51 protein-coding genes (2 of these 51 only partly in view) are annotated in these 57671 nt (G+C 60.0%); 23 read left to right on the top strand and 28 right to left on the bottom strand.

All coding sequences use genetic code 11. From position 1 onward, the window contains the following. A protein-coding gene (locus tag HEP89_RS07225) for a LysR family transcriptional regulator (protein WP_022999303.1) crosses the window boundary here: on the top strand, positions 1-353 show its 3' portion. The gene continues 547 nt to the left of window position 1, outside the view; only the last 353 of its 900 coding nucleotides appear in the window; its start codon lies beyond the left edge, outside the window; its stop codon occupies positions 351-353. A 13-nt stretch (positions 354-366) separates the two neighbouring features. On the opposite strand, the gene HEP89_RS07220 is transcribed toward HEP89_RS07225, so the two are convergent. The 7 genes from HEP89_RS07220 to pobA all read right to left on the bottom strand — a co-directional run bounded on the left by HEP89_RS07220 (position 367) and on the right by pobA (position 6490). Then, a complete protein-coding gene (locus tag HEP89_RS07220) occupies positions 367-1680 on the bottom strand; it encodes a lyase family protein (RefSeq protein ID WP_168691637.1) in 1314 nt (437 codons plus the stop codon). Positions 1681-1734: 54 nt separating this feature from the next. Continuing rightward, entirely contained in the window at positions 1735-2571 is an 837-nt protein-coding gene (locus HEP89_RS07215) for a 3-keto-5-aminohexanoate cleavage protein (protein WP_077291257.1), read from the bottom strand. Positions 2572-2767: 196 nt separating this feature from the next. Then, entirely contained in the window at positions 2768-3388 is a 621-nt protein-coding gene (gene pcaG, locus HEP89_RS07210) for a protocatechuate 3,4-dioxygenase subunit alpha (protein ID WP_022999300.1), read from the bottom strand. A 2-nt stretch (positions 3389-3390) separates the two neighbouring features. Next, positions 3391-4119, bottom strand: coding sequence for a protocatechuate 3,4-dioxygenase subunit beta (pcaH, locus tag HEP89_RS07205; protein WP_168691636.1), 729 nt, complete (start codon positions 4117-4119; stop codon positions 3391-3393). 13 nt (positions 4120-4132) lie between these two features. Further along, positions 4133-4537: a 4-carboxymuconolactone decarboxylase gene (gene pcaC, locus HEP89_RS07200; RefSeq protein WP_168691635.1), complete on the bottom strand. Its 405-nt coding sequence runs from the start codon at positions 4535-4537 to the stop codon at positions 4133-4135. Further along, complete coding sequence (gene pcaD, locus HEP89_RS07195) at positions 4530-5321, bottom strand: 3-oxoadipate enol-lactonase (RefSeq protein ID WP_168691634.1); 792 nt, start codon at positions 5319-5321, stop codon at positions 4530-4532. Before pcaD ends, pcaC begins: the two co-directional genes overlap by 8 nt. Further along, positions 5321-6490 carry a 4-hydroxybenzoate 3-monooxygenase gene (pobA, locus tag HEP89_RS07190; protein WP_022999296.1) on the bottom strand — a complete coding sequence of 390 codons (1170 nt, stop codon included), beginning with the start codon at positions 6488-6490 and terminating at the stop codon, positions 5321-5323. The genes pcaD and pobA overlap by 1 nt, the downstream gene beginning before the upstream one ends. Positions 6491-6582: 92 nt before the next feature. On the opposite strand from pobA, the gene pcaQ reads away from it, so the two are divergent. Together pcaQ and HEP89_RS07180 are read left to right on the top strand one after the other, a co-directional pair. Continuing rightward, on the top strand, positions 6583-7503 hold the full coding sequence (pcaQ, locus tag HEP89_RS07185; RefSeq protein WP_055656875.1) for a pca operon transcription factor PcaQ: 921 nt from the start codon (positions 6583-6585) through the stop codon (positions 7501-7503). 91 nt (positions 7504-7594) lie between these two features. After that, a complete protein-coding gene (locus HEP89_RS07180; RefSeq protein ID WP_152504961.1) occupies positions 7595-7888 on the top strand; it encodes a hypothetical protein in 294 nt (97 codons plus the stop codon). A 168-nt stretch (positions 7889-8056) separates the two neighbouring features. Here the strand turns inward: HEP89_RS07180 and HEP89_RS07175 are convergent, their stop codons facing one another. Genes HEP89_RS07175 through HEP89_RS07155 form a run of 5 tightly spaced genes read right to left on the bottom strand, consistent with a single transcriptional unit; the run spans position 8057 to position 13154 of the window. Next, complete coding sequence (locus tag HEP89_RS07175; RefSeq protein ID WP_168691633.1) at positions 8057-9010, bottom strand: ROK family protein; 954 nt, start codon at positions 9008-9010, stop codon at positions 8057-8059. Then, entirely contained in the window at positions 9007-10149 is a 1143-nt protein-coding gene (gene ugpC / locus HEP89_RS07170; protein ID WP_082809877.1) for a sn-glycerol-3-phosphate ABC transporter ATP-binding protein UgpC, read from the bottom strand. Before ugpC ends, HEP89_RS07175 begins: the two co-directional genes overlap by 4 nt. Positions 10150-10172: 23 nt before the next feature. Continuing rightward, positions 10173-11012, bottom strand: coding sequence for a carbohydrate ABC transporter permease (locus tag HEP89_RS07165; RefSeq protein ID WP_055656877.1), 840 nt, complete (start codon positions 11010-11012; stop codon positions 10173-10175). Then, positions 11009-11902 carry a sugar ABC transporter permease gene (locus tag HEP89_RS07160; protein WP_197923160.1) on the bottom strand — a complete coding sequence of 298 codons (894 nt, stop codon included), beginning with the start codon at positions 11900-11902 and terminating at the stop codon, positions 11009-11011. The genes HEP89_RS07165 and HEP89_RS07160 overlap by 4 nt, the downstream gene beginning before the upstream one ends. Before the next feature lie 25 nt (positions 11903-11927). Continuing rightward, positions 11928-13154, bottom strand: a complete 1227-nt coding sequence (locus HEP89_RS07155) for an extracellular solute-binding protein (protein ID WP_228148121.1) — start codon at positions 13152-13154, stop codon at positions 11928-11930. Positions 13155-13268: 114 nt separating this feature from the next. On the opposite strand from HEP89_RS07155, the gene HEP89_RS07150 reads away from it, so the two are divergent. Continuing rightward, complete coding sequence (locus tag HEP89_RS07150) at positions 13269-14483, top strand: ROK family transcriptional regulator (protein ID WP_077291250.1); 1215 nt, start codon at positions 13269-13271, stop codon at positions 14481-14483. Between the two features lie 390 nt (positions 14484-14873). Here HEP89_RS07150 and HEP89_RS07145 read toward each other — a convergent pair whose 3' ends face one another. The 9 genes from HEP89_RS07145 to HEP89_RS07105 form a co-directional block, all read right to left on the bottom strand. Next, on the bottom strand, positions 14874-15932 hold the full coding sequence (locus HEP89_RS07145; protein ID WP_152504958.1) for a sugar phosphate isomerase/epimerase: 1059 nt from the start codon (positions 15930-15932) through the stop codon (positions 14874-14876). Between the two features lie 23 nt (positions 15933-15955). Beyond that, positions 15956-17554: a glycoside hydrolase family 43 protein gene (locus HEP89_RS07140; protein WP_168691632.1), complete on the bottom strand. Its 1599-nt coding sequence runs from the start codon at positions 17552-17554 to the stop codon at positions 15956-15958. Further along, a complete protein-coding gene (gene mgrA / locus HEP89_RS07135; RefSeq protein ID WP_022999286.1) occupies positions 17551-18597 on the bottom strand; it encodes an L-glyceraldehyde 3-phosphate reductase in 1047 nt (348 codons plus the stop codon). Before mgrA ends, HEP89_RS07140 begins: the two co-directional genes overlap by 4 nt. Positions 18598-18608: 11 nt before the next feature. Then, positions 18609-19730 carry a Gfo/Idh/MocA family oxidoreductase gene (locus tag HEP89_RS07130; protein WP_075283404.1) on the bottom strand — a complete coding sequence of 374 codons (1122 nt, stop codon included), beginning with the start codon at positions 19728-19730 and terminating at the stop codon, positions 18609-18611. Between the two features lie 9 nt (positions 19731-19739). Next, complete coding sequence (locus HEP89_RS07125; protein WP_075283403.1) at positions 19740-20486, bottom strand: sugar phosphate isomerase/epimerase; 747 nt, start codon at positions 20484-20486, stop codon at positions 19740-19742. 31 nt (positions 20487-20517) lie between these two features. Then, positions 20518-21609: an ABC transporter ATP-binding protein gene (locus HEP89_RS07120; protein ID WP_168691631.1), complete on the bottom strand. Its 1092-nt coding sequence runs from the start codon at positions 21607-21609 to the stop codon at positions 20518-20520. Positions 21610-21620: 11 nt separating this feature from the next. Beyond that, the gene (locus tag HEP89_RS07115; RefSeq protein ID WP_031268755.1) at positions 21621-22505 is read right to left on the bottom strand and encodes a carbohydrate ABC transporter permease; all 885 of its coding nucleotides are present in this window, start codon (positions 22503-22505) and stop codon (positions 21621-21623) included. 110 nt (positions 22506-22615) lie between these two features. Then, positions 22616-23506, bottom strand: coding sequence for a sugar ABC transporter permease (locus HEP89_RS07110; protein WP_055656892.1), 891 nt, complete (start codon positions 23504-23506; stop codon positions 22616-22618). Between the two features lie 144 nt (positions 23507-23650). Beyond that, positions 23651-24886 (bottom strand): ABC transporter substrate-binding protein, encoded by a 1236-nt coding sequence (locus HEP89_RS07105; RefSeq protein ID WP_022999280.1) that lies wholly within the window; start codon positions 24884-24886, stop codon positions 23651-23653. A 228-nt stretch (positions 24887-25114) separates the two neighbouring features. On the opposite strand from HEP89_RS07105, the gene HEP89_RS07100 reads away from it, so the two are divergent. The 3 genes from HEP89_RS07100 to HEP89_RS07090 all read left to right on the top strand — a co-directional run bounded on the left by HEP89_RS07100 (position 25115) and on the right by HEP89_RS07090 (position 30303). Further along, positions 25115-26149 carry a LacI family DNA-binding transcriptional regulator gene (locus HEP89_RS07100; protein ID WP_062492048.1) on the top strand — a complete coding sequence of 345 codons (1035 nt, stop codon included), beginning with the start codon at positions 25115-25117 and terminating at the stop codon, positions 26147-26149. Positions 26150-26602: 453 nt separating this feature from the next. Continuing rightward, entirely contained in the window at positions 26603-27397 is a 795-nt protein-coding gene (locus HEP89_RS07095; RefSeq protein WP_062491133.1) for a substrate-binding domain-containing protein, read from the top strand. Positions 27398-27411: 14 nt separating this feature from the next. Beyond that, positions 27412-30303, top strand: a complete 2892-nt coding sequence (locus HEP89_RS07090) for an EAL domain-containing protein (RefSeq protein ID WP_286201032.1) — start codon at positions 27412-27414, stop codon at positions 30301-30303. A gap of 49 nt (positions 30304-30352) precedes the next feature. Here the strand turns inward: HEP89_RS07090 and HEP89_RS07085 are convergent, their stop codons facing one another. Continuing rightward, positions 30353-31369, bottom strand: a complete 1017-nt coding sequence (locus tag HEP89_RS07085) for a 2Fe-2S iron-sulfur cluster-binding protein (protein ID WP_168691630.1) — start codon at positions 31367-31369, stop codon at positions 30353-30355. Positions 31370-31431: 62 nt separating this feature from the next. Further along, positions 31432-33219, bottom strand: a complete 1788-nt coding sequence (locus HEP89_RS07080; RefSeq protein ID WP_286201026.1) for an ethylbenzene dehydrogenase-related protein — start codon at positions 33217-33219, stop codon at positions 31432-31434. Positions 33220-33896: 677 nt separating this feature from the next. Between HEP89_RS07080 and HEP89_RS07075 the strand changes: the two genes are divergently transcribed. From HEP89_RS07075 to HEP89_RS07045, 7 genes are read left to right on the top strand one after another with little or no spacing between them, the layout of a single operon-like run. Beyond that, on the top strand, positions 33897-35264 hold the full coding sequence (locus HEP89_RS07075) for a V-type ATP synthase subunit B (protein WP_062491123.1): 1368 nt from the start codon (positions 33897-33899) through the stop codon (positions 35262-35264). Next, positions 35264-35887 carry a V-type ATP synthase subunit D gene (locus HEP89_RS07070; protein ID WP_022999273.1) on the top strand — a complete coding sequence of 208 codons (624 nt, stop codon included), beginning with the start codon at positions 35264-35266 and terminating at the stop codon, positions 35885-35887. The genes HEP89_RS07075 and HEP89_RS07070 overlap by 1 nt, the downstream gene beginning before the upstream one ends. Further along, positions 35884-37677: a V-type ATP synthase subunit I gene (locus HEP89_RS07065; RefSeq protein WP_168691628.1), complete on the top strand. Its 1794-nt coding sequence runs from the start codon at positions 35884-35886 to the stop codon at positions 37675-37677. Before HEP89_RS07070 ends, HEP89_RS07065 begins: the two co-directional genes overlap by 4 nt. Beyond that, entirely contained in the window at positions 37674-38123 is a 450-nt protein-coding gene (locus tag HEP89_RS07060) for an ATP synthase subunit C (RefSeq protein WP_006939055.1), read from the top strand. Before HEP89_RS07065 ends, HEP89_RS07060 begins: the two co-directional genes overlap by 4 nt. A gap of 24 nt (positions 38124-38147) precedes the next feature. Continuing rightward, the gene (locus HEP89_RS07055) at positions 38148-38849 is read left to right on the top strand and encodes a hypothetical protein (protein ID WP_062491117.1); all 702 of its coding nucleotides are present in this window, start codon (positions 38148-38150) and stop codon (positions 38847-38849) included. A gap of 1 nt (position 38850) precedes the next feature. Further along, entirely contained in the window at positions 38851-39597 is a 747-nt protein-coding gene (locus HEP89_RS07050; protein WP_168691627.1) for a hypothetical protein, read from the top strand. After that, positions 39594-41429, top strand: coding sequence for a V-type ATP synthase subunit A (locus tag HEP89_RS07045; protein ID WP_022999269.1), 1836 nt, complete (start codon positions 39594-39596; stop codon positions 41427-41429). The genes HEP89_RS07050 and HEP89_RS07045 overlap by 4 nt, the downstream gene beginning before the upstream one ends. Before the next feature lie 84 nt (positions 41430-41513). Here the strand turns inward: HEP89_RS07045 and HEP89_RS07040 are convergent, their stop codons facing one another. Then, entirely contained in the window at positions 41514-42215 is a 702-nt protein-coding gene (locus HEP89_RS07040) for a nitroreductase family protein (protein WP_022999268.1), read from the bottom strand. A gap of 414 nt (positions 42216-42629) precedes the next feature. On the opposite strand from HEP89_RS07040, the gene HEP89_RS07035 reads away from it, so the two are divergent. Beyond that, positions 42630-43625: an ABC transporter substrate-binding protein gene (locus HEP89_RS07035; protein WP_023014426.1), complete on the top strand. Its 996-nt coding sequence runs from the start codon at positions 42630-42632 to the stop codon at positions 43623-43625. Between the two features lie 127 nt (positions 43626-43752). Continuing rightward, positions 43753-46044, top strand: coding sequence for an EAL domain-containing protein (locus HEP89_RS07030; RefSeq protein ID WP_077291237.1), 2292 nt, complete (start codon positions 43753-43755; stop codon positions 46042-46044). A 109-nt stretch (positions 46045-46153) separates the two neighbouring features. On the opposite strand, the gene preA is transcribed toward HEP89_RS07030, so the two are convergent. The 3 genes from preA to HEP89_RS07015 all read right to left on the bottom strand — a co-directional run bounded on the left by preA (position 46154) and on the right by HEP89_RS07015 (position 49513). Further along, a complete protein-coding gene (gene preA, locus HEP89_RS07025) occupies positions 46154-47467 on the bottom strand; it encodes an NAD-dependent dihydropyrimidine dehydrogenase subunit PreA (RefSeq protein ID WP_022999265.1) in 1314 nt (437 codons plus the stop codon). A gap of 75 nt (positions 47468-47542) precedes the next feature. Beyond that, entirely contained in the window at positions 47543-48889 is a 1347-nt protein-coding gene (locus HEP89_RS07020) for an NAD(P)-dependent oxidoreductase (protein ID WP_055659228.1), read from the bottom strand. A 369-nt stretch (positions 48890-49258) separates the two neighbouring features. After that, entirely contained in the window at positions 49259-49513 is a 255-nt protein-coding gene (locus tag HEP89_RS07015) for a hypothetical protein (protein ID WP_077291236.1), read from the bottom strand. A gap of 501 nt (positions 49514-50014) precedes the next feature. On the opposite strand from HEP89_RS07015, the gene HEP89_RS07010 reads away from it, so the two are divergent. Further along, positions 50015-50812 carry a creatininase family protein gene (locus HEP89_RS07010; RefSeq protein ID WP_077291235.1) on the top strand — a complete coding sequence of 266 codons (798 nt, stop codon included), beginning with the start codon at positions 50015-50017 and terminating at the stop codon, positions 50810-50812. A 13-nt stretch (positions 50813-50825) separates the two neighbouring features. On the opposite strand, the gene HEP89_RS07005 is transcribed toward HEP89_RS07010, so the two are convergent. Continuing rightward, the gene (locus HEP89_RS07005) at positions 50826-51761 is read right to left on the bottom strand and encodes a LysR family transcriptional regulator (RefSeq protein ID WP_031268748.1); all 936 of its coding nucleotides are present in this window, start codon (positions 51759-51761) and stop codon (positions 50826-50828) included. 178 nt (positions 51762-51939) lie between these two features. Here HEP89_RS07005 and HEP89_RS07000 point away from each other — a divergent pair, with 178 nt between their 5' ends. The 6 genes from HEP89_RS07000 to HEP89_RS06975 form a co-directional block, all read left to right on the top strand. After that, the gene (locus HEP89_RS07000; protein WP_022999260.1) at positions 51940-52950 is read left to right on the top strand and encodes an ABC transporter substrate-binding protein; all 1011 of its coding nucleotides are present in this window, start codon (positions 51940-51942) and stop codon (positions 52948-52950) included. A gap of 154 nt (positions 52951-53104) precedes the next feature. Beyond that, on the top strand, positions 53105-53863 hold the full coding sequence (locus HEP89_RS06995) for an ABC transporter ATP-binding protein (RefSeq protein ID WP_208997862.1): 759 nt from the start codon (positions 53105-53107) through the stop codon (positions 53861-53863). Further along, positions 53863-54783, top strand: coding sequence for an ABC transporter permease (locus HEP89_RS06990; RefSeq protein WP_022999258.1), 921 nt, complete (start codon positions 53863-53865; stop codon positions 54781-54783). The genes HEP89_RS06995 and HEP89_RS06990 overlap by 1 nt, the downstream gene beginning before the upstream one ends. Continuing rightward, complete coding sequence (locus tag HEP89_RS06985; protein ID WP_077291234.1) at positions 54783-56087, top strand: cytosine deaminase; 1305 nt, start codon at positions 54783-54785, stop codon at positions 56085-56087. The genes HEP89_RS06990 and HEP89_RS06985 overlap by 1 nt, the downstream gene beginning before the upstream one ends. Positions 56088-56089: 2 nt before the next feature. Continuing rightward, on the top strand, positions 56090-57496 hold the full coding sequence (locus HEP89_RS06980; protein ID WP_168691626.1) for an FAD-binding oxidoreductase: 1407 nt from the start codon (positions 56090-56092) through the stop codon (positions 57494-57496). Between the two features lie 4 nt (positions 57497-57500). Beyond that, positions 57501-57671, top strand: partial view of an NAD(P)H-dependent oxidoreductase gene (locus HEP89_RS06975; protein WP_022999255.1) — the beginning only. Its footprint extends 411 nt past the window's final position; only the first 171 of its 582 coding nucleotides appear in the window; it begins with the start codon at positions 57501-57503; its stop codon lies beyond the right edge, outside the window.

The raw sequence follows: 57671 nt of genomic DNA, 5'->3' as shown, positions 1-57671 counted from the left end.
ATCTGCTGAGCGACGAGCATAATTGCCTGCTGCTGCGCTACCCGCGCTCGCCGGAATATTATTGGGTTCTGCAGACACCGGCCGGGCCGCGCAAGCTTCAGGTTTCCGGCAAGATGGATGCCGACCATGGCGACGTTCTCACCGACTGGGCCTTGTCAGGATACGGCATCGTCAACAAGCCGAGGTTCGACGTAGCCCAGCATCTGGAAAGCGGCCGTCTGGTGGAGATCCTGAAGGACACGCCGCCTCCCCCCACCATCTTCGGCTGCCTCTATCCGCACAGGCGTCTTCAGGACCCAAAGATCCGCCATTTCGTGGATTTCGTGATCAGCAACGCGGATGTGGCCGGGTAGGACCCGACCCTGTTCAGTCTCTGCGGCGGGTCTGAAAGATCCGCGCCGACATTTCCCTTGCCGGTGCGACGACCTGTTGCGGGTCCAGTTCCTTCTGCCAGTCAAGGCTGACCGGCGAAATCCTTGCTAGGGCTTCGGCAAAGGGGGCCGGGTCCTTTGCAGCTGCCGCGACAAGATCCTTTGCCTCAGCGCGGGAAACGCCGTTCCGGGCGAGAACAAAGCTGGCGGTTTCGGCCATGATTTCCGGGTTTGAGGCCAGTGTAGCGGCGAGGTTGGCCTCATGCGCCTGCAGGCTGGTGGCAAGCTCTTCTACGTGAACCAGCGCAGCGCCTGCGGCCAGCAGCATTTGTGGCAGGAAATGCCATTCCAGCGGCCACGCTGTCCCGTCGCGCTCCTCAAGGGGGCTGGCGGCAGCGGCAAGCCCGGCCTGGGCGGCAATCGCAATGCTGTTGAGCACCTGAATGGTCTCGGCCTGCACCGGGTTCGCCTTTTGCGGCATGGTCGAGGATCCGCCACCGGTCCCGCTGGAAACTTCCGCAATGTCCGTGCGCCCGGAAAGCGCCAGGTCTCCAGCCATCTTCGCAAGGGCGGAGGTGACCTGCTGCAGCCAGCCCGCAAGCGCCAGAATTGGCGTCCGGTTGACGTGCCACGACGGGCTGTCCTCAAGGCCGAGTTCCAGTGCGAGCGCCGCCGAGACGGCGGTTCCATCTGGAGCGATTGCGCTGTTGATGCCTGAGGCGCCGCCAAACTGGACGCGCAGCACGGCGGACCTGAGCGCGGGCAGGGCATTTTCCGCATCTATCAGCGGATGCGCCCATTGCGCGATCCGGTAGCCGAGAGTGATCGGTGTCGAAACCTGGCTGCGCGTACGCCCCGCCATGAGCTGATCCGCATGGCGCTCGCTCTGCCGTTCCAGCGTATCGACCAGTTTTTCCAGCCGAGCGCCCAGGATCTCCAGCGCCACTTTCGCCTGAAGGACCAGCGCCGTGTCGATCACATCCTGACTGGTCGCGCCCCAGTGCAGCCAGGCCCCGGCGTCGGCGCTGAGCTGCTTGCGCAGTTCCGCCACAAGCGCTGGAACGGGCACGCCGGCGGATCTTGTACCGGCCGCCAGGTTTGCGGGCTCGATGTGAACGTCGGCGAGCTTCTCTGATATCTCCCGCGCGGCCTGCGCCGGAATGATCTCCAGGCGCCCCTGTACGATGGCAAGGGCGCGCTCAAAAGCGATCATATGCGCGACATCGCTGCCGTCAGCGAGAAGCTTGGTCAGGTCACCGTCAGCAAAGAGGGAGGAATGGATCTGGCTGGAAAATAGCGAAAGAGGCATGGCTCGGCAGGGTCTCTGGATGGGCCCTTATTGAGAGCCAAGTGGAAAGGCGGGTCAAGCCGCCTTCAGCGGCAGACCCAGGATCTCGCGCGCCTGCTGCCAGGTCGCGACGGGACGCTCATATTTCTCGCAAAGATCCGCCGCCCGTTTTACAAGCGCCGCATTGGAAGGGGCAAGCGTGTCCCGGTCGAGGCGGATGTTGTCTTCCAGGCCGGTGCGGGTATGACCGCCTGAGGAAATGCACCACTCGTTGAGGGTGAACTGATGTTGGCCGATCCCGGCGGCACACCATTCGGCGTCCGGTACCAGCCGTTCAACGGTCTTGATGTAATAGTCGAAGACGTCCCGGTCGATGGGCATGGCATTCTTCACGCCCATGACGAACTGCACATAAAGCTTGCCGGGAATACGCCCGTCGCGGTTCATGGCAGCCGCCTGATGAATGTGGCTCAGGTCGAATGCCTCGATCTCCGGTTTCACATGATGGGTCCGCATCTCGCTGGCAAGCCAGTCGACCAGATCCGGCGGATTCTCATAGACCCGGGTCGGGAAATTGTTGGAGCCGACGGACAGCGACGCCATGTCGGGCTGAAGGGCAATCATGCCGCCGCGTTCCTTCCCGGCGCCCGAACGGCCTCCGGTCGAAAACTGGATGATCATGCCCGGGCAGTGTTTTTCCAGCCCTTCCTTGAGCCGCGCGAATTTCTCCGGATCCGAGGATGGCGTCTCATCGTTGTTGCGCACATGAGCGTGGACAATGGTCGCACCGGCCTCGAAGGCAGCCTGCGTGCTTTCCACCTGCTCCGTAACGGTGATCGGCACCGCCGGATTGTTTTCCTTCTTCGGCAGCGATCCGGTAATCGCGACGCAGATGATGCAGGGCTTGGACATGTTTCACGCCGCTCCGGTTTCGCTTGCGCCTGTCCCATCAAGGAGCGGCGATCGTTGCATAAGCCTCCCTCATCCTGAGGAAGCGCTTCAGCGCTGTCTCGAAGGATGGGCCGCATACTTTGAGTGCGCCGCCCATCCTTCGAGACGCTTGGCTTGGCCAAGCTCCTCAGGATGAGGAAGAGTGGTTTGTGCCTTCTCAGATATCGAAAAACACCGTTTCGTCCGGGCCTTGCAGCTTGACCTCGAAACGATAGACCGTCTTGCCGTCGCGCTCGGTCTTCCGGGCGATCAGGGTCTGGCGGCGCTTTTCCCATTCGATCAGGTTGATCACCGGGTCGGCCGCGTTGGCCTCAGCCTCGTCCTCGAAGTAAAGGCGGGTCTGAAGCCCGACATTGATGCCGCGTGCGACGATCCAGAGGCTGATATGGGGCGCGGAAACCTTGCCGTCCGGCAGCTTGACCGGGCCTGGCTTGACCGTGTCGAACCCCCATTCGCCGGTGTCGAAATCGGTGATGACACGGCCCCAGCCGCGAAACCCGTCTTCCACGTCGCCGGCATGTTCAGGATGGGCGTAAATGCCCTCGCTGTTGGCCTGCCAGGTTTCCAGCATCACGTCCTTGATCGGCGAGCCCATGCCATCGATGACGACACCTTCCACACGAATGCGCTCACCCTTGGCATTGGGGCCTGCGATATCCCAGCCCAGTTCCTGCCGATAGATGTCGAAACCGGCGGCGCCTGGCGCGAGGCCGATATGAACGTAAGGTCCGGCCGTCTGGGAAGGCGTTTCCTTCAGATAGTCGAGTTGCTGCGTCATGATCAGTTCCCCTCCGGCCGGTTTTCAAACAGGGTCGAGCGGCGTCCGCGCAGGACGATGTCGAACTTGTAGGCGATCGTGTCCAGCGGGATGGTGGCATTGAGGTCGAGCTTGGCGACCAGTTGCTCGATGGCCGCCGGATCGGGAATGGTGTTCACGATCGGGCATTTCGGAATGAGCGGATCGCCCTCGAAGTAGCATTGGGTGATCAGGCGCTGACAGAAGGCAGTGCCGAAGATAGACATGTGGATATGGGCCGGCCGCCAGTTGTTCACCCAGTTCCGCCAGGGGTAGGCGCCCGGTTTGAGCGTGCGGAAATAGTAGTAGCCGTTCTCGTCGGTCAGGGTGCGGCCGCAGCCGCCGAAATTTGGGTCGATGGGCGCAAGATAGGTGTCCTTCTTGTGCCGGTAGCGTCCGCCCGCATTGGCCTGCCAGATCTCCACCAGGGTGTTCGGGATCGGCTTCGCGTTCTCGTCCAGCACCCTGCCATGCAGGATGATCCGCTCGCCGATCGCGCTTTCACCCGCCTTCGCGTAGTTGTAGATCAGGTCCTTGTCGAGCGGGTCGATATCGTTATGGCCGAAGGTCGGCCCGGTGATCTCGCTGACGTTGTTTTCCAGGCTGATCATCGAATATTGCGGCGAGCGCGACACGCTGGTCTTGTAGTCCGGAGTATGTGCCGGCGGATGCCACTCGCGGTCCCGCTGATAGAAAGGTCCGGGTTTCAACATCGATTTTCCTCCGTTAACCGCCTGTCGCGGTCAGCTTCTGGCCGCTGCGTTCCATTTCGGCGTAAGTTTCCTTGGCGATCTTGAGCGCCTGGTTGGCACGTGGCACGCCCGCATAGACTGCCACATGCTGAAACGCCTCGAGCACGTCCTGCTTGCTGGCGCCGGTGCGGGCAGTTGCCCGGACATGCATGGCAATCTCCTCGAAATTGCCGAGTGCCGCCAGAAGGGCGAGCGTCAGCATCGAACGCTCCCGCGGACTGATGCCGTCCGACGCCCAAACCGTGCCCCAGGCACCCTCGGTGATCAGGGTCTGGAATGGTTCGTCAAGTGGCGTCTTGGCGGCTTCTGCCCGGTCGACATGTTCATCGCCAAGCACGGATCGCCTGACCTTCATGCCGGTTTCAAAACGCTCAGACATGGAGGTCCTCCTTCAGGAAAGTCATGAGATGGCCGGCAAAGACATCCGGCTTTTCGACGCAGGGCAGATGGCCCGCACCGGAAATTTCAACGTAGCGGCTGCCGGCGATGAGGTCCGCCGTGCCGCGCACCATGGCCGGTGGGCTGGCGAGGTCCTCGCTGCCGCCGATACCCAGCACCGGCAGGCGAAGCCCGGACGTGCTGTCCGTCAGATCTGCACCGGCTATTGCCTCGCAACAGCCGATGTAACCTTCCGTCGGGGTGCGAACCAGCATGTGGCGCCAGGCCAGGCATTCGGCCGTCTGGCGGAAATCTTCCGAAAACCAGCGCTCCAGAATGGCATCGGCAAGGCTCTCGATACCGCCTGCACGGATCCGGGCAATCCGGTCTTGCCACATGGCGGCTTCACCCATTTTCGCCCCGGTGTTGGACAGCACCAGACCCTTGATGCGTTCCGGCTGCCGGTGCGACAGGAGCTGACCGATCATGCCGCCGATGGAAAGCCCGACAAAAACACAGGAGCCGATCTGAAGGTGATCGAGCAGCTGTTGCGTGTCGCTGGCGAGATCGTCCATGGAGTAGGGGCTCTCAGGGCAGGAGGACAGCCCGTGGCCGCGCTTGTCGAAGCGGATCAGCCGGAGGCCTGTTTCCGGCAGAAGGTCGATGACCTTGTCCCAGAGCCGCAATTCCGTGCCGAGCGAATTGGCGAAGACGACAGGCGCGCCGCCGGGGTCGCCATCTTCGCGCCAGTGAATGTCGGCAGAAGCCAGTCGCGCGATCTTCATCAGTAGGGCAGTCCCACATAGTTCTGCGCAAACCACTTCTGCGCGGTTTCATTGTGATGCAGAGACTCGATTTCCGCCCGCTGCATCTTCAGATCGAAATCCGACTGATCCGGGAACCGGTGCAGCATGTTGGTGGTCGCCCAGCTGAAACGCTCCGCTTTCCAGATCCGAGCCAGGGCTTTCTCCGAATAGGTATCGATGCCGTGGCTGTCCTTGTCCTGATAGTAATGCACCAGACCCTCGTAGAGGTAATGCACGTCGGAGGCAGCGGTGTTGAGGCCCTTGGCGCCTGTTGGCGGCACGATATGGGCGGCATCGCCGCACAGGAACAGACGGCCCCAGCGCATCGGCTCGCACACGAAGGACCTGAGCGGGGCAATGGATTTCTCGATAGAGGGTCCGGTCACCAGCTTGTCGGCAACCGCTTCCGGTAGCCGGCGTCTCAGTTCGTCCCAGAACTTCTCGTCGGTCCATTCGAAAATGTCGTCGCTGACATTACACTGGACGTAGTAGCGCGACAGGTTTTCGTTACGCATGGAGCAAAGCGCGAAGCCGCGTGCCGAATTGGCATAGATGAGTTCTTCATGCACCGGCGGCGTCTCGGACAGAACGCCCAGCCAGCCGAAGGGAAACACCTTCTCGTAGTCCTTGCGCACGGTGTCGGGAATGGTCTTGCGGCTGACGCCGTGAAACCCGTCACAGCCCGCCACGAAATCGCAATCGATGCGCCGCGCGCTGCCGTCCACGGTAAAGGTGACATAGGGCGCGTCGGTGTCCGCATCGCGGATCTCGACCCCCTCGACCTCGAAAATCGTCTGACCGCCAACCGCATCGCGGGCGTCATAAAGATCACGCGTGACTTCCGTCTGGCCGTAGACGACGACATTCTGGCCGATCAGCTTCTGGAAGTTGATGTCGAACATCTCGTTTTCGTACGAGATGCAGGTGCCGTCATGGACGAAGCATTCCTTGTCCATCCGCTCGGCCACGCCTGCTTCGCGCATCATGTTGACGAGACCCGTTTCCAGAATGCCGGCCCTGATGCGGCCAAGCACATATTCACGCGTCTTGCGCTCCAGAATGATGGTCTCGATGCCCTTCAGATGAAGAAGCTGCCCGAGCAGCAGGCCGGACGGTCCACCGCCGACAATGACAACCTGAGTTCGCATCCGATCCTCCCTTGTTGAATTGATATTGAATGATCAAAATTGGGAAGTAAAATGAGATATTCGGCTTCTTTCTTTCCAAAATGAGAAATTAAATGATCGACCGACGCATCAAGTTCCGGCACATCCAGTGCTTCGTGGAGATTGCGCAGGAACGCAGCCTGAAACTGGCTGCCGACAAGTTGAATCTCACCCAGCCGGCGATCTCCAAAACGCTCAAGGAACTGGAAGACATCATCGGCGCCAGCCTGATGACGCGAAACCGGGCCGGCATCGCGCTGACCAAACAGGGCAAGGTGTTTCTGCATTTCGCGCAGATCTCGCTGGCGAGCCTGCAGCAAGGCCTGGACGGGGTTGAGAAGGAAGGCGAACACGCCCGTGCGACCTTGAAGGTGGGCGTTCTGCCGAGTGTCGCGGCCAGCTTCATGCCCCCGGTCATCAAGGAGTTTTCCGAACTGGCACCTCATGTCATGGTCCAGATAATGGACGGCCCGCACGGCTACCTGATCGAACGGCTGAAGATGGGTGAACTCGACCTGGTGATCGGCCGGCTCGGCAGGCCGGTGTCCATGGAAGGCGTTTCCTTCACCCAGCTCTATTCGGAGCGGGTCGATGTGATCGTCCGGGTCGGGCACCCGCTTCTGGAAAGGCCGGATATCAAGCGTATTGTCGAATGGCCCGTTCTCTATCCGCCGGAAGGTGCGGCGATCCGGCCGCTGGTCGAGCGCTTCATGATCGCCAACGGCGTCGGCGAGATCCCGAACAAGATCGAAACGGTCTCGGGTGCTTTCGGCAGGGTCTATACCCGCCGGACCGACGCGGTCTGGATCATTTCATCCGGCGTGGTGCAGAACGAAACCGCCGACGGCCACCTGGTCCGCCTGCCGTTCGACACCGACATGACAAAGGGCCCGGTCGGCCTGATGACGCGTCCGGACACCCAGCCGGGAGCCGAGGAACAGGTCTTCCGGCTGGCGGTTCAGACCGTGATCGAGGAGCTGGGGCTGAGTTCGTGACACCTTGGTTTTACTAGCTGAGGCGTAAAGCTTAACTCTTTCCATGTAGAGTTCTCGGCTAACAACTTCGAAAGTTTATTCGGAGAATAAAGTGTTTGAATTCAATGAATATACTGGAAAAATAGGAATGCTGTTGTGGGTGGCGGGGATGATATTTCTTGTGGGGGCCCAATATTCACAAGAGGTGTTGCTAGGAAAATGGAAAGCAAAAGAAAATAAATGGGTAACAGCAGGCTACAAAGGCTTTGGTCACCGCATAATTAAAGAAAACAATCCGCCAATTGAGTTTGAGGAAGCATTCAACAATAGAGTTTTTAAAAAATATGGCTGGATTGGCTACATTAGTTTATTCGGCTTTTTTCTAATGATAATTGCAGGATCGTAGCGCGAGATTTTTAATCAATGAGAGTAATCGAAACCTCTCCTGTGCAATGATGTCTGCCTCATCGACGGGCAGAGTTTGATAGCGATTGTCTGCACTTTGCATAGGCGGAATCGTAGGATTTGCGCTTCGAAGGTTCCAATCCGCCGAATTAGCGAGGCAAAACTCCTTTTACATCCGCGACGCACACCCCGCCAGAGCTGCGAAATCGTCATCAAGCAGATGAACCGGAATGCCGGAAACCAGCTTTTGCTGGCGGCCTTTCGCGCAAAAGGCGTTGATGAATTCCGGTTCTGCCAGGAACCTCGCCAGGCTTCGGGTGACGCCGCCTGTCAGCACGATGCCGCCAAGGGACAGGAACACCAGCGAGAGGTCGCCAATCACCCGGCCGAGAAATGTCACCCATTGCCGGGCAGCGGAAACGCATAGCGGATCGGACCCGGAATTGGCGCGCTCCGCAATGTCTGCAGGTGACAGGTCGCGGGGCGACAGGCCCTGCTCGAGACAGTACCACTCGTGAATTTCCTTGAGGCCGCTTCCCGACAGCGCCCGTTCGACGGAGGCGCGTCCACGGTTGAGAGCGAGGTAATTCCAGAGCCGAAGTTCGTCTTCGGTTTCGACCGGCAATGTCGAGTGGCCGCATTCACCGGTGCCGACATGAAATCCGGCAGGTGTCTGAAACAGCGCGGCAGCATTGAAACCGGTTCCCGCGCCGACGACGAGGCGCGTGGCGTTGCTGCGCAGTTTCTGGCTCGGTTCATAGACGGGCTGAAGCCGCTCCGTTGGGACCTTGTCCAGCGAATAGGCGAGCGCCTCGAAATCGTTCAGGAAGGTAATGTTCGCTCCGCCCAGAACCTTGCCGATGCAGTCGGCACTGAAGGTCCAGGGATGGTTAGTCATCCGGATCGCGGGGCCATCAATGGGGGCTGCGATGGCGATGACGGCAGACGCACAGGCCGGTCGCCCGGCTTCCGAAAGATAGGTGCCGATGGCCGCTTCCGGTGTTTCGAAATCCGCATTGCGGAACCGCGCGATGGTGTTTTCCAGAACGCGGCCGTTTTCGACCAGCGCCAGCCGGGTGTTGGTGCCGCCGATGTCGGCGGCAAGGCCTCGTTGAATGCTCATAGGCGATTACCCGATGCAATGTCGAAATAGGAAATCTTGGAAAGGTCGAAAGCGATCGGAACGCGCTGACCGGCAGTGACCGGCGCATCCGCCGACAACCGGGCAACGGCTTCCGTTCCGCCAAGTTGAATGACCGCATAGGTATCGGCGCCGGCCGGTTCGACCACGTCCAGAAGGCAGTCGGCGCTTTGCAGGCTGCGGCCGTCGATGCCACCGGACCGCAAGCCAAGATCCGTCATCGCCTCCGGGCGAAGGCCGATGGTTAGCTCTGCCGTACCGCCGGCGGACAGCGTTTCCGGCCCCGGACCATAGTCGAACAGTTCCAGCGGCGGTCCGTCCGGTGTCGGGATCTGCAGCCGGAGATGGTCGCCCTCGCGTGTAGCAGTGCCGGTCATCAGGTTCATGGACGGTGCGCCCATGAAGTCCGCGACAAAGGCATTCACCGGCTTGTTGTAGATCTCCTGCGGCGTGCCGATCTGCTGGACCACGCCGTCTTTCATCACAACGATCCGGCTGGCCAGCGTCATGGCTTCGATCTGGTCATGGGTGACGTAGACGATGGACGCGTTCGTTGTCTGATGGATGCGCTTGATTTCGGTGCGCATGGTCACGCGCAGCTTGGCATCGAGATTGGACAGCGGTTCGTCGAACAGGAACAGCTTCGGTTCGCGCACAAGGGCCCGGCCCATGGCGACACGCTGGCGCTGTCCGCCGGAAAGTTCCGCCGGGCGGCGGTGCAGCAGGTGTTCGATCTTCAGAAGATCCGCGACCTCGGCCACCTTCCGTTTCTTCTCGGCCTCTTCGACCTTTCGGACTTCAAGACCGAAGCCGATGTTGCGTTCCACGCTCATGTTGGGGAACAGGGCATAGGACTGGAACACCATGGCGATATCCCGGTCGGCTGGTTCGTCGTTGGTGCGGTCCTTGCCGGCAATGCGGATGGTGCCGGAGGATATGTCGGTCAGTCCGGAAATGCAGCTCAGCAGGGTCGACTTGCCGCAACCGGACGGTCCGACCAGGACAAGAAACTCGCCGGGCGCCATGGAGATATCGATGTCCTTGAGGACATTCACGTCCCCGTATCTCTTCTGCAGGCGGCTGATTTGGAGGATGGGGTCTTGCGGCATTGCGGCGTTCATTCCTTGTCGGTCTCCTGCTGTGGTCAGCCCTTGACGGATCCGGCGACCAGTCCGGAGACGATGAATTTCTGGAAGGCGATGGCGAGGATGGCTGGCGGCAATGTCGCCAGAACGCCAACCGAGGCGATGACGCCGTAGTCGGTAACGCGTCCGGCGGAGAAATCCGCGATCGCCACAGGCAGGGTCTTCGCGCTGAGATCGTTGGTGAAGATCAGGGCGTAGAAGAACTCGTCCCAGGCCACCAGGAAGGACAGCATGGCGGTGGCGGCAATGGCCGGAAGGGCCAGCGGCAGCACCACCTGCCGGATGGTGTAGGCGGTTCCGGCACCTTCCATGAAGGCAGCCTGCTCCACTTCCACCGGCAGCACGTCGATATTGGCCTTCATCAGCCAGGTGGCGAAGGGCAGCAGCATGGCCGTATAGACGATGATCAGCGTCACCGTGTGGTTCAGCATGCCGAAGCTGCTGAAGGTCGAATAGAGCGGCAGCACATAGGTGATCGGCGGCATCATGATCGTTGCGAGAAACGCGAACAACAGGACCATCGACGCCTGTCTTCTGGAAAAGGCATAGGCAGCCGGAATGGCCAGCAGAAGCGCGATGACGGTTGCCCCGCCCGCTGTCAGGAGGGAATTCCGGAGTGCGCTCAGAAATCGCTCGCCGTTGCCGCCTTCAAGGCTGAGCAGGCTCGTGTAGCGGCTGAAGTCAAGTTCGGAGGGGATCCAGCGCAGCGGCACCTCGGTCAGGTCGGTCGGCGCGCTGATGCTCATGACGGCAAGCCAGAGCAGCGGACCTGTTGTGAAGGCTGCCAGCAACAGGGCGCAGCCATAAAGCAGGATGGATTGAACGAGCGAGCGTTTCATGCCGCGCCTCCCGCCGTCTGCCGCTTGGTCGCGGAATAATAGAACACGATCAGAACGGCACTGATCCCGGCGACCAGCACCGCATAGGAGGCCCCGCTGCCGCTTCTGAGGTAGTTGAAATATTCCTGGTAGACGTAAAAGCTCGCGGTCTTGGTGCTGTCCGCGGGGCCTCCACCGGTCATCACGTAGATGATGTCGAAGACGCGGAAGGCCTCGATGGTTCGCAGCACCATGACGACCATCAATGGACCGGCGATCCAGGGCAGGGTGATCGAGCGGAACCGTTTCCAGGGCCCGGCGCCTTCGATGGCTGCCGCCTTGTTGAGGTCACCGGGCACTGTCTGCAGGGCGGCCAGTGCCACATAGGCAACCAGCGGAAAGTTCTTCCAGACATCTGCCAGGATGACCATGTTCATGGCGGTCGCCGGATCGCCGATCCAGCTGCGGTAATCGGAAATGAGGCCCAGCTGGAACAGCAGGGAGTTCAGCGCGCCATAATCAGGGTGATAGATCAAGCGCCAGGCAACGGCGTTGACGATGGTCGGCACCGCCCAGGGCAGGATGATCAGAGCCCGAAGCAGCGTCCGGCCACGGAATTCCTGGTTGAGCAGCACGGCAACCGCGACACCGAGAATTCCTTCCAGACCCACCGAGACGATGGTGAAGTAAAGCGTCCTGAAGAGGGCGTCCTGAAAATCCGTGTCGGTAAGCGCGTAGACGTAGTTTTCCAGGCCGATGAAATGCACCGGCTCGGGAAGAGCGGAAATGCGCGTGTCGGTGAAGCTCAGCCACAGTGTGTTGGCAAGCGGTATCAGCGTGACCAGCGCAAGCAAAGCCAGGGCCGGCGCCAGAAGGATCCATTTTTCACGTTTCTGGCGTCGGCCAAGCATGGTCAGTCTCCCGTCAGTCGCAAACTTAGCGGATGCGCTTGACGCGGTCTGCGGCAGCTTCCAGCGCTTCATCCACACTTGCCTGGCCGAGCAGGACCTGATGGATGTTCTTCTGGAGAATGTCGGAGACTTCGGTGTAGGACGGCACCAGCGGACGCGGATACATGACAGCGATGGATTCTTTCGCCGCCGCGATCAGGTCTTCCTGGCCTTCGATCACCTTCGGTTCGGAATAGGACGCCTTCCAGATCGGCAGGCTGAGCTTGGCATAGTTGTCCTGAACGTCCTTCTGGGTCAGGAAGGAGATATAGGCCCAGGCTTCATCCGCATGCGGGCTGTTGGCCGGAATGCCGAGACCCATGGAGCCGTTGACGCTGGAGGCGGTTGACTTGCCTTCGACGCCTGGTGCCGGAGCTACCTTCACCTTGCCGGCGACCTTGCTTTCCTTCGGATCGTTGGCGAGGGCATTCATGTAGGTCCAGTTGAGGGCGAACGCCGCTTCGCCGTTGGAGAACACCCGGCGGACGTCTTCTTCGAAATATTCGCGTGAAGAGGGGTTGCTCAGGCCTTCGTCCAGCGTTGCCTTCATGAAGGAAACGGCATCCTTGGCACCGCCTGCGGTAAAGGCCGGCTGGCCTTCATCGAAGAACGCGCCGTCATTGGCCGCCGTCAGCGTGGTGAAGTCGCAGATCATCGCTTCGGACTGGGACCAACTCCAGACCAGCGGATATTCGACAATGCCCTTGTCCTTGATCTGCTTGGCCTGTTCCGCCAGTTCGGCCCAGGTCTTGGGCGGTGCGGAAATGCCAGCCTCTGCCAGCATGTCGGCATTGTAGAAGAGGTATTTCGTATCGAGGATCCAGGGCATGCCATAGCGCTTGCCGTCATATTCGACGGTCGTCCAGGCGCCGTCGAAAACCTTGTCGGTATAGTCGGCCGGAATGCGGTCGGTGACATCCTGCAGGAAGCCGCGCGTTGCGAATTCGGCCGGCCAGATCACGTCGAACAGGACAACGTCATACCCGTCATCGCCCGCACCTGCCGCTGCAATGATCTTGTCGTGCAGGGCTTCATAGGGAACGAATTCGAGTGCAACCGTGACGCCGGGATTTGCTTCCTCGAACTTGGCGGTCATCGACTTGATGTCGTCTTCGCTGTAAGCCGCCTGGCTCATGAAAAGTGCATTCAGTGTGGTGTCGGCCAATGCCGTCGTGGTCATGGCCAGGGTCGCGAAGGCGGACCCCAAAATCATCTTTCCAAACGTGTTCATCTCGCCCTCCGGTTTTTGTGTAGGCAAAGCATCCTATGTTCGGTTTTTTTATTTTGTCAAATTGATAGAAAAAATAATTTCTGGTCTATTGGCGCCATGAACGACAGTGCTCCGATCCCCGCATCCTTCCGGACCAGCGGCACAAACCTGACCCGCGCCAAGACGCATAATCACCGCGTGGTGCTGGAAGTCATCCGCACGCGCGGTCCGATCGGTCGCACGGAAATATCTGAAATCACGTCGCTTTCCCGCCAGACGGTGCAGAATATCGTCGGTGAGCTGGAAAGCCGCGGCATTGTCGAGATGCACGCCCAGAAGGCCAGGGGCCGCGGCCATCCTGGCATGACGGTGCAGCTCAAACCCGATCATGCCTACAGTCTCGGGTTTCATGTCGATCGTCTGTCAGTGACGGCGATTGCCTGCGATCTTCTGGGCAGCATCGTCTGGCAATCGGCCGCTCCCATGGCCGCTGCCACGCCCGAGGCAGCCAACAGCCGGATCCTGTCGATGGCAGAAGAGTTCCGTGCTGCGCATCCCGGTATGGCCAAGTGTCTGTTCGGCGTCGGTCTTGCCGCTCCCGGCCCTTTCGAAACCGGATCGCAGACCTCCAGCGGCACCGATGCCACCACATTTTCGGATTTTGGCTCGCCGGAAAATCTCGCGCAGCTTCAGTCGGCGATCGGCTTGCCGGTGGTTCTTCAGAACGATGCGTCGGCCGCCGCGCTGGGCGAGCATGTTTACGGGATCGGCCGCAGCTTCAACAGCTTTGCCTTCATCCAGTTCGGCATGGGGCTTGGCGCCGGCTTTGTCCTGAACGGCGCACTCTATCCGGGCGCAACGAAAAACGCCGGCGAAATCGGGCACGTTGTGATCGACCCGACAGGCCCGGCCTGTTCCTGCGGCAACACCGGCTGTCTGGAACGGTATCTGTCACTCAACGCGCTGTGCGAAAGGCTTGGCCTGGAGCCGACCGAGCCAGGCTCCGTTGGGCGGATCGAAGCCTTGTTCGCCGAAGGAGATCCGGCAGTCCTCGGCTGGATAGCCGATGTCGCGCCGCTCATGCGCCAGATGATCAACATGATCGAGATGATGCTCGACCCGGAAGCGCTGATCCTGGGCGGCATCATTTGTCCGGACTTCCTCCAGGCGCTGCTCGACAGTGCCTCCCCGCTTCCCCGCCGTCTCGACGGTTCGCTTGAAGAAGACAGGATCCGGATCGGTACGTCCGGTGCAACAGCTGTCGCCCTCGGTGCGACGGCGGCCGCCGTCGATGCGCTCTACGCACCCTCGGTTTCGCACCTGCTGCTGTGAAGCCGCATCTCTCGCACATAACCGAAAAGCAACCCTCATGCTGAGGAGGACCGTCAGGTCCGTCTCGAAGCATGGGCGGCATATCCCGAGCAAGCAGCCCATCCTTCGAGACGCCGCCAGAGCGGCTCCTCAGGATGAGGGGAGGAAGAGGTGCCGCATTGAAGATTGTCACCCCGGACAAGCGCAGCGCAGATCCGGGGTCCACTCTCAGCGCCGCTTGTTAACGCCGTGGGGGTTTCGCAGACGCCTCAGCACCAAACCGAATCTCTGGCAACGAGTAGGCCTACGGTCTTCCTTCGGTCCTCCGGGCTGACAACCGAAATACCGGCAAAGCAGAGCCGGCCAGGACTGGTTACCTTGCCGGAATGAGGATGCGCGGTCAGTCTGCCCCTAACTCAGCCCCAGCATCTTGCGGATCTGCTCCTGGTCGGTCTCGCCGCCGGCGAAGTCGTCGAAGGCCTTGTCGGTGACTTCGATGATGTGGTGCTCGATGAAGGGCGCGCCTTCCGCGGCGCCCTGTTCGGGTGACTTCAGGCAGCATTCCCATTCCAGAACGGCCCAGCTGTCATAGCCATGCTGGGCGAGCTTGGAGAAGATGCCGGAAAAATCCACCTGGCCATCCCCCAGGGACCGGAACCGGCCCGCGCGGTTGACCCAGCCCTGATAGCCGGAATAGACGCCCTGGCGGCCGTCCGGATTGAACTCGGCATCCTTCACGTGATAGGCGCAGATGCGCTCGTGGTAGATATCGATGAACGCCAGATAGTCGAGCTGCTGCAGCAGGAAGTGCGACGGATCGTAGTTGATCTGGCAGCGCGTGTGGCCGCCGAGCGCCTCCAGGAACATCTCGAAGGTGGCGCCGTCGAAGACGTCCTCGCCGGGATGGATTTCATAGCCGACATCAACACCGTTTTCGTCATAGACATCGAGGATCGGTTTCCAGCGTGCCGCCAATTCCTTGAACGCTTCCTCGATCAGCCCCGCAGGCCGTTGCGGCCAGGGGTAGAGATAGGGGAACGCCAGTGAACCGGTGAAGCTGACGGAAGCAGTGAGGCCAAGCCGCTTGCTGGCGATCGCCGCCTTTTTCATCTGGTCGACCGCCCAGGCCTGCCGGGCTTTCGGATTGCCGTGCACTTGGGATGGTGCAAAGCCGTCAAAGGCCAGGTCATAGGCCGGGTGAACCGCCACGAGCTGGCCCTGCAGATGGGTCGAAAGCTCTGTAATCTCGACGCCGGCGTCCGCGCAGATGCCTTTGACCTCGTCGCAATAGGTTTCGCTTTCGGCGGCCTTGTCGAGGTCGAACAGGCGACTGTCGAAAGTCGGGATCTGAATGCCCTTGTAACCGAGATCCGCAGCCCATTTGGCGATTGCGGGAAGTGAATTGAACGGAGCGTCGTCTCCGGCAAACTGGGCCAGGAAAATTGCGGGCCCCTTGATCAGTCCAGCCATGTATATCTCCTTAGGGTGTGAACTCACGTTCCCTCTGGTGCGTATGAAAACCTGCTGAAATCGGCGGTCTTGCCTTGTCCGGTTATGTCGAAGGCCAGCATACCGACAAAAGCGCCGGTAAAGGAGCCGTGCTCACCGCGCCCGCCTTCATCCGAGATCACGCTGGCATCGAGATCCGGGCCGAAGGGCGTCCAGTCGCGGCCTTGCTGGCGCCAGAAGAATTGCTGGCGGGCACCATCAACCTCAACGGCAAGCTCGACCGGTCCGCCGCCAAGCGCGACCGGGTCTGCCGGAAACGACATGCGTCCATCCGGCCAGTCGCCGGGGCAGGAATGCAGCGTCAGGCAGCGGCCAAGCTGTTCCGTCCAGCTCACGCCCAGAAAATGGAATTTGTGCCGGTTGTAATAGGTCGTCAGTCCGGCCGCCTGCTGGTAGGTCGTTGGCGCAAAGTCGGTAAGCGTGGTTTCCACGCGGTAGCCGAGGTGCTCCTGGCGCCGGGCAACCAGTGACTGCTCGTACCAGCTGCCGATGCTTTCCCGCCCGATTAGGCGCAGGGCCGTTCCCGTCAGCGTGAACAGCCGCTCCGGATAAGGCGTGCGCAGCCACTGGAACTCTGGCGGCAGGATTTCGCCAATGAAGGTGCGGTCCACCCGTTGAGGGGGGCGAGGTTCTGTCGCCGTCAGACCCGGCACCTCAACCTTCGGAACCATGCCGCCGTCTTCCAGGTAAAGCCAGCCGTCCTCCCGCCAGACGCATTTCTGGATCGCGGTCTCCCGTCCCAGAGGCGAGAACCGTCCGGGCAGGGGCCGGGAACACAGATGGGTGTGGTAGACGTCGTCATCCGGCGTCTCGACAATCTGGCCGTGACCAGCCCGTTGCAGCGGCGCGTCCGGATCGTCCTTGGCGGTGATGAGGTGGGTTTGCGGGTGAAGCTCGTACGGCCCGTCGATGGACCGTGACCGGGCCATGGTAACGGCGTGCCCGTAGCCGGTGCCGCCTTCGGCAACTGTCAGGTAGTACCAGCCGCCGCGCTTGTGAAGATGTGGACCTTCCGTCAGACCGTGCGGGCTTCCGGAAAAGATCTTGCGGATCTCGCCTTTCAGGCCTTCCGTTTCCGACCATTCCTGCAGCAGGATACCGTCGAACGCCGGATGGCGCGGATGCCCGCCGACGGAATTTGAAATGTGGTTCCATTGCAGGACCAGGAACCATTTGCGGCCATCGTCGTCATGAAACAGCGACGGATCGAACCCGTGTGAGCTGACGTAGATCGGGTCACTCCACGGCCCCTCGATGGAAGGGGCCGTGACGATGTAGTTATGTGCGTCCTTGAAATTCCCATCCAGCCGTTTGACGTCCGTATAGACCAGCCAGAACCGTCCGTCCGCGTAGGAAAGACACGGTGCCCAGATGCCGCCGCTGTCCGGATTGCCGCGCATGTCGAGCTGGCTTGCCCGGTCCAGGGGCCGGCAGGCCAGATCCCAGTTGACCAGGTCTTTCGACCGGTGAATCTGGACGCCCGGATACCATTCGAAGGTCGATGTGGCGATGAAATAGTCATCGCCCGCACGGCAGATCGAGGGATCCGGGTTGAACCCCGGCAGGATGGGATTTCGGATCATTTCCGGCTGGGTCCTTTCCGTTCAGCCGAGGCCGCCCACAGGTTGATATCCGCCTCGCGGGTGGTTTCCTCGATCAGCTTCAGCTCCTCGTCGGAAAACTGGAGATTGGCGACAGCTCCGACGCAGTCCTTTACCTGGCTGCCCCGGCTCGCACCGATCAGGGCCGTTGTGACCCGTCCTTTGCGCAGTACCCAGGCAAGGGCCATCTGCGCCAGCGTCTGGCCGCGCTTTTCGGCAATGTCGTTGAGAGCCCGGATGGTGGCGAGGTTGTCTTCGCTCAGGAACTGGGTCTTCAGCGATTTGCCCTGATTCGCCCGGCTGTCTTCCGGAATGCCCTTCAGATATTTGCTGGTCAGCATGCCCTGGGCCAGCGGCGAGAAGGCAATGGAACCGATGCCAAGGTCATCGAGCGTATCCAGAAGGCCGTCTTCCTCGACCCAGCGGTTGATCATGGAATAGCTCGGCTGATGGATCAGGCACGGTGTGCCCAGCTCCTTCAGGATGGCGGCGGCTTCCCGTGTTCGTTTGGAATTATAGGACGAGATACCGACATAAAGCGCCCGTCCGGACCGCACGATGTGGTCGAGGGCCATCATGGTCTCTTCCAGCGGTGTGTCCGGGTCGAAGCGGTGCGAATAGAAGATATCGACATAGTCGAGGCCCATCCGCTTCAAGGACTGGTCGCAGGACGCGATCAGGTATTTGCGGCTGCCCCACTCGCCATAAGGCCCGGGCCACATCTCATAACCGGCCTTGGACGAAATGATCATCTCGTCCCGGTAAGGCGCAAAATCCGTCCGCAGCAGTTCACCGAAGGCGGTTTCCGCCGAACCCGGCTTGGGGCCGTAATTGTTGGCAAGATCGAAATGGGTGATGCCGAGATCGAAGGCGGTCCGGGCAATCTCCCTTTTCTTGTCGAGCGGCGTATCGTCGCCGAAATTGTGCCAAAGGCCAAGCGAGATCACCGGCAGTTTCAGGCCGGATTTCCCGCATCGGCGGTATTCCATGGTGTCGTAGCGCGTTTCCGCTGCTGTCCAGGTCATAGGGTATCCCGTTATATTAAAAGGCCTTTTGCCGCCTGCGGGTCCAGGGCTTCCGGGCGCTCGCAGGTGGTTTTGATGTCAATGAAAGTCCCACTCTCGCCAGAAGCGAGAATCGACGTCATCACATCGACAACATGCAGAGCAAATTCCAAAGAGCAACGGTGCGGCCGATTTTCCAGGATGGCGAGGGCCATATCGGCCAGGCCCGCCGTGCGGTAATTGGCGTGGCCACGGTCGTTTGATTTGGAGAACGGATGGTTCCAGGCTTCCGACAGGGTCACGAAACTGCCCTTGTCCGTCATGCGCACTTCACCACCGAAGAAATTCGGATCCGGCACATGCAGCGTGCCGGAACGGCCGTAAAGCTCCATGTTGGAATGGCCGTGCTGCCACACGTCCCAGCTGGCGCAATAGGTGATCTGGGCGCCGGACTGGAACTGCATCACCGCGTGGATGGTCGTCGGTGTTTCCACCTTGATCTTTTCGCCGTTGCGCGGCTCGGAGGTGATGGTGCGATATTCAGATCCGGCGGAACTCATTGCGCAGACCCGCTTCACCGGTCCAAGTAGCTGCACCAGGTTGGAAACGTAGTAAGGCCCGAGATCGAGGATCGGGCCACCACCCGCCTGGAAGAAGAAGTCCGGGTTCGGGTGCCACATTTCCATGCCCGGGCTCTGTACGAAACAGGTGCCTGACGTCACCTTGCCGATGGCGTCACTATCGATCAGGTGCCGGGCAAGCTGGTGTGCTCCGCCCAGGAAGGTGTCGGGGGCCGACCCGACCCTGAGGCCTTTTTCCTTCGCAATCGCGGCAAGGGATTCGCCCTCTTCCAGGCTGAGCACGAACGGCTTTTCCGAATAGACATGCTTGCCGGCTTCCAGCACGCGTCTGGAGACTTCGTAGTGAACGGCCGGAACCGTCAGGTTGACGATGATGTCGATATCGCTTGCCGCCAGCAGGCCGTCGACGGTTTCGGCTCTCAGGCCGAATTCCTCGGCACGTGCTTTTGCGGCAGCTTCATTGATGTCGGCGCAGGCGCGCACCTCGATGCCCTTGAAGAGCGGAGAGAGGCGCATGTAGGCGGCCGAAATGTTTCCGCATCCGAGGATGCCGATGCCAAGTGTCTTGCTCATGGGGTTACCTCAGTAGGTGCGGAAGGCCGCAACGGAGCGGGTGGCGAAACGGTCGAAGTCGGAAGGCTTGTCGTGTTCCATGACGAAGAGATCGACCCCGACGCCGCGAAGCGCCGACATGATGCCCTTCCAGTCCATGGTGCCCTGGCCGACGTCCGCCCAGCCGTCCTCGTCGGCACATTCGCCCTCTGGCGCGATGTCCTTCACGTGGGCCGTGGTGATGCGGCTGGCGTATTTCTCGATCCAGTCGAGCGGATCCTGATTGCCGCGCACGATCCAGGCAATATCGGCTTCCCATTCGATGGAAGGGGCGGCCTCCATCAGTATGTCCATCGGCAGGCGACCATCGGCGCAGGCATTGAATTCGAAATCGTGGTTATGCCAACCGAACCGCAGGCCGGCATCGCGGATCTTTTGACCGATGGCTTCCAGCCGCTCGGCTATGGACTGCCACATGGCCGCATCCGGAATGCGTTGCTCGGGCGGCACGGCGGGAACGAAGATCCGCTCCATGCCAAGGGTCTGGGCAGTGCTGATCACCTTGGCGAGGTCATCTTCGAACTGCTCCATCGGAAAGAAATGGCCCGACGGCATCTTGAGGCCCTGGGCGTCGAGCATGTCGCGAAAGGCTGCCGGGTTCTCGTAGTTTCCGCCGAACCCCTCGACCTGGGTATAGCCGAGGTCCGCAAGCCGCTTGAGAACGCCGTCCCATGGGGTGAATTCGCGGGCTGAATAGAGCTGGAAAGAAATATCCATCTTGATTGTCCTGAAGTGGTTAAGGACCGGCCTACAGCCGGGATTCCGAGGTTTTGTCGAAAAGATTGGCGCGGGCGGGATCGAACCCGACCGTGATTGCGTCGCCGTGCCGGATGTTCGCCTGCCCGTCCATGCGCACCCACAGCGTCTGGTCGCCGGTGGTAAAGCGGACAAGCGTGTCCGAACCGAGCGGCTCCACCAGTTCCACCTGCCCGTCCAACCGCACGAGCGCGGTGTCTGCTTCCGCGCCGCTGACCATGTGTTCCGGACGGATGCCGAACCAGGCTGCGCCTGCTGCAGGAGGGCCGTTCTGGAAGGTGTATCCGTCAAGCGAGAAGGTCTTTCCGCCCGACGCGAACCGGTAGTTTCCGCCGGTTTCTTCCAGCTCTCCTTCAAAGAAATTCATGGTCGGCGAACCGATGAACTCGGCCACATACTTGTTGGCCGGCCGGTTGTAGATCTCGTTGGGCGAGGCCAGCTGCAGGATCTGGCCACCACGCATGATGGCAATCCGGTCGGCCAGCGTCATGGCCTCGATCTGGTCGTGGGTGACATAGATCATGGTGTTGGACAGCTTCTGGTGCAGCTGCTTGATCTCGACCCGCAGGTCCGCTCGCAGCTTGGCGTCCAGGTTCGACAGCGGTTCGTCGAACAGGAAAACGTCGGCATCGCGCACCAGAGCCCGGCCGATGGCGGCACGCTGGCGCTGACCACCGGAAAGGGCGGCCGGCTTGCGGTTGAGCAGCGGTTCGATCTGCAGGACCTTTGCAGCCCGGTTCACCCGCTCCTGGATTTCCGCCTTGGGCAGGCCCGCGTTCTTCAGGCCGAAGCTCAGATTCCCGGCAACGGTCATCTGCGGGTAGAGCGCATAGGACTGGAACACCATGCCGATGCCACGCTGGGAAGGCTCGGCCCAGGTCACGTTGCGCCCGCCGATGAAGATCTGCCCGCCGGTCACGTCCAGCAGCCCGGCAATGCAGTTCAAAAGGGTTGATTTTCCGCAACCCGAAGAGCCGAGCAGCACGAGAAATTCACCCTGGCCGACATCGAGGTTGAGATCCTTCAGAACATCCAGGCTTCCGAAACTCAGGGAAAGGTTATTGATGGAGATACTTGGTTCCATGGGTCGTCTCGTTAGCCTTTCACCGCACCGGCGGCGATGCCGCGCACGAAGAGTTTTCCGGAGATGAAGTAGATGGTGAGGGGAACGAGGCCGGTCAGAATGGTCGCGGCCATGTTGACGTTGTATTCCTTCACCCCTTGCGTGGAATTGACGATGTTGTTGAGCTGCACCGTCATCGGATAGAGGTCCGGCTTGGTGTAGATCACGCCGAACAGGAAGTCGTTCCAGATGCCGGTCACCTGCAGGATCATGGCGACAACGAAGATCGGCAGGCTCATCGGCACCATGATCTGGAAGTAGATCGCCCAGAACCCGGCCCCGTCCACGCGCGCCGCCTTGAACAGTTCCTGCGGCACGGAGGCGAAATAGTTGCGGAACAGCAGCGTCAGGATCGGCATGCCGAAGATTGTGTGCACGATCACCAGCCCGGTCAGGCTGCCGTAAAGGCCGATTTCCCGCAGCATGATCACGATCGGATAGATCATCACCTGGTAGGGAATGAAGGCCCCGACGATCAGGATCGTGAAGAAGGTTTCCGAGCCCTTGAAGCGCCAGTTGGCAAGCGCATATCCGTTTACCGAGGCAATCGCGATCGACAGGATTACGGACGGGATCAGGATCTTGACCGAATTGAAGAAGCCGCGTGACAGGCCATCGCAGTTGAGGCCGGTGCAGGCTTCCGCCCAGGCCTTCACCCAGGGCTGGAAGGTGATCTCCACCGGTGGTGAGAAGATGTTGCCAAGCCGGATCTCCGGCATGCCCTTCAACGAGGTGACGATCATCACGTAAAGCGGCAGCAGGTAATAGAGGCAGACGACGATCAGCGTGCCGTAGATCAGGATGTTCCTGCGGGACAGCGCCTTGCGCGGCTTGCGGCCGGCGGGGCCTTCGACCATCCGGCTGCCGGATGGTGTGCCGTCGCCGTGGCGGAGCGCCCGGTCGGGGCCGGCTTCGGCCGGGCCGGCATCGTATTTCATCGAGCCATTGAGGAGGTGGGGCGTCTTGGTCATTTGCGCTTGCCTCCGAATTCGAGATAGGCCCAGGGAACGACGATGATGACGACCGTCAGCAGCATCATGGTGGAAGCGGCAAAGCCCTGGCCGAGGTTCTGCGACAGGAACATGGCGTCATAGACGTATTTGGCCGGAACTTCGGAGGAGATGCCGGGCCCCCCGCCGGTCTGGGCGACGACCAGGTCGTAGACCTTGATGATGCCGGAGGCGATCAGCACGATTGCGGTGATGAAGATGCCGCGCATCATCGGAATGACGATGAACAGATAGGTCTTCCACATCGGGATGCCGTCGATCTTGGCGGCCTTCCAGATGTCCTCGTCAATCCCCCGAAGACCCGCCAGCATCAGGCACATGATCAGCCCGGTTCCCTGCCAAAGGCCGGCGATGAGGATGCCATAGATGACGATCTCGGGATTGTAGAGCGGGTCGAAATTGAAACTCTCCCAGCCGAGGCTGCGCACCACGTGCTGGATGCCGAAGTCGGGATTGAGAATCCACTGCCAGGCAAGACCCGTGACGATGAAGCTGAGCGCGAAGGGATAGAGCAGGATTGTTCTGAACGTGTCCTCGAACCGGATCTTCTGGTCGAGCAGGGCCGCCAGCATGAAGCCGATCAGCAGCGAGAAAATCAGCGAGAAAGCTCCGTAGATGGCCAGGTTCTCGATGGAGATCAGCCACTTGCTGCTGCTCCACAGCCGGTCGTACTGGGCAAGACCGACGAATTTCTCACGCGGCAGGAGCTTGGAGTTGGTGAAGGAATAAAGAACCGTCCAGGCGGTTCCGCCGATGAAGACCACCACGGCGGTGATAATCATCGGAACCGCGGCCACCTTGGCGCTGATGTTCCGATGCCACCTTGCGGGGCGCGTAGCTGCGGCCATGCCGAAAACTTCCTTGTCGAGACGTCCAGGGTGATGTCGGGCGTTCCCTGCGCGCCGGAGCGCGCAGGGCTGGAGGACGCCGCCTGGCCGCGGTCCCGGTAAAGTTGGGACCGTGCGGCGCGGGCGGCGGGCCTTTTTCCGCTGTTAGTCGGCGTTGCCGACGATCGACGCGAACATCGACTGTGCGTCTTCAGCGGTCATGGACGGGTTGTTGAAGAACTCGACGAAGAGGTCGTTCACCTGGGTCAGGCTGTCGGCGGACATCAACTGGTCCGGAGACTGGATGACATTGCCTTTGGCCAGGATGTCGAGGCCCTTCTTCATGCAGTCATTTGCAGCCGCCAGATCGACGTCGCCACGCACTGGAAGCGAGCCTTTCTTCAGGTTGAAGGCAACCTGGGCTTCGGGGGAAAGCATGACCTTTGCCAGTTCGCCCTGGGCTTCGGTGATGGCCGGGTCGTCCACTTTCGGGAAGTAGAACGCGTCGCCGCCGGTCATGATGACCTCGTTGACGCCAAGTCCGGGCAGGCAGGTGTAGTCCTCGCCGGCAACCTGGTTGGCGACCTGGAACTCACCCTGCGCCCAGTCACCCATGATCTGGCCTGCGGCCTTGCCGGTGATGACCATGGTGGTGGCATCGTTCCAGCCCTGGACGTTGGAGTCCTTGGACATGTCGCGAGCAGTCGCGGCGGCCTGGAAGACCTTTGCCATTTCCTCGCTGCCGGCAAGCTCTGCATCCTTCTCGCCGAAGATCTTCGTATAGGCCTCAGGTCCGGCGAGCGCGGTGAGAAGCACCTGGAACGCCAGTGTCGTCTGCCAGGGCTGCTGCCCCATGGCCAGCGGCACGATGCCCGCCTCCTGAAGCTTGGGTGCTGCGGCAGCGTATTCGTCCCAGTTGGTCGGAACCGCCAGGCCGTTGTCCTCGAACACCTTGTTGTTCAGCCAGAGCCACTGCTGCGAATGAATGTTGACCGGAACGCAATAGATGCGGCCATCCAGCGTGCAGCTGTCGAGCAGACTGGAGGGATGGATGACTTCTTTCCAGTTGCCTTCCTCTGCAATGTCCGTGAGGTCGCGCATCAGGCCGGCTTCCACCAGTTCCTCTGCCTGGCGGCCATGGTTGAACTGCGTTGCGCCCATCGGGTCGCCACCGGTGATACGGCTGATCATGATCGGGCGGGCTGTGCCGCCGGAACCGGCAATGGCACCGTCAACCCACTTGTTGCCGGTCGCGTCAAATGCCTTTGCGAATTCGGCAACCGCAGCCGCTTCGCCGCCTGAAGTCCACCAGTGGGTAACTTCCAGGTCGGTCGCATTCGCGGCCGTTGCTGCACAAAGGGCGGTCGTTGCTGCAAAAACTGCACGTAGTGCTTTCATCATTTCCTCCCATCGAACGTGAACTGTCCGATTGTCCTCACCATGCGGCCTCCACCGCATTTTGTAATCGATTACATTTTATTGTATGCTATATGTAATCGATTACATTCATCATTCTCGGGAAACGGTCTTGTGTCAACCCGGAATGTCGGATCAGACAGTTTCGAGGACGAACCCGCCGTCATGGCGGCAGGCGCCCAGGCTCAAAAAAGAGAAATACCGGAGAAGGCCTTGGCCCAGAAAATAGCACGAATTCAGGATGTTGCCAAAGAGGCGGGCGTATCGACCGCAACAGTCAGCCGGGCGCTGAGCAATCCTGAACTTTTGACAGAGGCAACCCGCGACATCGTCTTCGCGGCGATCCGCTCTACCGGTTACCGGGTCAACCGGGCAGCGCGTAACCTGCGCACCCAGCAGGCCGGAGCCATCCTGGTTCTGGTGCCAAACCTCGGCAATCCGTTCTTTTCCCAGATCCTGGCCGGGATAAGTGCCTCCTTCGGCAACCGTGACTATTCCGTCCTGATCGCCGATACCAAGGACCATGCCACGAGTGGTAAACACGTGGTCGACTACTTTCTGGACGCCCAGATCGACGGCATGATCTGTCTGGACGGAGCAATCTCCCACCAGGAATTGCAGCTGTTCGAAGACAACGGCGTCTCCGGCAAGATCGTCTTTGCGTGTGAATGGGCGCACGACGTCGCGTTGCCTTCCGTGCGCAGTGACAACGTTCGCGGGGCGCAACTGGCCGTCCGGCACCTGTATGACCTTGGCCATCGCAAGATTGCCCATATCACAGGTCCGCAGGAAAATGTTCTGACGCATGCCCGGCGCGAAGGCATGCTGGCCGAACGTGCAAGGCTGGAGCTGCCTGCCCGTGAGGAATGGATCATCCGGGGCGACTTTTCCCTGGAATCCGGCCGGATGGCCGGTGAGAGGATCCTGGAGATGAACGATCGGCCAACAGCGGTTTTCTGTGCGTCGGACCAGGTTGCCTTCGGGCTGATTTCGACCCTGACCGCAAACGGTGTCCGCGTTCCGGAAGATATTTCCGTCGTCGGGTTCGATGATATCGAGCTGTCGGAGTTTTATGTCCCGGCACTTACAACCATACGGCAGGACCGGCGCGCGCTTGGTGCCAGGGCAGTTTCCCTCCTGCTGGATTGTATTGACGTTGCGCACACCAAGGCAGACGTCGCGATGGAACCGGTGATGGTTGATGTAGAGCTGATAGTGAGGGCCAGCGCCGCGCCGCTGGTTTGTTGAATAGCGGCCCTGTTGCCCACTGCTGACAGGGTCGAAAATCCAATCGGCAAGTTTTGCGCAAGCATGAGGTTGTAAATTTTCTCGCTACCCGAATTCGATGTAAGCGTTGATCAGCAGTGAATCTACCCTGCAGCATAAATCATGCAACTTGATGTTTGTGCGAAAAGAAAATCTAAGGTTGTATCGAATACATCTTTCTTGGTGGTAGTCAGGTCATGTTTACCGGTCAATTTATTGGGTGAACAAATTTGCTAAGTCGGTAAATTATTCCTACTAGGAAAATATTGCCCAAATCAGATCGAATTTTAATTTCAGGATTATTTTGCTTTTATTTCATTACTTTAATTAGACTACACATTTATTGTCATTTATCGCGGGGGTTTAGCGTTTAATTAACTTGAATATGTCACTCTAGATAGTACCGTCAATTTTTGGGTGATAAAAATGCGTAGTTTGGCTTTTGCCTTGGCATTGTCCCTTTGCACTTTTTTCTTACACACTGAAGTTTCGTCGGCACAGGGCCCGCTAAAAGTAGTAGGCACGGGTGATGGCCTTGAAATGCTTCAGGAAATTGGTGCGGGCTTTGTCGAGAATCGTCCCGATATCAATCTTGAAATTCCACCGAGCATTGGCTCGGGTGGCGGTATAGCCGCCGTCAGCTCCGGCACGGAGCGCCTGGGCCGGGTCGCGCGTCCCCTGAAGGACAGTGAGGTGGAATTCGGCCTCGTTTATCTGCCGATTGCAAAAATACCCAGCGCAATCTTCACGCACCCGTCTACCGGTATCGATGCTTTGACCAGCGAAGAACTGGTCAAGCTGTATTCCGGTGAAATAGTCAATTGGTCCGAATTGGGCGGTGCCGATCTGCGTGTCCGCCTCGTCCGCCGCGAAGACGCGGACAGCACCTTGCAGGTTTTGAAATCGTCGATGCCGGGCTGGGCGGATATGGAGTTCTCGCCGCGCTCGAAAACGGCCCTTACCACCCAGGAAGCAATTTCCAGCGCGCGCGAAGTCGAAGGCGCGATTGCTTTCGGTCCTTATTCGAAGCCGCTTGAAGACGGACTGTCGGTCCTCAAGATCGATGGTCACCATCCGACTGATCCGGGGTACCCGAGTTCGGTAACCCTCGCCTTGATCTACAAGGAAGGCACGCTGGACGATGAGATGAAGGCCTTCATCGACTACGCCCAGTCGGGTCAGGCTCACACATTGATCAGTAACTACGGTGGCGTACCCGTCGGTAGATAACCCAATTGGTCCACATGATCCGTCACTCGTCCCTTCTCTGGCATTATACATACGGCGCCGTTTTCACGGCGGTGTGTGCATTTGCCGGTCTTATCGGACTGGTGGCTTTCCAGCTTGAAGACAGCATGCAGCGTCAGGAGGCCGAGCTTCTGGAGCTTTCCCGCGCGCGTCTTGTGGAAACCCTGTCCGCCGACGTGAAGCTTGCCGGGACCCGTATGGAGTTCCTGTTTCAGGACAGGCTTCGTCGGATAAATGCGTTGTCGGAGAGGGTGGATACCGCCAAGGCCGTTGAGTCACGCAATGTCGTGGCCATGTCGGAACTGCTCGGCCCGGCCGCGAAGCTGGCGGATGTGGACGGCATCGTCGTTCTGGATGAGGAAGGCCATGTTATCGGCGCCTCCTCCTATTCTGCGGACCTCGTCGAACTGGGGTCCAAGATGCAGGGTCTGAGCTTCTTCAACGAGGTCGCCAAGTCGCTGAAAGACAGCTTCCCGGGAGAGAAGCTGACCTATTCCGGTGTCTTGCCCAAATCCGAAACGGGTGTCTTCGTGCCGGGCGATCGGGTCAATGAAGTGTCTCAGATCGCGTTTGTCCCGGTTTTCGATGATTTCGGCTATGTGATCGGCGGACTTGTCGCGCAACGTTGGCTGCGGCCGGAAGAGCCGCTCCTGGCGGATCTGGCAAAAATCAATTCCTTTGAAATGGCGATCGTTTTCGACGATCAGATCATTTCCACGGCGAATTTCACCGGAAACTATTCGGATCTCACCCGCTCGAAAGAAACGCCGAACATCACCCTGGACGGTGAGCATGTCATCGAATGCGGTGTTCCTGTCGTTCCCATGACTGTTTGTGCGCTGACCCCCATCGCGGCGCTGACCGAAATCCAGAACAAACTGACCCGCATCGGCACCGAAGAAGAAGCAAAGCTGCTCCGGCGGCTGTTCCTGTTCGGACTGATCGCGCTGGTGGCTTTTGCTGCAGTCGCCTTTCTCATGTCGCGGCAGATTACCCGGCCGCTGACCAAGATCACGCGCGTATTGACCGGCATTGCAGCGGGCGACTTCGAAAGCAAGGTGGTTGGAACCGAGCGGCTGGACGAAGTTGGCGACATCGCCAGATCGGTCGTTTCCTTGCAGCGATCCGTCAAGGAACGCGACGCCTTGCGCGAACGCGTGCACGAAAAGAACTCCATCCTGCGCTCTCAGGAAGCCCAGTTGCGCGAGCAGAACGTCCTCTTTGATGCTGCTCTCAACAACATGTCGCACGGTCTGTGCATGTTTGACGTCGATGGAAGGTTGATTGTTTCGAACCAGCGCTACGCCGAATTGTTCGAAGTCGAGCCGGGCAGGATAAAGTCGGGTATGACGGCTGCTCAGCTCGCAACGCTGCAGAAAGTTGATGCCGTTGAAACCGGTGACATGGCTCTGCACGATTCCCGGATGGGAGATCACAGGTATTCAGGTGGCTCGCAAAGCACCGAAATGGTGAAGATCCGCTCGGGCCGTATCGTTCTGACCACCCGCCAGCCGCTGGCGGAAGGTGGTTGGGTGGCGATATCCGAAGACATCACCGAGCGGCAGGAAGCCCGTGACCGGCTGGCGTTCCTGGCGCGTCACGACCTTCTGACACAGCTGCCGAACCGCATCGAATTCCGGGACCAGCTGGACATGCTGTTGAACCAGCAACTGGTCAAGGGGGGCGAGTTCGCCATTCTGTGCCTCGATCTGGACGAGTTCAAAACGGTCAACGACAGCCTTGGGCACCCGATTGGCGATGAGCTCTTGCGGCAGGTGGCGGAGCGTCTGCGCGCCCTCATCGGCCGAAAGGACGTTGTCGTCCGCCTTGGCGGCGACGAATTTGCGATCCTCACCGGTCTGCCGTGCAGGCTTGCTGATGTCGAGGAACTGGCGCAGTCGGTCATCTGGGAGATTTCCCAGCCGTTCCAGATCACGGATCATGAACTCGTAATCGGCGTCAGCATCGGCATCACAATTGCCAGGGCCGACGGCACTGCAGGCGACGAACTGTTCAAGCAGGCGGACCTTGCGCTCTACCGGGCCAAGGAAGACGGTCGCAATACCTACCGCTTCTTTGAAAAGGACATGGGCACGGCCGTGAACGACCGGCGAGAGCTTATCACCGACCTCAGGACCGCGGTCGCCAATGGCGAACTGGAGCTTTATTTCCAGCCGCAATACACGCTCGTGGACGACCGGGTGTCCGGCTTCGAGGCGCTGGTGCGCTGGAACCATCCGACACGGGGCATGGTTTCTCCGGCTGATTTCATTCCGCTTGCCGAAGATACCGGCCTGATCATCCAGTTGGGCGAATGGGTATTGAAGGAAGCATGCCGGATCGCGTCCAATTGGCCGGACCACCTCAGGATCGCGGTCAACCTGTCACCCCGGCAGCTGCGCGGCCACGCATTTGGTCCGGTGCTGATCGATGCCCTGACCCAAACGGGTCTCAAGGCCGACCGTCTCGAACTGGAAGTGACCGAAAGCGTGCTTCTGACAGATTCAGAAGATGTTCTGGATTCGCTGCGCCAGGCCAAGTCGCTGGGCGTGAAAGTGTCCATGGACGATTTCGGAACCGGCTATTCCTCGCTCAGCTACCTGCGCCGGTTCCCGTTCGACAAGATCAAGATCGACCAGTCCTTCGTTCGGTCGATGGCCTATTCGGACGATTCCATTTCCATCGTGAAAGCGGTCATCGAACTGGCCAACAATCTCAACATGACCACCACCGCCGAAGGTGTGGAGACCAAGCAGCTTCTCGACATGCTGACCGAAATCGGCTGCACGGAAGCGCAGGGCTACTATCTGGGTAGACCCATGCCTGTCGCCAGCACCGAAGAGCTGATCTATGCCGGCGAACGGTCTCTGACAACCGCGGCGCAATAGTCCGGCAAGACCGCTCGCTCTCAGGAGAGGCTGGTGTAGCGCCCTGGTGTCAGTCTGCGGAAGCCGAGGTAAAGGGAGCGGATGCCTTTCGGATAAGGTTTCCAGCAAGGGCCAGCAGGCCGCTCTCTTCTTCCGCCACAAAAAACGGATCAGCGTAGAAGGTTGCCCCTGCGCCTAGCGCGATCTCCCGCATGGCGTCGACATGTGACGGCGCACCGGCCGAATAGACGACGTGATCGGGCGTAAGTTGTCCGACCAGTTCATGCGGGCGCGCCTTGCGCACCGTTTCGTCGTCGCCATCGCCTGCCGTCAGGGTGATCGGAATGCCCCGGGCTTGCAGCCAGCGAACCGCGTCGCGCATGTAGATCCCGTCCCGGGTTCTCGACCCGGCAATGATGCGGATTTCACGGCCGGTCTGGCCCAGGCTCGCTGCAACGGCAATCGACCAGATCGGTGCGAACCCGGTTCCGGTCGAGGTGAGCAGGATCGGGTTCTGCTGCCGTCGCAAAAACGCATTGCCGAACGGGCCACGCAGCTTGACGGCATGTCCCTTGGCAATTTCCTTGCCCAGCTTCGACGATACGATGCTGTCCGGGTAGACCTTGATGTGAAACACAAGGACATTCTCTTCCGCATCCAGGTTGAGCGGAGTTGTCGGGCTGTAGTCGCGCGGCGGATATCCTGCAAAGGTCGCGCGCAGATACTGCCCTGGCAGCCAGGGCACAGGCCGCGCCGTCTTGACCCGAACTTCCAGGTATCCGTCCTTGATCGGCCGAATGCTTTCCACCGTTCCCTTCGTGGTCTTCACCAGCGGCACCGGGTCATAGGCGATCTCGGCATCGCCTTCCAGGACGGAAAGGCATCCGAGCACGGTGTCCTTTTCCCGGGTGCCCATGTCGTCGATCTGCCCGCTCAAAACGCGGACCCGGCAGGTTTCGCATTGGCCGGAACAGCAGTCGTGCGGGATGACGAGGCGTCCACCGAGTCCGGCGTCGATCAGCGTGTCGCCGACATTGGCCTTGATGGCCTTCCCGTTGATGGTGACCGTACAGGTGCTTTTCGACATGGGTGATTACATCCGTTGAAAGAAACGTCCGGAAAAGACAGGAAAGGCGGGAAGGGCAGGCCTCAATTGAAGGTCAGCCGTACGGGACGGGAATGGCGGGTGTGGCGCGTCTGGTTGTGGTCAAACGCCGAGACCCACATGAAGAGACCATCCCTCATGGCAAGGTCCTGGCTCTGGCCGGTATCCATGTTCCGGACAACTTCAAGTGTCCAGTGGCCGTCCTGCCATCTGGATCCACCCAGCAGATCTGCCCGGCTGCCGGAATATTCACCCTGGATGAGGACACCTGGAATGACCGTTCCGACCGGGATTTCCGCGTCCTTTTCCGGCGAGTACGGCACGCTTTCGTTTTCGAACATCCACCACTGCGACCCCTCGTCTTCGATCGCTTCGGTGGACAGATCGATGGTGCCCATCAACGACGTCATTTTCTTGTGGTCGATCGGAAGCCGGTGCACGCCGACCGTCCCATGATAATGGGTCACGGGATCGCCGATGTAATTGTAGACGTAGAATGCCTTGCCTTCGTCGGGATTGTAGCCGGCGCTGTAGCGGCTCTTGCCGGCAGCCTGGGCTTCGTTCGGTTCCACGGGTGTTGCGAAGTGCATGTCGTCGACGCGCCCCAGCATGCCGCCGCGCGCCGCTTTCCATTGCCACACGTCCACCAGGCTGCCATCGGTCGTATAGTGCAGGCCGCGGTAATTGAAAGCGCCTGGTTTGTCACTCAGAGGCTTCGGGCCCATGTGGGTGGCACCGCCGCCACCAAAGGTGTCGGTGGTGGAAAAGGCAACCGAGAACTTGTCCTCGTAATAGGCGGTCTCGTCGGAAATGTCGGCCCGGTTGTTCAGCATGTGCCAGCCGTCTTCACGCTTGATCAGCGGATGCCGCTTCAACGACCGGTTCTTGTCTTCCCAGCGGAAGGCAAACGCGATCTTGTCCCCCACCTGAACGGCACGTACTTCGACGGTGGATTCTCCCGTTCCGTCCAGGTTCGAGCCTTGCTGTGTCCGGATGAAAACAGGGGTCGCGTCCTGCCAGACCGGATCGTCCAGCGTGCCGTCCAGCTCCGGCAGGGTGGTGCCCTTGGCCACGACAAGGCTGTCGCGTGTGCCGAAATCGAGGCTGACGGCGCCAACAAGCACGATTGCGCCCAGGGCAGTCGCCAGGGCCAGCGGGTGACGGCTCATCCCCGGGAAGCGGCGCAGCGCTTGCGGACGGAACAGCCGCAGCAACTGTGCAACGCTGCCATAACAATAATGCAGCACCACATGGGCAACGATATAGGTCAGCACCACGAGGGCGGCCGTGTAATGCACGGTCACCCAGATGCCACCATGACCGATATAAAGCAGGACGCCCGTCGCCGACAGGGTGAGCACGGCCCCGAACAGGATCCAGTAGGCGATGACGTTGACCGCGGCCAGGCGCAGCTTGGTGCTGGCGGGAAGCGTCAGGACAACGAACTTCTTGGAGGAAATGCGCCGTTTCAGTCGGCCAAGCGTCATATAGGCCGCATAGGCAAAGATAACCGCCAGAACGAATATCGCCGACACATAGTGCCAGGTCCAGATTTCACCCTGTGGCAGGATCGGTTCGAAAAGTTTGGAGAACCAGGCGTGTTCCGCATCCGCCGACAGACGCATGCCCGTCAGCAGGCTGGTGACGATCGCGATAACCAGCGTCCAGTGCAGGAGGATCGTGCCGATGTCGCTGCGTACCGGAGGGCTGCGGTCCTCGGGTCTTTTCGCCGCGCTATCCGCGCCATTGGCGTGCCGGCCTGTTTGGGATTTCTTGGATGAATTGGACGATGAAGGCAGTTCCAGGGCGTGATCAGTCACTTGGTCCGTCAACTTTTCCTCCAAGGCCGCCAGCAATGCGACCGGGTTACCGGCATAGGTTGTGCAACCGGATGTCGGGAAATTTCAAAGCGCTTTGCCTAAAAAATATCACATTTTAACAAAAGTGAAGAAAAAATGGCGAATACAACTGGCATTAAACCTATCCGGGTGGTTTTGCGCATGCTTAAAAATCTTCCTCTTGGGAAAAAATTCAGATGACTGAAGAACAATATTGGCGGGAAGGCGAGTGATCGTGAAAAAGAAGCGATCTTGAAGAATGATCGGGAAAATGGAGAATTGATATTCCAATATATAGGTAGAATATCAGGTGGATCGATTGAGCGTTGCTTTAAATTTGTGCAGCGCAACTGGTCGTTTTCCTGAATGCTGCTTTCCCCCTGGGCTTATGCCGGAATTAAAGCGGATCAGCGAAGTCGACCCGCCGTTAACGCAAGTGAAATGGGGTTGCGACAATGCGGGAGTAAGCCTTCTGCCTCTGGCATGAGCAGTTTGATGCAAGTCATACGAACGCAATCATTTCTCTCTTAACTTCATTTTGGTTGAAGCAAGTTGGGTGCCGGGCAACAGTTCAGGTTGTGTGGGATCGAAAAACCCGCCTAAGATGGTTTGCGTTGCAGCAGAACGGGTTTGGCCCGATGTGAGTTAATTTCCTTCCCAAGGGGGCGTTAATGCTGGTCTCCCACACACGGATTGTCGATATCGTTGGCGATATCATTCGCATTCAGGTGTCTTCGACGAAGAGCGAGTCGGAGGGGCGCCCGTGCCTGGGTGATCTGGCACTGGTCGATTCAGGCGATGGTGCGACGTCTCTCGCACAGGTCATCAACATCGACCGGGACATGGTTTCGCTGCAGGTCAATTCCGGCACCAAGGGCCTCGCCAACAATTCGTCCGTACGCTTTCTGGGTGAGCCGGCCAAGGTCACCTATTCCGACAATATCCTGGGCCGTGTGTTCGACGGCGCGGGGCAGCCGATTGACCGGGGCCCGGATCTGTCCAGCGACCCTTCCGTCCCGATCGGTGGACCGTCCGCCAACCCGATGAAGCGCGTGCTCGCCTCGCGCATGATCCGCACAGATGTGCCGATGATCGATATCTTCAACTGCCTCGTGGAAAGTCAGAAGATCCCGATCTTCTCGGTTTCCGGCGAACCCTATAACCCGTTTCTGGCACGTATCGGCATCCAGGCTGACGCCGATATCGTGGTGTTCGGCGGCCTCGGGCTGATCTTCGACGACTATGCCTTTTTTCGGCAGCAGTTCGAGGATGCGGGCGTTTTCCCGCGCACGGTCATGTTCATCAACCAGGCGTCCGATCCGGTGGTCGAGCGCCTGCAGGTTCCGGACATGGCCCTTGCGGTTGCGGAAAAATTCGCCGTTGAGGAAGGCAAGCGCGTTCTGGTGCTGCTCACCGACATGACCGCCTTCGCAGATGCCATGAAGGAAGTCTCCATTGCGATGGAGCGGGTGCCCGCCAACCGGGGCTATCCGGGCGATCTTTATTCCCAGCTGGCCCGACGTTACGAAAAGGCCTGCGATTTCAAGGGCTCAGGCTCGGTCACCATCCTTACGGTCACGACAATGCCGGGCAATGACGTCACCCATCCGGTGCCGGACAACACCGGCTACATCACCGAAGGCCAGTTCTATCTGCACAGCGGCGTTCTGGATCCCTTCGGCTCGCTGTCACGTTTGAAACAGCATGTGATCGGCAAAGTGACGCGTGAGGATCACAACCAGATCATGAACACCATGATCCGCTTTTATTCCGGCGCACGCGATGCGGAGCAGAAGCAGTCCATGGCGTTCGAATTGTCGGAATACGACCACCAGCTTCTGAAGTTTGGCGGCCTTTTCCGGCGGCGTTTCATGGATATCAATGTCGCAATGCCCCTGGAGGAGGCGCTCGACCTGTGTTGGCAGACGCTTGCCGAATGCTTCCAGCCGGAACAGCTGCTGATGAAACAGGGGCTGATCGACAAGTATTTCCCGAAAAGCAAACCTGCCGGCGGAGCGTCTGACGAGGAGGCTGCCTGATGGCAAGGCTGGCCCTCAACAAGTCGTCTCTGGCCCGGGAAAGCGGACAGCTCTCGGAATACAAGCGCTTCCTGCCGTCTCTTGAGCTGAAGAGGCTCCAGATCATGGCCGAGCGCGCCAAGGCCAAGGAAGCAGCCGTCCGCCTGGAGGCGGAGTATGAGGAGCGTTTCAACGCTCTTGCGCGGTCTCTTCCAATGATGGCCAACAAGCATGTCCCGCTGGAAGGGCTCGTGGTGCTGAAGCAGGCCGTCGTCGGCGAGCAGAACCTCTCCGGCACCCGGTTGCCGGTCCTGGAGGATATCGAGGTCGAGACGAAACCCTATTCCCGTCTGGCGCGCCCGCATTGGGTCGACCCCTATGTCGCAGGCATGCAGGAACTGTTGCGGCTCAATAAGGAACGGGAGATCGCCAAGGAGCGTATTGCCCGGCTGATCGAGGCCGAAGCGGTTATCTCTCGCCGGGTCAACCTGTTCGAAAAGGTGCTGATCCCGCAGGCGGAACGCAACATCAAGAAAATTCGCATGGCCCTGGCGGACGCGGAACGCGATGCCGTGGTCCGTGCCAAGATCTCCAAACGCAAAACGGCAGCGCGCGGCGCCGAAACCTCGGTGGCCGAACTATGACCATCGTCCCGCTCGTCAAGGTGAATCTGGTCGGCATCCTTGAGGACAAGGACAAGGTGCTGGAAGCCACGCAGGAATTCGGTGCCCTGCATCTGATCCCCCTGACTTCGGCACAAAAGGAACTGGAAGCCGTTCCCGCAGGCCGGGGGCGCGAGGCGAGCGAAGCCCTGCGCTGGCTCATGGATAGCAAGGCGCAGCGTCGTCCTGTCACCCATCTTGACGACTTCGACCTGGAAAAGGTGGTCGAAAAGACGCTTGCCAACCGCAAGGCGCTTCGTGACTGCGAAGACCGGGTGGCGCGCCTTGACCAGCGCATTCAGGATGTGGAGCCCTGGGGCGAATTCAGCTTTTCCGACCTGGCCGAAATCGGCGAGCACCGGCTGTGGTTCTACGTGGTGCCCAACGCCAAGATCAAGCTGATCGATCCTTCCGACAAGATCCTGGAGATCGTCCACCGCGACAAGTACCGCAGCTACATCGTGTTGCTTTCTCCGGAAGAACCGGCGGCAAATGCCATGCCGGTGCCGCGCGTTCACGTGGGGGCCGAGGCGCTCTCGGTGCTTCGGCGTCAACATGAAGATGCGACCATCCAACTGGAAGAGCTGGAACTGCAGCGTCAGGCTCTCACCAAATGGCGGTTCGTGCTGGCACAGAACCTTGCCGCCGCCCGCGACCATTCCGCCCGCCACAGGGCGTCGCTCGAAACAGCGGACACCGAACAGGTCTTCGTGCTTCAGGCCTGGGCGCGGCGGGACCAGGTCGCGGAGGTCCGCACGCTTTCGGACAGTCTCGGCATCGCCCTGCTGGTGACGGATGTCGAAGAGGCCGATGCGCCGCCCACGCTTCTCGACAACAGCCCGGCGCTGGAAGCGGGAGAGGATCTGGTCGAATTCTATCAGACCCCCGGCTACAGAGGGTGGGACCCTTCGGCAATCGTCTATGTTTCCTTCGTGATCTTCTTCGGCATGATCATGACGGACGCGGGCTATGGCCTGCTTCTTCTGCTGCTGTTGTACCTGTTCCGGGCGCGCTTCAAAGGTTCGGCGTTGGGCCGGCGCATGTTCCGGATGTCCGTCTGGCTCATGATCTCGACGGCGGCCTTCGGCGTGGCAACGGGCAGCTACTTCGGTGTTGCGCCTCCCGAAGGCACGTTTCTCGCGCGCCTGAAGGTTCTGCATCTGAAGGACGTCGACACGATGATGAAGATCACGCTGACCATCGGCGTGACCCATATCGTCATCGCCAACCTGATGCGCGCCTGGCATGAAACGAGCCTGAGCGGTCGCTTGCAGCCTGTCGGCTGGTGTCTGGTGGCACTCGGTGGCCTGGCAACGTTTCTGGGGCAGGGCACTTCCATTGCGGTTGCCGGCCCGGTCGCGGTGGTTGCTGGCCTCCTCTTGGTCGGCATCTTCGGCAGCGACCGCAAGGTGACATCGCTCAAGACCGGCGGCCTCAGGGTCTTCGATGGCCTCGCCTCGCTGGCCCGTATCGTCAACATTTTCTCTGATGTTCTCAGCTACATGCGCCTGTTTGCGCTGGGGCTTGCGGCAGCGTCGCTTGCCGAAACCATCAATTCGCTCTCGGGCCAGCTCAACCACGCGGTTCCTGGCGTCGGTCTGCTGATCGCCATCGCGGTTCTCGTGCTCGGGCACGCCATCAATATCGGGCTGGGGCTGATCGCCGGCTGCGTGCATGGCCTGCGGTTGAATGTCATTGAATTTTTCAATTGGGGTTTGAAGGACGAGGGCACGCCTTTCCGTCCGTTCAAGAAAGAGGAGACACGCCTGTGAACGAATTCGTTGTGGCTCTCGGCTGGTTTGGGCTGTTCGCGCCGGTCGCCCTCGGCGCCATCGGCAGTGCCTGGGGCTGCGCCCTTGGCGGCAGTGCCGCGATCGGCGCCATGCTGGACAGCGACGGTGGTTATGGCCGGTTCATCGGTGTTTCGCTGATGCCGTCGTCCCAGGTGATCTACGGCATCGTGATCATGTTCTCGTTGCAGCAGCCCACCATTGATGCAGCCAATGGCGCCGCGCTTTTCGGCATCGGCCTCCTGTCCGGCGTCACCATGCTCTACACCGGCATTCGCCAGGGCGAGGTGCTCGCCTCGGCCATTCATGCTTCCAAGGCCAAGCCGGAAATCTTCGGCATTTCCCTCGCACCGGCGGCGGTGCTGGAAGGCTTTTCGGTCTTTGCTCTCGTCTTCGCGCTGGTCCTGTCCGGCTCGATCCCCGCTTAGGGCCAGAAGGAACAGGAGGCGGCAATGTCCAAACATGACGCAGCAGACGACCTGGAGAACGCCGCAGGTGCCGGTGTCCAGGCGCTTATCGAACGGCTGAAGTCCGAAGGCGTGGCCGCGGGCCAGTCGGAGGGGGATGCCATCCTGGCCAAGGCCAGGGAAAAGGCGGAAACCATCGTTGAGGAAGCAAGGCAGAAGGCGGACAGTCTGCTGGCTGATGCAAGAGCGGAAGCAGCCAGGGAAAAGGCGGCGACGGAAGACGGGCTGAAGGTTGCCGCGCGCGATCTTGTCCTCAGCCTGCGCAATGAGCTGGGCGACCGCATTCAGCAGGAAGCCGGCCGGCTGGTGGCAACCACACTTGCCGACCAGGAATTCCTGAAAAACCTCATTCTGGCGATGGCCGCCAACGCAAAGGACAATGCGTCGGTCAGCGACGCTGAGCCGATGGAGATCGTCCTGCCGGAGAAGGTCGTCACCTTCGAGGAGTTGAAGCAATCGCCCGAGGCGGTCGAGCCGGGAACCCTCACCCACTTCGTGATTGCGCTTGCGGGCGAAGTGTTGCGGCAAGGGGTCACCTTCTCCACCGCACCGGGCTTTGACGGCATCAAGGTGAAGTTGACCGACAGGGACGTTTCCATCGATCTGACCGAAGAAGCGATCGCGACACTGTTGAAGCGGCACCTGCAACCGCGCCTCAGAGCGGTGATGGAAGGGGTGCTGCGCTGACATGAGCCGGCCGCACCAATATATCGCGCTGGTGTCCAGCCTGCCCCATCTTGGCAAGCTGTTCTCGCGCAAGGACGTGCCGATCTCGGGGTTCCGGTTGAAGCAGCGGCTGTCAATGCTGGAGCCCGCGCATGCGAGCCTGCTGCGCGAGATGGTAGAGGTGACGGCCTGGGCCGGTGTTGCCGGTTATGATCGCGACATCGATGTGATCCGGCGGGCAAACAAGGTTCTTGCCGATCTGGCTGCCTATCCGGATCTGCAACATCTTGTCGGGGCACGCATGGAAACGCGGACGCTGATTGCAGCGCTGCGCCGACGCCGGGATGGACAGGAAAGCGCTGGAGATATCGAAAACTGGGGCTTCGGCCGCTGGTGCGCACAGGTCAAGGCCAACTGGAGCGACCCGGCCTTCGGGCTCGGCCATTTCATGCCGTGGGTGGGCGAAGCTCACCAACTGATGCGGGCGGGCGATCACATCGCCATGGAACGTCTTGTCCTCACCCAGGTCTTCCGGCAGATGGGCCATTACGGCAACTTGCATGAATTCGATTTCGAGGCCGTTGCGATCTACGTGCTGCGCTGGGTGATCGTGGAACGCTGGTCACGCTACAACGAGGCAGATGCACGTGCCCGTCTGGCCACGCTCGTGGTGTCAGCCCTTGGCGGCAAGACGGATGACGGCAGTCAAGCCGGCCGGCCGGACCTTTTCTCAGACTTCACTTCTGCCCTTGAGGGAGCCCCTTCATGACGAGCCATGTTCAGTTGCCCGAACCGACCGCGGAAATCGTCGCCGTGCAGGACGATCTCGTCACACTGTCGCCGCTCGGCTCTGCCCCTCTCATCAAGAACGAGGTGGTCTATATTATCCCCCATGGTCCCGAACGTGATGGCAAGCCACGGGAATACCTGAAGGCCGAAGTGCTGCGCGTGCGCGGAAAGTCCGCTGAAGCGCAGGTGTTCGAAAGCACTGCGGGCGTGCGTGTCGGTGACAAGGTGATCCAGAGCGGCGAGATGCTGTCGGTTGCTCTGGGCCCGGGCCTGCTCAGCACGGTTTTTGACGGCTTGCAGAACCCGCTGGCCGATATTGCGGCCGAGCACGGCTTCTTCCTGCCGCGCGGGGTGCTCACCAACGCTCTCGACCAGAACCGCAAATGGTCGTTTGAACCCAAGGTGAAATCCGGTGACGTGGTCAAAGCCGGGGAAACGCTCGGCACGGTTCCGGAAGGCAGGTTCGAGCACCGGATCATGGTTCCCTTCGTCACGACGGGTTCCTGGACAGTGGACCGGATACGCGAAGGAACGTTCACCATCAACGAGGTGGTGGCAACGCTCAAGAACGATCGCGGCGAAACCCGCGACCTGACCATGGTCCAGCACTGGCCGGTTCGCCGGGCGATCCCGGAAGGGCTGGTCAAGGCCGGTCAGAGCGAGCGGCTTTATCCAAGCGAGCCGCTGATCACCACCTTGCGCCTGATCGACACGTTCTTTCCCATCGCCCGTGGCGGTATGGGCTGCATTCCGGGTCCCTTCGGTGCGGGCAAGACGGTGCTGCAATCGCTGATTTCGCGTTTCTCGGCGGTCAATATCGTGATTGTGGTTGCCTGCGGTGAGCGTGCCGGCGAGGTGGTCGAAACGATCACCGAGTTCCCGCACCAGCCGGATCCTTCCGGAGACGGCACGCTCATGGATCGTACGGTCATCATCTGCAACACGTCTTCAATGCCTGTGGCGGCGCGCGAGGCCTCGATCTACACCGGCATTACCCTTGGCGAATATTACCGGCAGATGGGCTATGACGTGCTCTTGATCGCCGACAGTACCTCCCGCTGGGCCCAGGCCATGCGTGAGACCTCCGGCCGGCTGGAGGAAATTCCGGGAGAGGAAGCCTTTCCCGCCTATCTCGACAGCGCCATCAAGGGCATCTACGAACGCGCTGGAGTGTTGCGGACCGCCAGCGGCGAGACCGGCAGTCTCACCATGATCGGCACGGTGTCTCCGGCCGGCGGCAATTTTGAGGAACCGGTCACCCAGTCGACTCTCGGCACGGTCAAGACCTTCCTGGGCCTCTCGTCCGAACGGGCCTACAAGCGCTTCTATCCGGCGGTCGACCCGCTGCTGTCCTGGTCTCGGTATCACATTCAGCTCAACGACTGGTACCAGAACAATATCGGCCCGGACTGGGTTCCCCGCGTTTCGGAGATGATTGAACTCCTGCGAAAGGGTGATGAGATCACCCGCATGATGCAGGTGACAGGTGAAGAGGGCGTCTCGACCGACGATTTCATCCTTCAGCAGAAGGCGCTCTTCCTCGACATGGTCTACCTGCAGCAGGATGCCTTTGACGATGTCGACGTGTCGGCGCCGCTCAAGCGCCAGCAGGAAACCTTCGATCTCGTCTACCGGATCGCCCGCACCGACTTTGCCTTTGACGACAAGGAAGCCGTCCGCAAGTTTTTCACCGAACAGACATCGCTCTTCAAGAACCTCAACTACGCCGCCGACGGCAGTCCGGACCGCAAGGAACTGCTGGAGAAGATAAAGGCCAATGTCAGCGCTGCCCCGACACATGTGACGGGGTGATCGCCGTGTATTGCGGGTGAGTAAGCCCCGGGCTTCGCGCTGTCCGCCCGGGGTGACGCGCTGGAAACGCACTTGGTTCTGAAGCTATTCCTGGTCCTCGAACACGCTCAGGATCTCTTCCAGCGGCTTCTTGATCTTGGCGACAGCCGGTACCGTGGCGTCTTCCGCGGGATGGCCGACGGCCAGGATCATGACCGGCTTTTCCGCTTCCGGGCGGTTCAGGATCCCGTTGAGGAATTTCATCGGGTTGGGCGTGTGCGTCAGGGTTGAAAGCCCCGCATGGTGAAGTGCGGTGATCAGGAGGCCGGTGGCGATGCCGACACTTTCGGGCACGTAGTAGTGCTTGTAGCGGGTGCCGTCGTCGAAGGTGCCCCAGCGCTGCGCGAAAATCACGATCAGCCATGGGGCGATGTCCAGATGCGGCTTGTCCGCGTCGGTGCCGATGGGCTCCAGTGCCTTGATCCATTCGTCGCCCGCACCGCCATCATAGAACTTGCGTTCCTCTTCCTCGGCAGCCAGGCGGATCTTGTGCTTCAGGTCGGCATTGGAAATCGCCACGAAATGCCATGGCTGGTGATTGGCGCCGCTTGGGGCCGTTCCGGCAGCGCGGATGCAGGCTTCGATGATGGAACGGTCCACAGGACGGTCCGAGAAGTGGCGAACCGTATGGCGGGTGCGCACATCGTCATAAAAGTCCTGCGCACGGGCCAGCATTTCCTTGTCGTCGTAAATTCGCCGGTCCGGCAGCGGCAACGGTTGGTAATCCAGGGCTGATTTGGAAATCATGTTTTTTGTCCATTTGCATTGCCGACCGGCGGATTCGCAAGGAATCCGGGCCGCGCAATCTCCTCCCACTATGCACCGTTAAGTATGGATCGACTGACCGGGCGTCAGGCAACTAAAAATTCGGCCCACCGGCTTCACAACTTGAACCAAGCCCGCCTATGCTCCTCTTTGAAACGCCAAATGGCCTTGATGAAAAAATAACCTTGACCAGTGACATGGCACCTTTCTAGATTTTCTTGACCAATTGGTCAGCACTGTTCGTTGAGAAGGCAAAATGCCCCGGCGTCCGGATGCGGCCAAACAACCGGAAGAGGATCAGGCGGCCGGGAACCGCTCCGAGGTCCGCACCGGTTAGGGTTTGAAGTTCCAGAGAAGGGTGAGTCCGACAGCGGCTCGCCCATAACCAGTAGGGGAATGGCAATGAAGGCATTGAAAAGTCTGGCGCTCGCGTCTGTCCTGGGCGCAAGCCTGGTGTCAGGTGCGGCCAACGCCGCGGACGAGCTGACACTGCAGCTTAAGTGGGTCACACAGGGCCAGTTTGCCGGCTATTACGTGGCCAAGGACAAGGGCTTTTACGACGAAGAAGGCCTGGACGTAACGATCAAGCCGGGCGGTCCGGACATTGCGCCGCCGCAGGTTATCGCCGGTGGCGGTGCGGATGTGATCATCGACTGGATGCCGTCCGCCCTTGCCTCGCGCGAAAAGGGTGTGCCGCTTGTCAACATCGCACAGCCGTTCAAGAAATCCGGCATGATGCTGACCTGCCTGAAGGAAACCGGCATCACCTCGCCGGAAGACTTCAAGGGCCGGACACTCGGCGTCTGGTTCTTCGGTAACGAATATCCGTTCCTGTCCTGGATGAGTCAGCTCGGCATTCCGACCGACGGTGGCGACGAAGGCGTGACCGTCCTGAAGCAGGGCTTCAACGTCGATCCGCTGCTGCAGAAGCAGGCCGACTGCATCTCCACCATGACCTACAACGAATATTGGCAGGTCATCGATGCCGGCATTCCGGAAGAAGACCTGATCGTCTTCAAATACGAAGACCAGGGTGTCGCCACGCTGGAAGACGGTCTCTACGTTCTGGAATCCAGCCTGGACGACCCGGCAATGGTCGACAAGCTCGCCCGCTTCGTGAAGGCCTCCATGAAGGGCTGGGCCTATTCCGCCGAAAACCCGGAAGAAGCTGCTGAAATCGTTCTGGAAAACGACGCCACTGGCGCGCAGACAGAAAAGCATCAGATCCGCATGGTCGGCGAAATCAACAAGCTGGTTGATGGATCTGACGGCAAACTGGACATGTCTGCCTATGAGCGCACCGTGAAGTCCCTCCTGTCCGGCGGGTCCGACCCGGTCATCACCAAGGAGCCGGAAGGCGCCACCACAACGGTCGTCACCGACAAGATGTAACGTCAATCGGGCAGCCGGGGCGGAAATTGTTCCGGCTGCCTTTGCCTCATGCCTGCCAAGGCACTAAAAATTAAAGGTTTGAACCCAGACTGCTTCGCTGACAAAAGCTTGGGATTTTGAAAGCGAAATGCGCGATCTGTCTGGAAAAACAGACAAATTCGACCTGGTTCATTCCGCGGCGGAGACAGTATCCGACGAACCGCGCCGGATGACCGCGGGCGTTTTCGGCATTTCTTCCAGCCTCGTCATCATTTTGATGTTCTGCGCGGTGATTTTTTCTTTCGGCGCCGTGCTGTTCAAGGTGCTGGTCGCGGAGCGCGAAGCTGCGATGCGGGAGACCAAATCAGTCGCGCGTGTCTTCCAGAACCACAAGCAGTTGCTGTTGCGTGAAATGGAGCGCTACGCCGCTTCCAACGCCGCCTATCAGAATATCGATACCAATCTGTCGCCTGACTGGATCGAGGCCAGGTTCGGCGTCGACATGGCCCTGGATTTCGCCCACGACTACACAGTGCTTTTCGGTCCGGACAGCAAGGTCCTCTTTTCTTCCAACTTCCACGGCAAGGAGAGAGCGGAAGACTTTTCCAAGAGCGTCCAGACGGGCATTACCGGCACGCTGGACAGCATACGCGGCAATTACGTCAAAGCCTTGGTCCGGTCAGAACCAGGCGAAGTCCGCTTCACCGGGACTTTGGCCGACATTTCGGCCATCGACATTGTCGAGATCAACGATCACCCCTTCATCGTCGCGGCCTTTGCGATCGTACCGGATCCCGGTGGGATCGAAATGTCCTTCGGGCCGCCGAACGTTCTCGTCAACGCATTCGAGATCGATGCGGCGCATCTCAGCAATCTTCTGTCCAGCCTCGCCCTCGATAATCTGAAATTCGCTTCGGAAATTCCCGACGGCATGATCGGTACTCCGGTTCAGAACGGGTCCGGCACGGTGCTTGGTTATCTCGCATGGTATCCGATGAGCCAGTCGTCGGGGATCATCCTGTCTTCGATACCGGTTCTCCTGCTGTCGCTCGGGGTCATTCTGACAGTGGCCCTGATTGCCCTCCGGCAGAATGCCAACGCCAGGGCACGGCTGGCAGCCCGTGAACAGGAAGCCCGTTACGCCGCCAATCACGATTCCCTGACAGGCTTTGTCACACGCGGATATTTCCACGCCACAGCCACGAAGAGGCTGGCCTTGCGCAAGGATCAGCAGCGTGGCGCCTGGATCATTTATCTCGACGTCGACAACCTCAAGCAAGTGAACGACATCTACGGTCACACCGTGGGCGACAGCCTGGTGGTCGCTCAGGCCGAACGCATCAGATCGGTGCTCGGCCCGTTCGACCTGGTCGCGCGCAGCGGTGGCGATGAATTCCTGATCCTGACGGAGCGTTGGGAAACACCGGAGCAAGCCGTTGAGGAAGCAGGCAAGCTGTTTGAAAAGCTGCGGCAGCCGTTCGACTATGAAGGCAAGCGCATTGAAACGTCCGTAAGCGCGGGTATTGCCCGCTTCCCGGACCACGGCCAGACACTGACAGGCCTTGTTCGCGCTGCCGATATCGCCCTGCAGCGCTGCAAGATGGAGCAGAAAAGCTCGTTCCGGATTTACGACGAGCGGATGGACGACCTTCTGCGCGAGCGGCGCGAGATCCGTGTGGATCTTGATTCAGCCCTGCGCGAAGAGCAATTCGACCTGTTCTATCAGCCGATCGTTGACGCCCGGTCGGGCGAACTGGCCTTCTATGAAGCCCTGATCCGCTGGCGGCATCCAAGCCGCGGCCTGGTGCCGCCTGCGATGTTCCTGCCGGTTGCCCAGGATGCTGGACTGATGCCTGTGATCGGTGCCTGGGTGCTGGAGCGGGCGCTTCACGATGCCTGCAGCTGGATGCAGACCGGCGTGTCGGTCAATGTCTGCACAAGCCAGATCCAGGCCGCAGGTTTCGCGGACAAGGTCGAGGCACTGCTGCAGAAATACGACTTTCCTCCGGAAAGGCTTGTTCTCGAAATCACCGAGGACCTGATGCTGGAGGAAAGCGCGCAGACGCGGAACACCATTCTCAAGCTGCGCGATCTTGGCGTCGGGCTTGCCATTGACGACTTCGGCACCGGATTTTCCAGCCTGAACTACCTGCACAAGTATCGCTTCGACAAGATGAAGATCGACCGCAGTTTCGTGTCGCGTATCGGCGAGGACGAGGAAGCGGACATGGTCGTCCGCTCCATGCTCAGCCTTGCCCGGGTAATGGGCATGCAAAGCGTCGGCGAAGGGGTCGAGACGGAAGCACAGCGCGACTTCCTGGTGGAGGCGGGTTGCGAGTTCCTGCAGGGCTATCTCTTCGACAGGCCACTGCCCTTCAACGAGTTGATGCCGCCTGATCCTTTGTCGCAGATGGAAGGCATCCGTCGGGCCGGCGGTTGATCTGCCTGCTTGCGACAATCCCTTTCAAGGTTCCTAGCCTGAAAAGCGAACAAAAAACGCGGGCAAGGGAGGATCCTGCCCGCGTTGAAGGTGACCGCCGGAGCTTTGCCTATTCGGCTGCTTCCTTGACGGCCATCGGGTTGTTCGGGTGCGTCGTCCAGTTGGCGTAGTCTTTTTCGACAGGCTTCTTGGTGCGCGGATCGATGCTGCCGGCCTCCATGGGTTCCATGGTGATGCAGCCTTCGATCGGGCAGACATTGACGCACAGGTTGCAGCCGACGCATTCCTCGTCGATCACCTCGAACTTGCGAACGCCGTCCACCATGTTGGTGATCGCCTGGTGGGACGTGTCCTCACAGGCGATGTGGCAGCGGCCGCATTCGATGCAAAGATCCTGATCGATCTTGGCCTTGGCGATGTAGTTGAGGTTGAGGTACTGCCAGTCGGACACATTCGGCACCGCGCTGCCGACAAACTGGTCGACGGACGTATAGCCCTTGGTGTCCATCCAGTCGCTGAGGCCTTCGATCATGTCCTCGACAACGCGGAAGCCATAGGTCATTGCGGCCGTGCAGACCTGCACAGAGCCTGCGCCAAGCGCCATGAACTCGGCCGCGTCACGCCAGGTGGTCACGCCGCCGATGCCGGAGATCGGCAATCCGTGGGTCACCGGGTCGCGGGCGATTTCGGCAACCATGTTGAGTGCAATCGGCTTTACGGCCGGGCCGCAATAGCCGCCGTGCGCACCCTTGCCGTCGACAGAAGGAGACGGCGACATGATGTCGAGGTCGACACCCATGATCGAATTGATGGTGTTGATCAGCGAGACAGCGTCAGCTCCACCAGCCTTGGCGGCCTGCGCCGGCTTGCGGACATCGGTGATATTCGGCGTCAGCTTCACGATGCATGGCATGCGCGAATGCTGTTTCACCCAGCGGGTGACCATCTCGATGTATTCCGGCACCTGGCCGACGGCGGAGCCCATGCCGCGCTCGCTCATGCCGTGCGGGCAACCGAAGTTCAGTTCGACACCGTCGGCTTCGGTTTCTTCGACGCGGCGGAGGATGTCGATCCAGTTCTGTTCCTCGCAAGGCACCATCAGCGAGACGACGAGCGCCCGGTCCGGCCAGTCGCGCTTCACCTGCTTGATCTCGCGCAGGTTCACTTCCAGCGGACGGTCGGTGATCAGTTCGATGTTGTTGAGGCCGATCAGCTGCCGGTCCTTGCCATGGATCGCGCCATAGCGCGGACCGTTGACGTTGACCACCGCCGGATCTTCCCCAAGCGTCTTCCAGACGACGCCACCCCAGCCGGCCTTGAAGGCCCGGACGACGTTATATTCCTTGTCCGTCGGCGGCGCGGATGCCAGCCAGAACGGGTTCGGCGATTTGATGCCGATAAAATCAGTACGCAAGTCAGCCATGGTGGCTCTCCCTCAAATCGGTGGCGCCGAGCGCGTCAGCTGCTGTCGGGCGCTCAGGTTTCAGGCGCGCAAGTCTCAGGCGGTCAGGGCAGCGTTAATGCTCTCGGCGGCAATCTTGCCATCCTCGACAGCGGCAACCGTCAGGTCTTCACCGCCCAGCACGCAGTCGCCGCCCGCCCATACATCGGCAAGGCTGGTCTTGCGGTCCGCATCAACCACGATGCGACCCTTTTCAAGGGACAGCGCATCGCCGAGATCCGCTTGCACCAGGGTCTGGCCAACGGCCTTGAACACCATGTCCGCAGGCAGGGTGATGACTTCGCCGGTACCGGTCAGGGAACCATTCTGCTCCTGGGTCCGCTCCAGTTCAATCGCGGTAATCGCACCGTTTTCACCGACTAGACCCTTCGGCTGGGCCCAGGTCATGATCCGGACGCCGCTGGTCTGGGCCAGCTGCTGTTCGTATTCGGAGGCGTTCATCCGGTCCTGTCCGCGGCGATAGGCGATCGTGACGTCTTCGGCGCCCAGCAGTTTGGTCTGGACCGCAATGTCGACCGCAGTCATGCCGCCGCCGATCACCACGATGCGCCGGCCAACCGGAAGCTCGGAAAGATCCTTCGACTGACGCAGGTCGGCAATGTAGTCGACGGCATCGATCGAGCCGCTCTTGTCTTCGCCTTCAAGGCCAAGCGCATTGACGCCGCCAAGGCCGATGCCGAGGAACACGGCATCATATTCGGCACGCAGGGTCGCAAGATCCAGATTGGTGCCGAGGCGCATTCCGGTCCGGACTTCGATACCGCCGATGGACAGGATGAAATCCACTTCCCGCGCGGCAAAGTCGTCGACCGACTTGTAGGAGGCGATACCGTATTCGTTGAGGCCGCCGGCTTTTTCGCGGGCATCGAACAGGGTGACGTCGTGACCGTGCACCGCCAGCCGGTGGGCGCAGGAAAGACCCGCAGGTCCGGCGCCGACGACGGCAACCTTCTTGCCGGTTGCAGCAGCGCGCGTGAACGGCGTCGAGCTGAACTCCGACATGAAGTGATCAGTCGAATACCGCTGCAACTCGCCGATCTTCACCGGCTTGCCTTCGGCAACTTCGCGCACGCAGACCTGTTCACACAGTGTCTCGGTCGGGCAGACGCGGGCACACATGCCGCCCAGAATATTCTGGGCGAAAATGGTTTTCGCGGCCCCGGTCGGGTTCCCGGTCGAGATCTGGCGAATGAACTGCGGAATGTCGATGCTGGTCGGGCATGCCTGCATGCAAGGGGCGTCGTAGCAGAAGTAGCAACGGTCGGCTTCGACCTGCGCTTCGTGCTGGTCCAGCAGCGGGTGCAGGTCGCTGAAATTCTCAGCGTATGCGTCCTCAGGCAAGCGCCCGGCGGCAATGTCCGGGCCGGCTTTGGTCTGGGTCATGGAGATCTCCGGAAGGTTGGCGATCGTTTTCAAGGTGGCTTCCTTCGTTTGATGAGGAGGCTCAGGAATGCATTGGAAGAAAATTTGAACAGTTAGTCAAATTTTTTTTGGAATGATTAAAAACTTGAGGGAAAAAATCAGCAATAAAATTACCGGAAAAACAGCACCTTAACGCAAAAAAGGCGCTGTGATGAAATTTGCGCCATGGCGCAAAATCTGGCCTGACAGCTGCCTGTCACGGTGTATTGGCGGGGAAAACAGGACAGATCAACGCGCTCGCACGCCAAAGAGCTCCGGCGCACCTGTGTGCACCAGAGTTAAAGCGGCCGCCAGGCAAACTGGTAGCGTTGGTTCCGGAACCGCGTCCGGTTAGTGCGAGTGGTGTGACAGGCGCAGGGGCGCTGTCTGACGGGGGCTTTGAACCCGTCCGGCCACATTCTGGACCGCGAGCACAAGACTGACTGCAACAAGAGTCGCAGGCCACAAGATCGATGTGACCAGAACTCCCAGCAGCCGCTTTGGTGTGCTCAGTCCGCTATCAAGCAATTCCGCAGACGACAGGATCAGAAACACCAGCGTAACGGCGCCATAGAGGACGGCTCCCATGAAGAACAGGAGATACATGTCGGTTACCCACCTTACATTTTACCCAATGCCGCATCCCGAGCCTCAATGCGGCGTCCTACCTCGCATATCACAAGGCAAATCTTTGGTGTAAATGTGGCCGTTTCGCTTCTGGGTAGGCATAGGTGCGCCCAAACTTTCGCCATCCAGGTCGGGCGGGTTAACCCGGAATGCAGCGCATCTCCTTGGGGAACTCCCGCTAACTGCATGGTTAACAAAAGGTTTCAGGATTTGCAGTGGCGGGAAAATGACCGGTTTCAGCCTGTTTTCGGAACCCTGCGCCTGTGGACATGTTTGTGGACAGAAAAGGAAAATATTTTTCGATTGAGTACAAAGTGGCGGACGGATGTCGCCATATTTTGCTCCGGGTCGGTAAAGGGCTTGAAACCCACTGCACACAAAAAGGCAGCGGGCTGAAGACATAATGATGCTTTTCAAGTGTCGCCGACTTGCCTACGCCAAACAGGAACGCATCACGGCAACAAAGTTGGGGCAGCGCCGATGGCCAAGCATTTTTTCTGGAACGAATTGAATGCCTCGGATTTCGCGGCGCTTGATCCCGAGCGAACCATCGCAATCCTGCCGACCGCCTCGACCGAGCAACATGGCCCGCATCTGCCGATCGCGACCGATGTCGCAATCGCCCAGGGAATGCTTGCCGAAACGCGCAAACAGCTGCCGGAAGATCTCGATATCCTGGTGTTGCCTGTGCAGGAAATCGGCAAGGCGAACGAACATGTCTACGGCCCGGGAACATTGTCTCTCGGGGCTGAGTTGCTGATCCCCGTCTGGACCGCCATTGGCCAGAAAGTGTCGGAAGCCGGCATTCGCAAGATGGTGATCGTCAATTCCCATGGCGGCAACACCGACATCATCAGCATCGTCTCGCGCGAACTGCGCGTGCGTTACGAAATGGCTGTTCTGGTGACGCATTGGGGCCGGTTCGGCCATCCGGACGGCATGATTTCCGCTCACGAGTCCAAATTCGGTATTCACGGCGGCGAGGTCGAAACGTCCTTGATGCTGCATTTCCGGCCTGAACTGGTCCGCATGGACAAGGCCGAGAACTTCATCTCAAAAGCCGAAGAGATGCTGGTAAACTCCAAATACATCCAGCCGACGCCGCCCCACGCCCTGGCCTGGATCGCCCATGATCTCAACCCGGCCGGCGTCGTTGGTGATGCCTCCAAGGGGACGGCGGAAAAAGGAGCGGTGATCAGTGCTCATCAGGCCGCCGGTTTCATTGAGATGCTGCGTGACTTCACAGCCTATTCACTGACCAACCTGTATAAGCCATAACGATCTTCGGATCTTAAACGGGCAGGTTGCCTTCCCGTTGCAATTCCTCCACCTGAGCAACGAGTTCCTGCAGCAGGAATTCGACGAACAGGCTCGTTGCCGCGTCCATCGAGGCTCGCGCCCGAGTAAACAGCTTCATCGGCTGGTGATGTGTCCGGGCAACGTTCAGTGGTCGGAAAACAAGCTCGCCCCGCCGGCATTCGGCCAGAACGTCCAGCGGATTGAGCAGGCTGATGCCGATGCCGCGCCGGACAAGCTGGCGAACCGTTTCCGAGGAGTTCGTTTCCAGGATCGGCTCCACCGGGATCGGCACGGACGACAGCACCAGATTGATCACGTCCCGCAGGCTGGTTCCCGATTGGGCCAGTACCAGACGCTCCTGAACCACATCCACGAGATCGACCGGCCCGGTTTCCTGCGCCAGCTTGTGTCCGGGCGGAACCACCGCACCAATGGGAATGTCGAAGGTGGCCAGCGTCCGCAGGCCCGGCGTTGCGGCAATGTTGAAGCCGAGGCCGATGTCGACTTCGCCTGTCAGGACCGGATTGATGGTCGTCGTGCCGCCGTCACTGCGCAGCTTGATGTGAACGCGCGGGTTCTTCTCGATGAACTTCGCGATGATTTCCGACAGCGGTCCCGAGGCGAGGCCGACGGTCGTCACCAGCGAAACCTGGCCGGCCTGCGGCATTTTCAGCGCCCGGATCCGGGTCTCTAGCCTGGCATAGTCTTTCAGAACGCCCCGGATATGTTCAACGCACAGCTCTCCAGCCGCGGTAAGCCGCAGCCCGCGCGGCAGGCGCTCGAACAGCGGAACGCCGAATTCCTCTTCCAGGGCAAGGATTTGCCGGTTGATGGCGGAGGACGACACATTCAGCCGATCAGCGGCCTTCCGAATGGAACCGCAGCGCGCGATCTCGTCCAGATAGAGCAGCTTGCGGGAGTGGAGCAGGGCCAAGAAGTGCCTCCTTTTTGTGCATGCGGCACAATTGATCGTCAGAAAAGATAGCGATGACAATAAGGCATCACTGCAGGCGAATTTTGATGCTTTTCAACGTGCGCTGCAAGGGATCAAATATTTTCGGAAATGTGCGGTTTCACGGTAGTTTTGTTTTACTGGAGGGTACGAAATGACAGTTTTCCCATCTGCGAAGACGCTTCTCGCAGCGGTTCTTCTCACCGGAACCGCCACTCACCAGGCATTGGCGCTGGATGAGGTAAGCTACGGCACCAACTGGCTTGCCCAGGCGGAACACGGCGGTTTCTACCAGGCCGTTGCCGATGGCACCTACGAGAAATACGGCCTGAAAGTCACAATCGCGCCGGGCGGCCCGCAGGCCGCCAACGATGCGCTGCTGATTTCCGGCAAGATCGATTTTTACATGGGCGGGACGCTGAAGGGCTTCGACTATGTCAAGGAAGGCATTCCGCTGATCAACGTCGCCAGCATCTTCCAGAAGGATCCGCAGATCCTCGTGGCGCATCCCGATCAGGGCATCGACAAGTTCACCGACCTTGCCAAGCTTGAAACCATCTACATGGGCAAGGACGGCTACGTTACCTACTTCGAGTGGATGAAGAAGAACTTCGAAGGCTTCTCCGATGCCCAGTTCAAGCCCTACACCTTCAACCCGGCTCCTTTCATCGTAGATCCCAAGTCCGCGCAGCAGGGCTATCTGACCTCCGAGCCGTATGAAATCGAAAACCAGGCGGGCTGGGCACCGAAAGTGTTCCTTCTGGCCGATGAAGGCTGGACGCCGTATTCGACCATGATCACCACCTCCAAGGCGCTGGTCGAGGAAAACCCGGATCTGGTGCAGCGTTTCGTCGATGCTTCCATCGAGGGCTGGTACAACTACCTGTATGGCGACAACGCCGCGGCAAACGAGTTGATCAAGAAAGACAACCCGGAAATGACCGACGGTCAGCTCGCCTATTCCCTTGCGAAGATGAAGGAATACGGCATCGTGGATTCTGGCGACACGGAAGAGAAGGGCATCGGTTGCATGACCGACGAGCATTTCAAGGCGTTCTTCGATACGCTGGCCTCGATCGCCGTCGTGGATGCCTCTCTTGACTACAAGCAGTCCTACACCACGGACTTCGTTTGCAAGGGCGTCGGCCTCGACCTGAAGAAGTAAGGCCGGTTTGGCAAATCCATTCCGCTTCGCGCCACGGCGTGCGAAGCGGCCGCCTCCAGATGCAGAGTTGAGCATGGTCATCGCCGAACAGGGCAGCGCAGAAACGAAGACGCCGTCGGCCCGCAGTGTGAAATCGTCCCGCCCGCTGGTGGCGATGGATAATGTTTCGAAGGTATTCTCCAACGGGACGCTGGCCCTGTCCGGCATGTCCATGACGGTCCGGCCGGGAGAGTTCATAAGTTTGCTGGGGCCGTCCGGTTGCGGCAAGTCGACCGCGCTCAGGATCATCGCCGGCCTTGGCGGCGTATCGGAAGGCGAAATCGACTGGCCGAGTTTCCGCATCAACTCCAGAGGGCTGCCTGACGGCGACATCAGCTTCGTGTTTCAGGAACCGACGCTGATGCCCTGGCAGACCGTCTTCGGCAACGTCTACCTTCCCTTGCGCCTCAAGGGTGTCTCGAAGAAAGCGGCATCGGAACGGATCATGATCGCGCTGGAAAGCGTAGGCCTGAAAGACTTCGCCGATGCCTATCCGCGAGAACTTTCCGGCGGCATGAAGATGCGGGTCTCCATTGCGCGTGCGCTAGTAACCGAGCCCAAGCTGCTGTTGATGGACGAACCTTTCGCGGCCCTTGACGAGATCACGCGCCAAAAGCTGAATGACGATGTGCTGGCGCTCTGGAAGGCGACCGGCATCACGGTGATCTTCGTGACCCATTCCGTCTATGAATCCGCCTATCTGGCAAACCGGATCGTGGTGATGAAAGCCCGGCCCGGCCGCGTGCACTCGGACTTTCCCCTGCACACCAGCCTGGAGCGGGATGCGCAGTACCGTACCTCCGAGGAGTACAGGCAGGCCTGCGCGGAAGTCTCCGCCATGCTGTCGGAAGCCATGGGAGGCGAGGAGCACTGATGACCGCACCAGCAAACGAAACACTGGCCCCCGCCGACGTTCTGCAGGAACCAGACCGCGAAGCGCAGGTCTCGCGCAAAAGGCCTGCATCAGCAGCCAAGCTGCCGACAAAGGAAAGCGCTGCCGCTGCCAAGCGGCGGGAGCGTATCCTGACGGTTCTGGTGCCGATCTTCGTCATCGCAGGCTTGATCGCGCTCTGGCAGGTCATGGTCACCGTGAATGACATTCCGCACTACATTCTTCCCGGCCCGGGACTGGTGGTGAATTCGCTGATGTCCGACTGGCACATCCTGCTGCCCGCCCTTTGGGTGACGACCAAGATCACGCTTGCCTCCCTTGCCCTGGCGTTGATCGGCGGTGGCGGCATGGCGATCCTGCTTGTGCAGTCCCGCTGGATCGAGACGGCGCTCTATCCGATCACCGTTATCCTGCAGGTCACGCCGATCATCGCGATCGCGCCGCTGATCCTGATCTACGCGCCGTCGACGCAGGCAGCGCTTTTGATTTGCGCCTTTGTCGTCGCCTTCTTCCCGATCCTGTCCAACATGGTGCAGGGGCTGAAAAGCGTGGATCACAACCTCCTGAACCTGTTTGAACTTTATGGCGCCTCGCGCTGGCAGACGCTGATCTATCTGAAGCTGCCGGCTTCCCTGCCGTATTTCATGACCGGCCTTCGCATCGGTGGCGGTCTTGCGTTGATTGCGGCGGTCGTTGCCGAATTTGCGGCCGGATCGGCCGGTGCAGGCTCGGGACTTGCCTTCCGCCTTCTGGAATCCCAGTTCCGGCTCAATATTTCACGTCTGTTCGCAGCGCTGTTCCTGCTTGCCAGCCTGGGTGTGCTGATCTTCGCTTTGACGTCCTTCATCTCCTGGTGGACACTGCATCGCTGGCACGAAAGCAGCCTGAAGCGGGAAAACTGATGACACTCGACCTTCCCAAAACCGGCCGGTTCGCGCTGCGCACCGCAACCCTGCCCGCCGCAGTCACGCCGGGGTCGGCGCTCCCTGCGCGCGAGGGCTTGTCGTCGGCCGATCTGATCGTCGCAGACGGGCGCATTGAGGCCATCCTACCGGCCGGGGCAGCCCCCGCGGACATCGAAAGCGTTGATCTGCAAAGGCGCATGGTCTGGCCCTGCTTTGCCGACATGCACACCCACATCGACAAGGGGCATATCTGGGACCGGCAACCCAACCCGACCGGCGATTTCGACGGTGCACTTGCCGCCGTCAGGGCCGACCGGGAGGCAAACTGGACGGCCAGGGACGTTGAAATGCGCATGGACTTCTCCCTGCGCTGTGCCTATGCGCACGGGACCAGCCTCCTGCGCACCCATCTCGACAGCCTGGCACCGCAGCACCGGATTTCCTTCGAGGTGTTCGCCGACATGCGCGAACGCTGGAAAGACCGGATCGCCTTGCAGGCTGCCGCGCTGTTTCCGATCGATGCCATCGATGACGACGCCTATTTTTCCGACCTGGTGGAGGTCGTCGTGGCAAACGGCGGTCTGCTTGGCGGCGTGACGTTCCCGTTGCCGGATCTCGACCGCAGGCTGGATATCCTGTTTCGCACGGCTGCGGACAACGGCCTCGATATCGACCTGCATGTTGATGAGACCCAGGATGCCAACGTCCTGACGCTGCTTGCTATTGCGGAAGCCAAGCTGCGCAACGGGTTCGAAGGCGCCGTCACGGTCGGCCATTGCTGTTCCCTGGCGCGCCAGGACGACGACAAGGCCAAGGCGACAATCGACAAGGTGCGGGAGGCAGGCCTATCCGTCGTTTCCCTGCCCATGTGCAACATGTATCTGCAGGACCGGCACCCGGGCCGCACACCGCGTTCGCGTGGCGTCACACTGCTGCACGAACTGCGGGCCGCAGGCGTGCCGGTGGCCGTTTCATCGGACAATACCCGCGATCCTTTCTACGCCTATGGCGATCTCGACATGGTGGAAGTGTTCCGCGAGGCGGTGCGTATTGCGCATCTGGACCACCCGCTTGATGATGCGGCCAAGGTGGTCACCAGCCTTCCGGCCGACATCCTGCAAGTCCCCGAAGTCGGGCGGATTGCCGAGGGGTTGGGCGCCGATCTTGTCATCTTCAACGCTCGAAGCTGGAGCGAATTTCTGTCCCGTCCGCAGGCGGACCGCATCGTGATGCGGAATGGCATGGGCATCGACCGTCGCCTGCCGGATTATTCTGAACTTGACCCGCTGACGAAAGGCTGACCATGGCCGATTACGAGACAATCAAGGCCGAACTTGATGGCATTGCGGTTGAGGACAATCCGCGTCTGGTTCAGGCCAAGAGCCGTGACTTTTATTGGTATTCGCCGGTCCTCAAGGCCCAGCTCGACAACGTCACCGGAGATCTTCTGGTCTCGCCGAAAAATGAAGCGGAAGTCATAAAGGTTCTGAAAACGGCATTTGCGCACGGTGTGCCGGTCACGCCGCGTGGTGCGGGCACGGGCAACTATGGCCAGGCGATGCCACTGTCCGGCGGCATCGTGCTTGATATGTCGAAGATGGACGAGGTCAAGGAAATCGCACCGGGCCGGGTCGTCTGCGGTCCGGGCATCATCATCGCAAAGCTCGACAAGATTACAAAGGAACATTCGGGCCAGGAACTGCGCTTCCATCCTTCAACCGCGCAAACCGCGACCATCGGTGGCTTCATCGCCGGTGGTTCCGGCGGTGTCGGTTCGGTTCACTGGGGCGGCCTGCGCGACCTCGGCAACATCCTGCGCCTGCGCATCGTGACCATGGAAGCCGAACCCAGGGTGATCGAGCTGTCCACCTGGGACCTGCAGAAGGTCAGTCATGCCTATGGCACCAACGGTATCATCACCGAAGTCGAAATGCCGCTGACAACGGCCCATGACTGGGTGGACGTGATCGTCGGCCACGAAACCTTCATGGACGCGGTCGTCTTTTCCGACAAGCTGGCGCGCAGCAACGGTATTCTGCTGAAGGAAGTCGCCCCGATTGCGGCACCCATACCGTTCGATTTCTTCACGCGGCACAAGCCCTGGCTGAAGGAAGGCGAGGCGGTCACCGTGCTGATGGTGGCCCCGCACTCCATGTCGGCAATGCTTGCGCTTGCGGAACGGATGAAGGGCGAAGTGCGTTTCCGGTCGGACGAAGTGGAAAGCATGAAGGGCATTCCGCATGTCTATGAGCTTGCCTGGAACCACACGACACTGCGGGCGCTGAAGTTCGACAGTTCCTTCACCTACCTGCAGACGCAGTATCCGGGCCCGAACCACGTGGAGCTTGTGCGCAAGACCACCGAAATGTTCCCGGGCGAGATCTTCGGACACCTGGAGTTCCTGCGGTTCGATGGTCAGGTGCAATGTTCCGGCCTTCCCCTGATCCGCTACACGACGGAAGAACGGCTGGACGAGATCATCCGGCTGCACGAGGAAAACGGTTGCCGGGTGTTCAACCCACATCGCTACACCCTTGAAGAGGGCGGCATGAAACAGACCGACCAGGTCCAGCTCGCCTTCAAGAAGGAGACAGACCCGGAAGGGTTGCTCAATCCGGGCAAGATGATCGCCTGGGACAATCCGGACTTCGACTTCAATTCCGGCCAGAACTATCTTTTCCCGGGCCTTCAGGCCTTTGCCGAGGCCTGATCAGATGCGCGTACTTGTTCTCCATTCCCACCCGCAGGAGCACAGTTTCGGCCGGGCGCTCTATCACAAGACCTGTGAAAGCCTGGCGAAGGCCGGGCATGAGGTCGACGGCTGCAATCTCTATGAGGAAGGGTTCGACCCCGTCCTCTCCGCACGCGACAGGGACATCTATCAC

It is taken from the genome of Labrenzia sp. 5N (assembly GCF_012395805.1).
Taxonomy (GTDB): Bacteria; Pseudomonadota; Alphaproteobacteria; order Rhizobiales; family Stappiaceae; genus Roseibium; species Roseibium algicola.
The sequence above is the reverse complement of the archived record's forward strand: the minus strand, read 5'-3'. Positions and strand labels throughout refer to the sequence as shown.

What these genes read in the sequence shown, in the direction of transcription:
- HEP89_RS07220 (WP_168691637.1), bottom strand. Translation starts at nt 1,680, where the DNA reads ATGCCTCTTTCGCTATTTTCCAGCCAGATCCATTCCTCCCTCTTTGCT.
- HEP89_RS07215 (WP_077291257.1), bottom strand. Translation starts at nt 2,571, where the DNA reads ATGTCCAAGCCCTGCATCATCTGCGTCGCGATTACCGGATCGCTGCCG.
- pcaG (WP_022999300.1), bottom strand. Translation starts at nt 3,388, where the DNA reads ATGACGCAGCAACTCGACTATCTGAAGGAAACGCCTTCCCAGACGGCC.
- pcaH (WP_168691636.1), bottom strand. Translation starts at nt 4,119, where the DNA reads ATGTTGAAACCCGGACCTTTCTATCAGCGGGACCGCGAGTGGCATCCG.
- pcaC (WP_168691635.1), bottom strand. Translation starts at nt 4,537, where the DNA reads ATGTCTGAGCGTTTTGAAACCGGCATGAAGGTCAGGCGATCCGTGCTT.
- pcaD (WP_168691634.1), bottom strand. Translation starts at nt 5,321, where the DNA reads ATGAAGATCGCGCGACTGGCTTCTGCCGACATTCACTGGCGCGAAGAT.
- pobA (WP_022999296.1), bottom strand. Translation starts at nt 6,490, where the DNA reads ATGCGAACTCAGGTTGTCATTGTCGGCGGTGGACCGTCCGGCCTGCTG.
- pcaQ (WP_055656875.1), top strand. Translation starts at nt 6,583, where the DNA reads ATGATCGACCGACGCATCAAGTTCCGGCACATCCAGTGCTTCGTGGAG.
- HEP89_RS07175 (WP_168691633.1), bottom strand. Translation starts at nt 9,010, where the DNA reads ATGAGCATTCAACGAGGCCTTGCCGCCGACATCGGCGGCACCAACACC.
- ugpC (WP_082809877.1), bottom strand. Translation starts at nt 10,149, where the DNA reads ATGAACGCCGCAATGCCGCAAGACCCCATCCTCCAAATCAGCCGCCTG.
- HEP89_RS07165 (WP_055656877.1), bottom strand. Translation starts at nt 11,012, where the DNA reads ATGAAACGCTCGCTCGTTCAATCCATCCTGCTTTATGGCTGCGCCCTG.
- HEP89_RS07160 (WP_197923160.1), bottom strand. Translation starts at nt 11,902, where the DNA reads ATGCTTGGCCGACGCCAGAAACGTGAAAAATGGATCCTTCTGGCGCCG.
- HEP89_RS07155 (WP_228148121.1), bottom strand. Translation starts at nt 13,154, where the DNA reads ATGATTTTGGGGTCCGCCTTCGCGACCCTGGCCATGACCACGACGGCA.
- HEP89_RS07150 (WP_077291250.1), top strand. Translation starts at nt 13,269, where the DNA reads ATGAACGACAGTGCTCCGATCCCCGCATCCTTCCGGACCAGCGGCACA.
- HEP89_RS07145 (WP_152504958.1), bottom strand. Translation starts at nt 15,932, where the DNA reads ATGGCTGGACTGATCAAGGGGCCCGCAATTTTCCTGGCCCAGTTTGCC.
- HEP89_RS07140 (WP_168691632.1), bottom strand. Translation starts at nt 17,554, where the DNA reads ATGATCCGAAATCCCATCCTGCCGGGGTTCAACCCGGATCCCTCGATC.
- mgrA (WP_022999286.1), bottom strand. Translation starts at nt 18,597, where the DNA reads ATGACCTGGACAGCAGCGGAAACGCGCTACGACACCATGGAATACCGC.
- HEP89_RS07130 (WP_075283404.1), bottom strand. Translation starts at nt 19,730, where the DNA reads ATGAGCAAGACACTTGGCATCGGCATCCTCGGATGCGGAAACATTTCG.
- HEP89_RS07125 (WP_075283403.1), bottom strand. Translation starts at nt 20,486, where the DNA reads ATGGATATTTCTTTCCAGCTCTATTCAGCCCGCGAATTCACCCCATGG.
- HEP89_RS07120 (WP_168691631.1), bottom strand. Translation starts at nt 21,609, where the DNA reads ATGGAACCAAGTATCTCCATCAATAACCTTTCCCTGAGTTTCGGAAGC.
- HEP89_RS07115 (WP_031268755.1), bottom strand. Translation starts at nt 22,505, where the DNA reads ATGGTCGAAGGCCCCGCCGGCCGCAAGCCGCGCAAGGCGCTGTCCCGC.
- HEP89_RS07110 (WP_055656892.1), bottom strand. Translation starts at nt 23,506, where the DNA reads ATGGCCGCAGCTACGCGCCCCGCAAGGTGGCATCGGAACATCAGCGCC.
- HEP89_RS07105 (WP_022999280.1), bottom strand. Translation starts at nt 24,886, where the DNA reads ATGATGAAAGCACTACGTGCAGTTTTTGCAGCAACGACCGCCCTTTGT.
- HEP89_RS07090 (WP_286201032.1), top strand. Translation starts at nt 27,412, where the DNA reads ATGATCCGTCACTCGTCCCTTCTCTGGCATTATACATACGGCGCCGTT.
- HEP89_RS07085 (WP_168691630.1), bottom strand. Translation starts at nt 31,369, where the DNA reads ATGTCGAAAAGCACCTGTACGGTCACCATCAACGGGAAGGCCATCAAG.
- HEP89_RS07075 (WP_062491123.1), top strand. Translation starts at nt 33,897, where the DNA reads ATGCTGGTCTCCCACACACGGATTGTCGATATCGTTGGCGATATCATT.
- HEP89_RS07070 (WP_022999273.1), top strand. Translation starts at nt 35,264, where the DNA reads ATGGCAAGGCTGGCCCTCAACAAGTCGTCTCTGGCCCGGGAAAGCGGA.
- HEP89_RS07065 (WP_168691628.1), top strand. Translation starts at nt 35,884, where the DNA reads ATGACCATCGTCCCGCTCGTCAAGGTGAATCTGGTCGGCATCCTTGAG.
- HEP89_RS07055 (WP_062491117.1), top strand. Translation starts at nt 38,148, where the DNA reads ATGTCCAAACATGACGCAGCAGACGACCTGGAGAACGCCGCAGGTGCC.
- HEP89_RS07050 (WP_168691627.1), top strand. Translation starts at nt 38,851, where the DNA reads ATGAGCCGGCCGCACCAATATATCGCGCTGGTGTCCAGCCTGCCCCAT.
- HEP89_RS07045 (WP_022999269.1), top strand. Translation starts at nt 39,594, where the DNA reads ATGACGAGCCATGTTCAGTTGCCCGAACCGACCGCGGAAATCGTCGCC.
- HEP89_RS07040 (WP_022999268.1), bottom strand. Translation starts at nt 42,215, where the DNA reads ATGATTTCCAAATCAGCCCTGGATTACCAACCGTTGCCGCTGCCGGAC.
- HEP89_RS07035 (WP_023014426.1), top strand. Translation starts at nt 42,630, where the DNA reads ATGGCAATGAAGGCATTGAAAAGTCTGGCGCTCGCGTCTGTCCTGGGC.
- HEP89_RS07030 (WP_077291237.1), top strand. Translation starts at nt 43,753, where the DNA reads ATGCGCGATCTGTCTGGAAAAACAGACAAATTCGACCTGGTTCATTCC.
- preA (WP_022999265.1), bottom strand. Translation starts at nt 47,467, where the DNA reads ATGGCTGACTTGCGTACTGATTTTATCGGCATCAAATCGCCGAACCCG.
- HEP89_RS07020 (WP_055659228.1), bottom strand. Translation starts at nt 48,889, where the DNA reads ATGACCCAGACCAAAGCCGGCCCGGACATTGCCGCCGGGCGCTTGCCT.
- HEP89_RS07015 (WP_077291236.1), bottom strand. Translation starts at nt 49,513, where the DNA reads ATGTATCTCCTGTTCTTCATGGGAGCCGTCCTCTATGGCGCCGTTACG.
- HEP89_RS07010 (WP_077291235.1), top strand. Translation starts at nt 50,015, where the DNA reads ATGGCCAAGCATTTTTTCTGGAACGAATTGAATGCCTCGGATTTCGCG.
- HEP89_RS07000 (WP_022999260.1), top strand. Translation starts at nt 51,940, where the DNA reads ATGACAGTTTTCCCATCTGCGAAGACGCTTCTCGCAGCGGTTCTTCTC.
- HEP89_RS06995 (WP_208997862.1), top strand. Translation starts at nt 53,105, where the DNA reads ATGGATAATGTTTCGAAGGTATTCTCCAACGGGACGCTGGCCCTGTCC.
- HEP89_RS06990 (WP_022999258.1), top strand. Translation starts at nt 53,863, where the DNA reads ATGACCGCACCAGCAAACGAAACACTGGCCCCCGCCGACGTTCTGCAG.
- HEP89_RS06985 (WP_077291234.1), top strand. Translation starts at nt 54,783, where the DNA reads ATGACACTCGACCTTCCCAAAACCGGCCGGTTCGCGCTGCGCACCGCA.
- HEP89_RS06980 (WP_168691626.1), top strand. Translation starts at nt 56,090, where the DNA reads ATGGCCGATTACGAGACAATCAAGGCCGAACTTGATGGCATTGCGGTT.